The organism is Streptomyces sp. NPDC058307, assembly GCF_042880295.1.
Classification (GTDB): domain Bacteria; phylum Actinomycetota; class Actinomycetes; order Streptomycetales; family Streptomycetaceae; genus Streptomyces.
The window spans coordinates 21,738-79,408 of record NZ_JBHVYZ010000037.1 but is presented as its reverse complement, the minus strand read 5'-3'; the positions used below and the strand labels follow the sequence as shown (position 1 = coordinate 79,408).

General features: G+C 70.8%; 47 protein-coding genes and 1 pseudogene (1 of these 48 only partly in view). 38 read left to right on the top strand and 10 right to left on the bottom strand.

Translation table 11 applies throughout. From position 1 onward, the window contains the following. A protein-coding gene (locus ACFVYN_RS25210; protein ID WP_057616345.1) for a DUF427 domain-containing protein crosses the window boundary here: on the bottom strand, positions 1 to 264 show its 5' portion. Its footprint begins 60 nt before the window's first position; 264 of the gene's 324 nt are visible here — the first part of the coding sequence; the start codon lies at positions 262 to 264; the stop codon falls past the left edge of the window. A 50-nt stretch (positions 265 to 314) separates the two neighbouring features. Here ACFVYN_RS25210 and ACFVYN_RS25205 point away from each other — a divergent pair, with 50 nt between their 5' ends. The 9 genes from ACFVYN_RS25205 to gatB all read left to right on the top strand — a co-directional run bounded on the left by ACFVYN_RS25205 (position 315) and on the right by gatB (position 11,121). Further along, a complete protein-coding gene (locus ACFVYN_RS25205; protein WP_390002076.1) occupies positions 315 to 854 on the top strand; it encodes a TIGR00730 family Rossman fold protein in 540 nt (179 codons plus the stop codon). Between the two features lie 23 nt (positions 855 to 877). Further along, a complete protein-coding gene (locus tag ACFVYN_RS25200; RefSeq protein WP_390002074.1) occupies positions 878 to 1,567 on the top strand; it encodes an SDR family oxidoreductase in 690 nt (229 codons plus the stop codon). An 82-nt stretch (positions 1,568 to 1,649) separates the two neighbouring features. Further along, complete coding sequence (locus ACFVYN_RS25195) at positions 1,650 to 2,651, top strand: methionine synthase (RefSeq protein ID WP_390002073.1); 1,002 nt, start codon at positions 1,650 to 1,652, stop codon at positions 2,649 to 2,651. A gap of 15 nt (positions 2,652 to 2,666) precedes the next feature. Beyond that, entirely contained in the window at positions 2,667 to 4,859 is a 2,193-nt protein-coding gene (gene ligA / locus ACFVYN_RS25190; protein ID WP_390002071.1) for an NAD-dependent DNA ligase LigA, read from the top strand. A gap of 272 nt (positions 4,860 to 5,131) precedes the next feature. After that, positions 5,132 to 7,363, top strand: coding sequence for a putative bifunctional diguanylate cyclase/phosphodiesterase (locus tag ACFVYN_RS25185; RefSeq protein ID WP_390002069.1), 2,232 nt, complete (start codon positions 5,132 to 5,134; stop codon positions 7,361 to 7,363). A gap of 187 nt (positions 7,364 to 7,550) precedes the next feature. Further along, positions 7,551 to 7,847 (top strand): Asp-tRNA(Asn)/Glu-tRNA(Gln) amidotransferase subunit GatC, encoded by a 297-nt coding sequence (gatC, locus tag ACFVYN_RS25180; RefSeq protein ID WP_007384860.1) that lies wholly within the window; start codon positions 7,551 to 7,553, stop codon positions 7,845 to 7,847. 5 nt (positions 7,848 to 7,852) lie between these two features. Next, positions 7,853 to 9,355, top strand: coding sequence for an Asp-tRNA(Asn)/Glu-tRNA(Gln) amidotransferase subunit GatA (gene gatA / locus ACFVYN_RS25175; RefSeq protein WP_390002067.1), 1,503 nt, complete (start codon positions 7,853 to 7,855; stop codon positions 9,353 to 9,355). After that, positions 9,352 to 9,591 (top strand): hypothetical protein, encoded by a 240-nt coding sequence (locus ACFVYN_RS25170; RefSeq protein WP_007384862.1) that lies wholly within the window; start codon positions 9,352 to 9,354, stop codon positions 9,589 to 9,591. The genes gatA and ACFVYN_RS25170 overlap by 4 nt, the downstream gene beginning before the upstream one ends. A gap of 15 nt (positions 9,592 to 9,606) precedes the next feature. After that, on the top strand, positions 9,607 to 11,121 hold the full coding sequence (gene gatB / locus ACFVYN_RS25165) for an Asp-tRNA(Asn)/Glu-tRNA(Gln) amidotransferase subunit GatB (RefSeq protein ID WP_390002065.1): 1,515 nt from the start codon (positions 9,607 to 9,609) through the stop codon (positions 11,119 to 11,121). Positions 11,122 to 11,173: 52 nt separating this feature from the next. Here gatB and ACFVYN_RS25160 read toward each other — a convergent pair whose 3' ends face one another. Then, positions 11,174 to 11,989 (bottom strand): SAM-dependent methyltransferase, encoded by an 816-nt coding sequence (locus ACFVYN_RS25160; protein ID WP_390002063.1) that lies wholly within the window; start codon positions 11,987 to 11,989, stop codon positions 11,174 to 11,176. A gap of 140 nt (positions 11,990 to 12,129) precedes the next feature. Between ACFVYN_RS25160 and ACFVYN_RS25155 the strand changes: the two genes are divergently transcribed. The 7 genes from ACFVYN_RS25155 (at position 12,130) to ACFVYN_RS25125 (ending at position 19,960) form a co-directional block, all read left to right on the top strand. After that, complete coding sequence (locus ACFVYN_RS25155; protein ID WP_390002061.1) at positions 12,130 to 12,435, top strand: hypothetical protein; 306 nt, start codon at positions 12,130 to 12,132, stop codon at positions 12,433 to 12,435. A 203-nt stretch (positions 12,436 to 12,638) separates the two neighbouring features. Next, positions 12,639 to 14,867: an MMPL family transporter gene (locus ACFVYN_RS25150; RefSeq protein WP_390002059.1), complete on the top strand. Its 2,229-nt coding sequence runs from the start codon at positions 12,639 to 12,641 to the stop codon at positions 14,865 to 14,867. Continuing rightward, on the top strand, positions 14,845 to 15,420 hold the full coding sequence (locus ACFVYN_RS25145) for a GNAT family N-acetyltransferase (protein ID WP_390002057.1): 576 nt from the start codon (positions 14,845 to 14,847) through the stop codon (positions 15,418 to 15,420). The genes ACFVYN_RS25150 and ACFVYN_RS25145 overlap by 23 nt, the downstream gene beginning before the upstream one ends. A gap of 35 nt (positions 15,421 to 15,455) precedes the next feature. Beyond that, positions 15,456 to 16,070: a hypothetical protein gene (locus tag ACFVYN_RS25140; protein WP_390002055.1), complete on the top strand. Its 615-nt coding sequence runs from the start codon at positions 15,456 to 15,458 to the stop codon at positions 16,068 to 16,070. A gap of 196 nt (positions 16,071 to 16,266) precedes the next feature. Then, positions 16,267 to 16,455, top strand: a complete 189-nt coding sequence (locus tag ACFVYN_RS25135) for a hypothetical protein (RefSeq protein ID WP_390002053.1) — start codon at positions 16,267 to 16,269, stop codon at positions 16,453 to 16,455. Positions 16,456 to 16,595: 140 nt separating this feature from the next. Then, a complete protein-coding gene (locus tag ACFVYN_RS25130) occupies positions 16,596 to 19,682 on the top strand; it encodes an AAA family ATPase (RefSeq protein WP_390002052.1) in 3,087 nt (1,028 codons plus the stop codon). A 35-nt stretch (positions 19,683 to 19,717) separates the two neighbouring features. After that, positions 19,718 to 19,960 (top strand): DUF6191 domain-containing protein, encoded by a 243-nt coding sequence (locus ACFVYN_RS25125; RefSeq protein ID WP_390002050.1) that lies wholly within the window; start codon positions 19,718 to 19,720, stop codon positions 19,958 to 19,960. Here the strand turns inward: ACFVYN_RS25125 and ACFVYN_RS25120 are convergent. Then, the gene (locus ACFVYN_RS25120) at positions 19,953 to 21,134 is read right to left on the bottom strand and encodes a PQQ-dependent sugar dehydrogenase (RefSeq protein ID WP_390002098.1); all 1,182 of its coding nucleotides are present in this window, start codon (positions 21,132 to 21,134) and stop codon (positions 19,953 to 19,955) included. The two genes, ACFVYN_RS25125 and ACFVYN_RS25120, sit on opposite strands and share 8 nt — an antisense overlap. A 94-nt stretch (positions 21,135 to 21,228) precedes the next feature. Continuing rightward, positions 21,229 to 22,227, bottom strand: a complete 999-nt coding sequence (locus tag ACFVYN_RS25115) for an aldo/keto reductase (protein WP_390002048.1) — start codon at positions 22,225 to 22,227, stop codon at positions 21,229 to 21,231. 75 nt (positions 22,228 to 22,302) lie between these two features. Here ACFVYN_RS25115 and ACFVYN_RS25110 point away from each other — a divergent pair, with 75 nt between their 5' ends. The 6 genes from ACFVYN_RS25110 to serA all read left to right on the top strand — a co-directional run bounded on the left by ACFVYN_RS25110 (position 22,303) and on the right by serA (position 32,246). Then, on the top strand, positions 22,303 to 23,253 hold the full coding sequence (locus tag ACFVYN_RS25110; protein WP_390002046.1) for a 2-hydroxyacid dehydrogenase: 951 nt from the start codon (positions 22,303 to 22,305) through the stop codon (positions 23,251 to 23,253). A gap of 440 nt (positions 23,254 to 23,693) precedes the next feature. Further along, complete coding sequence (locus ACFVYN_RS25105) at positions 23,694 to 26,708, top strand: putative bifunctional diguanylate cyclase/phosphodiesterase (RefSeq protein WP_390002044.1); 3,015 nt, start codon at positions 23,694 to 23,696, stop codon at positions 26,706 to 26,708. A 207-nt stretch (positions 26,709 to 26,915) separates the two neighbouring features. Further along, on the top strand, positions 26,916 to 28,760 hold the full coding sequence (locus tag ACFVYN_RS25100) for an acetolactate synthase large subunit (protein WP_390002042.1): 1,845 nt from the start codon (positions 26,916 to 26,918) through the stop codon (positions 28,758 to 28,760). 21 nt (positions 28,761 to 28,781) lie between these two features. Further along, positions 28,782 to 29,309, top strand: a complete 528-nt coding sequence (ilvN, locus tag ACFVYN_RS25095; protein WP_069766166.1) for an acetolactate synthase small subunit — start codon at positions 28,782 to 28,784, stop codon at positions 29,307 to 29,309. Positions 29,310 to 29,423: 114 nt separating this feature from the next. Continuing rightward, positions 29,424 to 30,422: a ketol-acid reductoisomerase gene (gene ilvC, locus ACFVYN_RS25090; RefSeq protein WP_390002040.1), complete on the top strand. Its 999-nt coding sequence runs from the start codon at positions 29,424 to 29,426 to the stop codon at positions 30,420 to 30,422. A gap of 234 nt (positions 30,423 to 30,656) precedes the next feature. Beyond that, the gene (gene serA / locus ACFVYN_RS25085; protein WP_030315966.1) at positions 30,657 to 32,246 is read left to right on the top strand and encodes a phosphoglycerate dehydrogenase; all 1,590 of its coding nucleotides are present in this window, start codon (positions 30,657 to 30,659) and stop codon (positions 32,244 to 32,246) included. Positions 32,247 to 32,306: 60 nt separating this feature from the next. Here the strand turns inward: serA and ACFVYN_RS25080 are convergent, their stop codons facing one another. After that, complete coding sequence (locus ACFVYN_RS25080) at positions 32,307 to 33,842, bottom strand: MFS transporter (RefSeq protein WP_390002038.1); 1,536 nt, start codon at positions 33,840 to 33,842, stop codon at positions 32,307 to 32,309. Between the two features lie 96 nt (positions 33,843 to 33,938). Between ACFVYN_RS25080 and ACFVYN_RS25075 the strand changes: the two genes are divergently transcribed. Next, positions 33,939 to 34,541, top strand: coding sequence for a TetR/AcrR family transcriptional regulator (locus tag ACFVYN_RS25075; RefSeq protein ID WP_390002036.1), 603 nt, complete (start codon positions 33,939 to 33,941; stop codon positions 34,539 to 34,541). Positions 34,542 to 34,728: 187 nt separating this feature from the next. Here ACFVYN_RS25075 and ACFVYN_RS25070 read toward each other — a convergent pair whose 3' ends face one another. Further along, complete coding sequence (locus tag ACFVYN_RS25070; RefSeq protein WP_390002035.1) at positions 34,729 to 36,204, bottom strand: PucR family transcriptional regulator; 1,476 nt, start codon at positions 36,202 to 36,204, stop codon at positions 34,729 to 34,731. 145 nt (positions 36,205 to 36,349) lie between these two features. Here ACFVYN_RS25070 and ACFVYN_RS25065 point away from each other — a divergent pair, with 145 nt between their 5' ends. From ACFVYN_RS25065 to ACFVYN_RS25050, 4 genes are all read left to right on the top strand, one after another. Beyond that, a complete protein-coding gene (locus tag ACFVYN_RS25065; protein ID WP_390002033.1) occupies positions 36,350 to 37,276 on the top strand; it encodes a proline dehydrogenase family protein in 927 nt (308 codons plus the stop codon). 39 nt (positions 37,277 to 37,315) lie between these two features. Continuing rightward, on the top strand, positions 37,316 to 38,947 hold the full coding sequence (gene pruA / locus ACFVYN_RS25060; protein WP_390002031.1) for an L-glutamate gamma-semialdehyde dehydrogenase: 1,632 nt from the start codon (positions 37,316 to 37,318) through the stop codon (positions 38,945 to 38,947). Between the two features lie 66 nt (positions 38,948 to 39,013). Beyond that, positions 39,014 to 39,859, top strand: a complete 846-nt coding sequence (locus tag ACFVYN_RS25055) for an alpha/beta fold hydrolase (protein WP_390002029.1) — start codon at positions 39,014 to 39,016, stop codon at positions 39,857 to 39,859. A 284-nt stretch (positions 39,860 to 40,143) separates the two neighbouring features. Further along, positions 40,144 to 40,275: a hypothetical protein gene (locus tag ACFVYN_RS25050; RefSeq protein ID WP_020121043.1), complete on the top strand. Its 132-nt coding sequence runs from the start codon at positions 40,144 to 40,146 to the stop codon at positions 40,273 to 40,275. Between the two features lie 52 nt (positions 40,276 to 40,327). Here ACFVYN_RS25050 and ACFVYN_RS25045 read toward each other — a convergent pair whose 3' ends face one another. After that, positions 40,328 to 41,875 carry a purple acid phosphatase family protein gene (locus ACFVYN_RS25045; RefSeq protein WP_390002027.1) on the bottom strand — a complete coding sequence of 516 codons (1,548 nt, stop codon included), beginning with the start codon at positions 41,873 to 41,875 and terminating at the stop codon, positions 40,328 to 40,330. Positions 41,876 to 42,006: 131 nt separating this feature from the next. Here ACFVYN_RS25045 and ACFVYN_RS25040 point away from each other — a divergent pair, with 131 nt between their 5' ends. The 8 genes from ACFVYN_RS25040 (at position 42,007) to cimA (ending at position 51,110) form a co-directional block, all read left to right on the top strand. After that, the gene (locus tag ACFVYN_RS25040) at positions 42,007 to 43,050 is read left to right on the top strand and encodes a 3-isopropylmalate dehydrogenase (protein ID WP_390002025.1); all 1,044 of its coding nucleotides are present in this window, start codon (positions 42,007 to 42,009) and stop codon (positions 43,048 to 43,050) included. A gap of 254 nt (positions 43,051 to 43,304) precedes the next feature. Further along, complete coding sequence (locus ACFVYN_RS25035) at positions 43,305 to 44,393, top strand: branched-chain amino acid aminotransferase (RefSeq protein ID WP_390002023.1); 1,089 nt, start codon at positions 43,305 to 43,307, stop codon at positions 44,391 to 44,393. Between the two features lie 172 nt (positions 44,394 to 44,565). Further along, a complete protein-coding gene (gene ureA, locus ACFVYN_RS25030) occupies positions 44,566 to 45,261 on the top strand; it encodes an urease subunit gamma (RefSeq protein WP_390002021.1) in 696 nt (231 codons plus the stop codon). After that, the gene (locus tag ACFVYN_RS25025) at positions 45,258 to 46,970 is read left to right on the top strand and encodes an urease subunit alpha (protein WP_390002019.1); all 1,713 of its coding nucleotides are present in this window, start codon (positions 45,258 to 45,260) and stop codon (positions 46,968 to 46,970) included. The genes ureA and ACFVYN_RS25025 overlap by 4 nt, the downstream gene beginning before the upstream one ends. Before the next feature lie 17 nt (positions 46,971 to 46,987). Next, a complete protein-coding gene (locus ACFVYN_RS25020) occupies positions 46,988 to 48,013 on the top strand; it encodes an agmatine/peptidylarginine deiminase (protein ID WP_390002017.1) in 1,026 nt (341 codons plus the stop codon). 95 nt (positions 48,014 to 48,108) lie between these two features. Beyond that, positions 48,109 to 48,711 carry a TetR/AcrR family transcriptional regulator gene (locus tag ACFVYN_RS25015; protein WP_390002015.1) on the top strand — a complete coding sequence of 201 codons (603 nt, stop codon included), beginning with the start codon at positions 48,109 to 48,111 and terminating at the stop codon, positions 48,709 to 48,711. A 196-nt stretch (positions 48,712 to 48,907) separates the two neighbouring features. Beyond that, positions 48,908 to 49,195: a hypothetical protein gene (locus tag ACFVYN_RS25010; protein WP_390002013.1), complete on the top strand. Its 288-nt coding sequence runs from the start codon at positions 48,908 to 48,910 to the stop codon at positions 49,193 to 49,195. 310 nt (positions 49,196 to 49,505) lie between these two features. Then, positions 49,506 to 51,110: a citramalate synthase gene (gene cimA, locus ACFVYN_RS25005; protein ID WP_390002011.1), complete on the top strand. Its 1,605-nt coding sequence runs from the start codon at positions 49,506 to 49,508 to the stop codon at positions 51,108 to 51,110. 3 nt (positions 51,111 to 51,113) lie between these two features. Here cimA and ACFVYN_RS25000 read toward each other — a convergent pair whose 3' ends face one another. After that, positions 51,114 to 51,362, bottom strand: a complete 249-nt coding sequence (locus tag ACFVYN_RS25000) for a DUF397 domain-containing protein (protein ID WP_390002009.1) — start codon at positions 51,360 to 51,362, stop codon at positions 51,114 to 51,116. Then, positions 51,359 to 52,165, bottom strand: a complete 807-nt coding sequence (locus ACFVYN_RS24995; protein WP_390002007.1) for a Scr1 family TA system antitoxin-like transcriptional regulator — start codon at positions 52,163 to 52,165, stop codon at positions 51,359 to 51,361. Before ACFVYN_RS24995 ends, ACFVYN_RS25000 begins: the two co-directional genes overlap by 4 nt. A gap of 112 nt (positions 52,166 to 52,277) precedes the next feature. Between ACFVYN_RS24995 and ACFVYN_RS24990 the strand changes: the two are divergent. Further along, positions 52,278 to 52,694 (top strand): annotated as a pseudogene (locus ACFVYN_RS24990) (ATP-binding protein). Positions 52,695 to 52,696: 2 nt separating this feature from the next. Here ACFVYN_RS24990 and ACFVYN_RS24985 read toward each other — a convergent pair. Beyond that, entirely contained in the window at positions 52,697 to 52,894 is a 198-nt protein-coding gene (locus ACFVYN_RS24985) for a hypothetical protein (RefSeq protein WP_390002005.1), read from the bottom strand. 182 nt (positions 52,895 to 53,076) lie between these two features. Between ACFVYN_RS24985 and ACFVYN_RS24980 the strand changes: the two genes are divergently transcribed. Both ACFVYN_RS24980 and ACFVYN_RS24975 read left to right on the top strand, forming a co-directional pair. Beyond that, a complete protein-coding gene (locus tag ACFVYN_RS24980; RefSeq protein ID WP_390002003.1) occupies positions 53,077 to 56,088 on the top strand; it encodes a glycoside hydrolase family 3 N-terminal domain-containing protein in 3,012 nt (1,003 codons plus the stop codon). Positions 56,089 to 56,137: 49 nt separating this feature from the next. Further along, positions 56,138 to 57,523 (top strand): hypothetical protein, encoded by a 1,386-nt coding sequence (locus ACFVYN_RS24975; protein WP_390002001.1) that lies wholly within the window; start codon positions 56,138 to 56,140, stop codon positions 57,521 to 57,523. The last annotated feature ends 148 nt before the right edge of the window (positions 57,524 to 57,671 follow it).

Here is a 57,671-nt window from a genome sequence, read left to right as displayed (position 1 = left end):
CGGCTCGGGATAGGACCACACCAGGTCGGGTGCGTCCGGCAGGGACCAGTAGGAGGCGGTGCCCTTGAAGGGGCAGTAGGTGTGGGTGTCGGAGGGGGTCAGCAGGTCGAGTCGTACGTCCTCGGCGGGGAGGTAGTACCGCACGGGAGAGCCCGTCTCGCGCAGCACCAGGGGGCGTTCGCTCTCCGCGAGGACCTGGTCGCCGTGCACCACGCGCACGTGCTGGTCGGCTTGCTCGATGGTGATCGTGTGTCCTTCGGCCATACCGGAAAAGCACTCGCGGGCCGCCGGTTCTTCCCGCGTACGGTGACCTCATGCGAATCTGCGTCTTCCTCTCCGCCGCCGACCTCGACGACCGCTACACGCGGCCCGCGCGGGAGTTCGCGAAGCTGCTGGGCAAGGGCGGGCACACGCTCGTGTGGGGCGGTTCGGACGTGGGCCTCATGAAGGTGGTCGCCGACGGCGTGCATGAGGCGGGCGGGCGGCTCGTGGGGGTCTCCGTGGAGTTCCTGGCCGCCAAGGTGCGGCCGGGCGTCGACGAGATGGTGATCGCGAAGGACCTCGCCGAACGTAAGAAACTGCTCCTGGAGAAGGCCGACGCCGTGGTGATCATGGTGGGCGGCACGGGCACGCTCGACGAGGCGACCGAGATCCTGGAGCTGAAGAAGCACGGGCACACGCAGAAGCCGGTGGTGCTGCTGAACACGGCCGGTTTCTACGACGGCTTGAAGGAGCAGTTCCGCCGCATGGAGGACGAGGGCTTCCTGCCCCTCCCGCTCACCGACCTGGTGTTCTTCGCGGAGGAGCCGGTGGGGGCGCTGGCGTACCTGGAGGAGTCGCTCGGTACGCGCTGACGCCGTGATGCGAGCATGGCGGCATGGCTACACATGTGATCACCGGAGCGGGTTCCGGCATCGGCGCGGCGGTGGCCCGGCGTCTGCACGCGCGCGGGGACGAACTCGTGCTGCACGCGCGTGACGCGGGCCGGGCGAAGGAGCTGGCGGCCCAGTTCTCCGGCGCGCGGACCCTGGTCGGGGACCTCGCCGACCCCGACAAGCTGAGCTGGGCCTTCTCCCACCAGACGCTGCCGGAGCGGGTGGACTCCCTGCTGCACATCGCCGGCGTGGTCGACCTGGGCCCGGTCGGCGACCTGACCCCGAAGTCCTGGCGCCACCAGCTGAACGTCAACCTGGTGGCTCCCGCCGAGCTGACCCGCCACTTCCTGCCCCAACTCCGGGCGGCCCGGGGCCATGTGGTGTTCGTGAACTCGGGCGCGGGTCTGAGCGCGCACGCCGACTGGTCCGCGTACGCCGCCTCCAAGCACGGCCTGAAGGCCCTGGCGGACTCCCTGCGCCACGAGGAGCACGCCAACGGCGTCCGCGTCACCTCGGTCTACCCCGGTCGCACCGCCAGCCCCATGCAGGCCAAGGTCCACCAGCAGGAGGGCAAGGAATACGACCCCGCGCGGTGGATCGACCCCGAGTCGGTCGCCACGGCGATCCTGACGGCGATCGACCTCCCGCGCGACGCGGAGATCAACGACCTGACGGTCCGCCCGGGGCGCTGACGGCTGCGGCGGGGGCGAGAGCCACCTGCTCGGGGCGAGAACCGTGCGAGAACGACGCCGGTCACCTACGTAGGCTTCGTACGTGACCGCAGACATCCGCTTCGCCCCCGCCACCGGCATCGGCTCCCTCCCGGGCGGCGACGCCCGTGAGGCCGCCAGGACCGCCACCGGCTCCTTCGAGGACTTCCCGTTCCTGCCCGAACTGCCCGCCCGGGGCCCCGGCGCCGACATGATCGGCCGCACCGCCGGAATGCTCGTCGAGCTGTACGCGCGCGTGGAGCCAAGCGGCTGGCGGCTCGGGGACCGGCCGGGCCGGGACACCAAGCGGGCGCGGTCCTGGCTCGGGCAGGACCTCGACGCGCTGGAGGAGTTCACCCAGGGCTACGAGGGGCAGTTGAAGGTGCAGGCCGTCGGGCCCTGGACGCTCGCCTCCGCGCTGGAGCTGAGGAACGGCGAGGCCGTCCTCTCCGACCCCGGCGCCTGCCGGGACCTCGCCGCCTCGCTCGCCGAGGGGCTGCGGCTGCACCTGGAGGACGTCCGCACCAGGGTCCCCGGCGCGCAGATCGTGCTCCAGCTCGACGAGCCCTCCCTGATCGCCGTATTGAGGGGGCAGGTGCGGTCCGCCAGCGGATACCGGACCTACCGGGCCCCGGACCGGCAGGTCGTCGAGGCCGGCCTGCGCGATGTCGTCGGGGTTCACGCGGGCGGCCCCGTCGTGGTCCACTCGTGCGCACCGGACGTCCCCTTCGCCCTGCTGCGGAGGGCGGGTGCGGCGGCCGTCTCCTTCGACTTCTCGCTTCTCACCGAGCGTGACGACGACGTGATCGGTGAGGCGGTGGAAGGGGGGACGAGGCTCTTCGCCGGTGTCGTGCCGGGCACGGACACGGCATTGTCAGACCCTGCCGGTAGCGTCATGGGTGTCAGGACGTTGTGGCGCAGGCTGGGGCTGCATCCGGGACTTCTCGCGGAGGCGGTCACGGTCACTCCGTCGTGCGGACTCGCGGGCGCGTCCCCGGAGTACGCGCGCAAGGCTCTCGCCCACTGCGCCCAGGCGGCGAGGTCCCTCGCGGACAACCCAGAGTAACGGGAGGACAACACGGTGGCCGGCGACAAGCAAGCGGAGACGACGGTGCCCGCCGAGGCACGGGAGAAGCACGCGCAGCTCGCTGAGCAGATCGAGGAGCACCGCTTCCGGTACTACGTGAACGACGCGCCGGTCATCAGCGACGCCGACTTCGACAAGCTCCTGCGCTCCCTCGAATCCCTCGAGGAGGAGTACCCGGAACTGCGCACCCCCGACTCGCCGACCCAGAAGGTCGCGGGGGCGTACGAGACCGAGTTCACGTCCGTCCAGCACCGCTCCCGCATGCTCTCCCTGGACAACGCGTTCAGTGACGAGGAGCTGGCGGCCTGGGCGGAGCGGGTGGCCAAGGACGTCGGCACCACCGACTACCACCTGCTGTGCGAGCTCAAGGTCGACGGGCTCGCCGTCAACCTCACCTACGAGCACGGCCGCCTCACCCGCGCGGCGACCCGCGGCGACGGCCGCACCGGCGAGGACATCACGCCCAACGTCCGCACGATCGCCGAGATCCCGGACCGTCTCACCGGCGACAAGGTCCCCGACCTGGTGGAGATCCGCGGCGAGGTCTACTTCCCGATGGAGAAGTTCGAGGAGCTCAACGCCCGGCTGGTCGAGGCCGGCGACAAGCCCTTCGCCAACCCGCGCAACGCGGCGGCCGGTTCGCTGCGCCAGAAGGACCCGCGCGTCACCGCCACCCGCCCCCTCCACATGGTCGTGCACGGCATCGGCGTCCTGGAGGGCTTCACCGGCATGACCCGCCTCTCCCAGGGCTACGACCTCCTCAAGTCCTGGGGCCTGCCCACCGCAAAGCACAACAAGGTGGTCGAAGGACTCGACGGCGTCCGGGACTTCATCGCCTACTTCGGCGAGAACCGCCACTCCGTGGAACACGAGATCGACGGGGTCGTCGTCAAACTCGACGAGATCCCCCTCCAGGGCCGCCTCGGCTCCACCTCCAGGGCGCCGCGCTGGGCGATCGCGTACAAGTACGCGCCCGAGGAGGTCAACACCAAGCTCATCAACATCCGCGTGGGCGTGGGCCGTACGGGCCGGGTCACGCCGTACGCCCAGGTCGAGCCGGTGACGGTGGCCGGCTCGGAGGTCGAGTTCGCCACCCTGCACAACCAGGACGTCGTCAAGGCGAAGGGCGTCCTCATCGGGGACACCGTGGTGCTGCGCAAGGCCGGTGACGTCATCCCGGAGATCCTCGGCCCGGTCGTGGACCTGCGGGACGGCAGCGAGCGCGAGTTCGTGATGCCGGCCGAGTGCCCCGAGTGCGGCACCGCGCTGCGGCCGATGAAGGAGGGCGACGTCGACCTGCGCTGCCCCAACGCCCGTACCTGCCCCGCCCAGCTGCGCGAACGCCTGTTCTACCTCGCGGGCCGCAAGTCGCTGGACATCGAGCACTTCGGGTACGTCGCGGCCGCGGCCCTGACCAAGCCGCTGGAGCCCTCCGACCCGCCGCTGGCCGACGAGGGCGACCTGTTCGACCTCACCATCGAGCAGCTGCTGCCCATCAAGGCGTACGTCCTCGACCAGGACAGCGGTCTGCCCAAGCGGGACCCGAAGACCGGCGAGGAGAAGGTCGCCACCGTCTTCGCCAACCAGCAGGGCGAGCCCAAGAAGAACGCCGTCGCCATGCTGGAGAACATCGCGGCCGCCAAGGAGCGCCCGCTCGCCCGGGTCCTGACCGGCCTGTCGATCCGCCATGTCGGCCCGGTCGCCGCCGAGGCGCTGGCGCGCAACTTCCGCTCGATCGACCGCATCGAGCAGGCGAGCGAGGAGGAGCTGGCGAACACCGACGGCGTCGGCTCGATCATCGCGAAGTCCCTCAAGGAGTGGTTCGCGGAGGACTGGCATCAGGAGATCCTGCGCAAGTGGAAGGCCGCGGGCGTGCGCATGGAGGAGGAGGGCTCGGGGGAGGACGAGGGCCCGCGTCCCCTCGAAGGGCTCACCGTGGTCGTCACCGGCACCCTGGAGCGCTTCACCCGCGACGGGGCCAAGGAGGCGCTGCAATCCAGGGGGGCGAAAGTGACCGGTTCTGTTTCGAAGAAGACGTCTTTCGTCGTCGTAGGTGACAATCCAGGGTCTAAATATGACAAGGCGATGCAACTCAAGGTGCCTGTTCTGAACGAGGACGGCTTCGACGTCCTGCTGGAACAGGGCCCCGAAGCGGCCGACGATGTGGTGCTTCCCACGGAGGAGTAGCGAGAAGCGGCGGTTGAAGGCCACCCGATCGGCGCATACCAGAGGCATACGGGTGGCCGGGGCGCATTCGGGCAACCGTCGACGACCGCTGCCCGTGGAAGCCTTCTGCGGCCTACTGTTGAGATGTGCGCCTGCCGTGCCCAGCTGCGGCCGGGGCATTCCCTTGCTCCTGATGAGCAAGGGGAAGGGTTTTCCAACGCGGCGCCGTCGAGGGATTTGTCGGGCGAACGAGCCGCGTGGCGTGGGCACCGCCGGCTGTGAGAGGGACGGGAATGGAACCGACCGAGAGCGCCGCCCCGGACTCACGGCTGCGCCGGCTCACCGGCGCCTGGCGGGCGAGCCGGTGGGCCGGGCGGCCTTCGGAGCATCCGGGCGTGGAGACCCGCGCCGCCGGACCCTACTCCCCGGTCGGCGGCCCCGGGACCGCGCAGCTCACCGCCGAACGCACCCCCGGTATGCCGGACTCCGAGGCCGACCGGCAGCCGCCGTGGCCCGCGCTGCCCACGGCGATCGTCTCGGCCGCCGGATTCGTGCTGGGCGCCGGCTTCTACCGGGCCTTCACCGGCAGCCACGCCCTCTTCCCGTCCGGCACCGTCGGCTGGTCCCTGGCCGTGCTGACCGGAGTCATCGTCGGCCATCTGGTCGCCCTCGGCCGGGCCCGCTGGTGGGGCGGCACCGGCTCCGGCGCCGCCCTGACCCTCGCCGTCCTGCTGCTGTACGGCTGGGTGGCCGCCGGCATGGTCAGCCTCACCGTCGTCCTGCTGGTCGGCATAGCCAGGCGCCACCGCTGGCGGCAGGGCATCCTGCACGGCGCGGTGGACCTCCTCGGCATAGCCGCCGGCGCCCTGGTCCTCGCCGCGTTCGGCCAGTCGCCGTCCGTCGAGACCCCCTGGAATCCCGACACCTGGACCTTCTACACCGGCCCCGAGGCGGTCCTGGTCGCCGTGGCCTACCTCGCGGTCACCCGGGCCCTGGGCTGGTATCTGCACTCCTCCCGGCACGGTCTGCCCACCGTGGCCCGCACCGCCCTGGTCAGACAGGGTCTGGTCGCGGTCGCCCTGCTCGGCATCGCCCCGCTGGTCTGCGTGGTAGCCACCGCCAAGCCCGTGCTGCTCCCGCTGTTCGCGATCCCCCTCATCGCCCTCGACTCCACCCTGTGGATGGCCCGGGCCCGCGCCGAGGAGCAGCTGCGCGACCCGCTGACCGGACTGCCCAACCGGCAGTGGCTCCTGGAGCGCATCTGGACCGCCCTGGACGACGCCGAGCGCATCGGCGCCCGGTCCGCCCTGATGCTCATCGACCTCGACCGCTTCCGCTCGGTCAACGACACCCTGGGCCACCTCGCCGGTGACCGGCTGCTCCTCCAGATCGCCGACCGGCTGCGGATCGCGCTGCCGCGCGGGGCGGAGGCGGCGCGGCTCGGCGGCGACGAGTTCGCCGTCTTACTGCCGGTCGCCGACTCCACGACCTCCGCGACCCGGGTCGCCCGCACCCTGGTCGCGGCCCTCAGCTCCCCGCTCGACCTCGACGGGCTCACCCTCGTCCTGGAGGCCAGCGCCGGGGTCGCCGTCTTCCCCGACCACGCCCTGGACGCCGAGGGGCTGCTGCGGCGTGCGGACGTGGCGATGTACCAGGCAAAGCGGGACCGTACGGGAGTAGAGGTCTACGAGTCCAAGCGGGACTCCAACACCCCCGACCGGCTCGGGCTGCTCGGCGATCTGCGCCGGGCCCTGGACGCGCACGAGGTGCAGCTGCACTACCAGCCCAAGGTCCGCTTCGACGGGCAGGTCGCCGGTCTTGAGGCCCTGGTGCGCTGGGTGCACCCGGAGCGCGGGAAGGTGCCGCCGGACGAGTTCATCGCGATCGCCGAGTCGTCCGGGCTGATGCCCTACCTCACCGAGTACGTGCTGGACACGGCCCTGGCCCAGGTCGCCGAGTGGCGGGCGCAGGGCCTCTACGTCCCGGTGGCGGTCAACGTCTCCCCGCGTGACGTGCACACCCCGGGCTTCGCCGGCTCGGTGGCCGCGCGCCTCGCCCGGCACGGCGTCCCGGCGGGAGCGCTCCAACTGGAGATCACCGAGCATGTCCTGCTGGAGGACCCCTCGCGGGCCGCGGACACCCTCGCCGCCCTGACCGGGCACGGCGTGAAGATGTCCCTGGACGACTTCGGCACCGGCTACTCCTCCCTGGTCCACCTGCGCCGCCTGCCCGTCAGCGAACTGAAGATCGACCGCTCGTTCGTGGCCAAGCTGGCCGTCGACACCGAGGACGCGGAGATCGTCCGCTGCACGCTGGACCTGGCCCACTCCCTGGGCCTGCTGGTCGTCGCGGAGGGCGTCGAGGACGACGAGACCTGGGAGCGGTTGCGCGACATGGGCTGCGACGCCGTACAGGGCTGGCTGGTGGCGGCGGCGATGCCGCCGGAGGAGACGACGGCGTGGCTCCTGGCGCGGGGTTCGAGGGGCTGGCAGCGGCCCAGGGCGGCGCTGCCGGCGGCGGAGTGAACATTCCGGCCGTCCTGTGCGGCTTTTGTCTTCAGGGGCGCGGGGAACTGCGCGACAAGCCACGACGCACCCGCAGCCGCTCACAGCCCGTTCAGGCACCCCCTCCGGAATCCGTTTAACGGCCACACCCCTCGGCGCCATAGGATTGGGCCCCACACCACACGCACTCACCCCAGAGGATCGCTGCATGCCTGGCATCACGCGCGAGGAGGTCGCCCACCTCGCCCGGCTGGCGCGTCTGGAGCTGAAGCCCGAAGAGCTCGAGCACTTCGCGGGACAGCTTGACGACATCATCGGCGCGGTCGCACGCGTCAGTGAGGTCGCCGACCAGGACGTACCGCCGACCTCGCACCCGCTCCCGCTGACGAACGTCATGCGCGCGGACGAGGTCCGTCCGTCGCTCACCCCCGAGCAGGCGCTCTCCGGCGCCCCGGCCCAGGAGCAGCAGCGTTTCAAGGTGCCGCAGATCCTGGGGGAGGACTAACCGCCATGACGGACAACGTCACCATCATCAAGCTCACCGCCGCCGAGACCGCCGAGAAGATCGCTTCCGGTGAACTCACGGCCGTGCAGGTCACCGAGGCCCACCTGGCCCGGATCGAGGCCGTCGACGAGAAGGTGCACGCCTTCCTGCACGTCGACCGCGAGGGCGCGCTCGCCCAGGCCCGCGCCGTCGACGAGAAGCGGGCGAAGGGCGAGAAGCTCGGCCCGCTCGCCGGCGTCCCGCTCGCGCTGAAGGACATCTTCACCACCGAGGGCATCCCGACGACCGTCGGTTCGAAGATGCTCGAGGGCTGGATCCCGCCGTACGACGCGACCGTCACCCGGAAGCTGAAGGCCGCCGACGTGGTCATCCTCGGCAAGACCAACATGGACGAGTTCGCCATGGGGTCCTCCACCGAGAACAGCGCCTACGGCCCGACCGGCAACCCCTGGGACCTCACCCGGATCCCCGGCGGCTCCGGCGGCGGCTCCTCCGCCGCGCTGGCCGCGCACATGGCCCCCCTCGCCATCGGCACCGACACCGGCGGTTCCATCCGCCAGCCGGCCGCCGTCACCGGCACGGTCGGCGTGAAACCGACGTACGGAGCGGTCTCCCGCTACGGCATGGTGGCCTTCTCCAGCTCCCTCGACCAGGGCGGCCCCTGCGCCCGTACGGTCCTGGACGCGGCGCTGCTGCACGAGGTCATCGCCGGGCACGACCCGCTGGACTCCACGTCGATCGACGCGCCCGTTCCGCCGGTCGTCGAGGCCGCCCGCAACGGCAGCGTGGCCGGTCTGCGCGTCGGTGTCGTCAAGCAGTTCCGCGGCGAGGGCTACCAGGCCGGTGTCATCCAGCGCTTCGACGAGTCCGTCGCCCTCCTCAAGGAGCTGGGCGCCGAGATCGTCGAGCTGGACTGCCCGTCCTTCGACCTGGCGCTCTCCGCGTACTACCTGATCGCGCCCTCCGAGTGCTCGTCCAACCTCGCCCGCTTCGACGGCCTGCGCTACGGCCTGCGGACCGGCGACGACGGCAGCCACTCGGCCGAGGAGGTCACCTCCCTCACCCGTGAGGCGGGCTTCGGCCCCGAGGTCAAGCGCCGGATCATGCTCGGCACGTACGCCCTGTCGAGCGGGTACTACGACGCCTACTACGGCTCCGCGCAGAAGGTCCGCACGCTCATCACGCGCGACTTCGAGAAGGCGTTCGAGCAGGTCGACGTGATCGTCTCCCCGACGACCCCGACCACCGCCTTCCCGATCGGCGAGCGCGCCGACGACCCGATGGCGATGTACCTGGCCGACCTGTGCACCATCCCCACCAACCTCGCGGGCAACGCGGCCATGTCGCTGCCGTGCGGTCTGGCGCCCGAGGACAACCTGCCCGTCGGCCTCCAGATCATCGCCCCGGCCCTGAAGGACGACCGCCTTTACAAGGTCGGCGCCGCCGTCGAGGCCGCCTTCGTGGAAAGGTGGGGGCACCCGCTCCTCGAGGAGGCACCGTCGCTGTGAGCAAGCTGACCAAGGCGAAGGACTTCAAGAAGTCCAAGTCCGGCACGTACCTGTCCATCGCCGGGACCGCGTTCGGCGCGATCGGCGTCGCCAAGCGGCTCAAGAAGGCCCGCGCCGAGAAGGACACGCTCGTCCTGATCGACGCCACCGTGTCCGCCGTCGCGATCGTCACCGGTCTCGCGATCCTGTACCGCGAGCTGAAGCGGCTGGGCGACGACGACGTCCTGCTGGGCTGAGAGGGAAGTTTCACCGTGACCACCACGACCGACCTGGTGTCGTACGAGGACGCTCTCGCGTCGTACGACCCCGTCATGGGCCTCGAGGTCCATGTCGAACTCGGCACCAAGACGAAGATGTTCTGCGGCTGTTCGACCGAGCTCGGTCAGGACGCCAACACGCAGACCTGCCCCACCTGCCTCGGCCTGCCCGGCGCGCTCCCGGTCGTCAACGCGATCGGCATCGAGTCGGCCATCAAGATCGGTCTCGCGCTGAACTGCGAGATCGCCGAGTGGTGCCGCTTCGCCCGGAAGAACTACTTCTATCCGGACATGCCGAAGAACTTCCAGACCTCCCAGTACGACGAGCCGATCGCCTTCAACGGCTACCTCGACGTCCAGCTGGAGGACGGCGAGACCTTCCGCGTGGAGATCGAGCGCGCCCACATGGAGGAGGACACCGGCAAGTCGCTGCACGTCGGCGGCGCCACCGGCCGTATCCACGGCGCGTCCCACTCGCTGCTGGACTACAACCGCGCCGGCATCCCGCTCATCGAGATCGTCACCAAGCCGATCGAGGGCGCGGGCGAGCGGGCTCCCGAGGTCGCGCGGGCGTACGTCCGTGAGCTGCGCGAGCTCATCAAGGCGCTCGGCGTCTCCGAGGCCCGCATGGAGCAGGGCCAGATGCGCTGCGACGTGAACCTGTCGCTGCGCCCCCACGGCCGCGAGAAGTTCGGCACGCGTTCCGAGACGAAGAACGTCAACTCGCTGCGTTCCGTGGAGCGCGCGGCCCGTTTCGAGATCCAGCGGCACGCGGCCGTACTGAACTCAGGCGGCACGATCATCCAGGAGACCCGGCACTTCCACGAGGACACGGGGTCCACGACCTCGGGCCGCGTGAAGGAGGAGGCCGAGGACTACCGGTACTTCCCCGAGCCGGACCTCGTGCCGGTGGCCCCCTCGCGCGAGTGGGTCGAGGAGATCCGGGCCGCACTGCCCGAGCTGCCGCTGGTGCGCCGCAACCGCCTCGTCGCGGAGTGGGGCATCACGGCCCTCGACATGCAGGCGATCCTCAACGCCGGTGCCCTGGACCTGATCGTCGCCACCATCGACGCCGGTGCCGACGCGGCCTCCGCCCGCAAGTGGTGGATGGGCGAACTCGCCCGCAGCGCCAACGAGTCCGGCACAGCGCTGGACGAGCTGGCCATCACGCCGGAGCAGGTCGCCCGGGTCGCCGAGCTGGTCGCCAAGGGTGACCTGAACGACAAGCTGGCCCGCCAGGTCATCGAAGGCGTCCTCGCGGGCGAGGGCACCCCGGACGAGGTCGTCGACAAGCGCGGTCTGAAGGTCGTCTCCGACGAGGGCGCCCTGGGTGCCGCCGTCGACGAGGCCATCGCCGGCAACCCGGGCATCGCCGACAAGATCCGCTCCGGAAAGGTCGCCGCGGCCGGCGCCCTGGTCGGCGCGGTCATGAAGGCGACCCGCGGTCAGGCCGACGCGGCCCGCGTCAAGGAACTGATCCTGGAGAAGCTGGGCGTCGGCGAAGGCTGAGCCGATCCACGCTACGGCCTCGGAGGGATGCCCTCCGGGGCCGTAGCGCTACCTACTTACGGCGTCCTACGAGCCGTACGAAACCCAACGACCGCCCCTGGTCGGCCCGTACCATCTCGCCGACCTCACGGGCCATCGTGCGATGGAACTCCTGCGGGCTCTCCTCGGCGATCACGTCGCACCACAGCAGCCAGTCCTTCCAGCCGTCCGGCTGCCAGTCGGCCGTCTCGACCTCGACGGCCCCGCCGCGGGTCCAGTGCCGCCTCCACCAGTCGGCCGCGTGGAAGCACCAGAAGTCGGGCTGCCACCACTGCGTGAGATGCGCGGGCGGCTCCACGCCCTCGATCTCCTCCCGTACCGCGGGCACGACGACCCCGATCCGCCCGCCCGGCTTCAACAGCCGGGTCAGCGTGGGCAGATAGAGGTCGGCGGTGCCGAAGTACTGGTACGCGTCGATGCTCACGATCGCGTCGAAGCTGCCCTGGGCGAACGGCAGGTCGTGCGCCTCGGCGTGCACGGGCAGCACCCGGTCGGCGAAACCGGCCTCGGCGATGCGCTCGGCGTTCTCGTCCGGTTTGACCCACAGGTCGGCCGCGGTGACCTGGACGTCGTACTCCCTGGCCAGGAAGACCGAGGTCATCGCCCGGCCGCAGCCCAGGTCGAGCACCCGGGCGCAGGGGCGCAGGGTGTCCAGGCCCAGGGCGGGCGCGAGCCACTCCAGCAGCCACAGCGCGTTCGGGCCCATCTGGTTCTCGATGACCCAGCGGACGTCGTAGCTGTTGCTGCGGGGGTAGCGGGCCTGGGTCAGCCGCCGGGTGAGGTCCTCACTCCAGGGCCCCGTCATGGACGGGGTGATGTCGTCTGGCATCGGTGAACGGGCTCCTTGAGTCCTGAAAGACGGAAAGGGATACGGCGGAGCTCGGTCGGACGCTCAAACAACGCACCTGCTTCGGTCGGGGGCCGGACGGACCCGGAGTCGCTCAGCGGAACACGCTACGCTCGCCCGCCATGAACGGTCCTGCGAATTCCGAGCCGTCCGACATACAGGAGGCGTACGACGGCCAGGTGCTGGACGCCCGGCGGGCCCGCTGGACGGCCTCCGGCACCGGCGCCCTGCTGGCCCTCGCCGGTCTGGCCGCGGCCGTGCTCCGCGCGGCAGGCTCCGCCCCCGCGCTCGTGCCGGCGGCCTACGCGTCCGGCGCCGTGGTGTGCGCGCTCGCGGCGCTCCTGGGCTCCCGTGGGCGCACCCGCAGAGCGCTGTGGCTGCTGATCGTCGGCGTGATGGTGATGGCGCTGGGCGACCAGTTCGACTGAGGTGACAGAGTCGCCGTTACTGTCCTGTGATCTGCCTCCCACTCCTGTGAACAACCGCACGATGGAGCTGAACGATCACTTTTGCCTGCAAGAGTGGTGCACACCTTGCTCATCCGTTCTTTGCGGGCCGTTCACCTCATGAAGTGTCATGAACGACTTTTCCCGGTCAAAGATCCACAATTCACCATCCTGGGAGCACGTTCGTGGCAGCCCTCGCACGCTGGTGTGTACGACGACGCCTGGTCGTCGTTCTCCTGTGGCTCCTCGCCCTCGGCGGGGTGAGCGCGGGCGCCGCCGTCGCCGGATCCGCCTACTCGAACGACTACGAGGTCCCCGGCACCGAGTCGGGCCGCGCCACCCAGCTGCTCCAGGACGGCTTCCCGGACCTCGGAGGCGACAGCGACACCGTCGTCTGGCACGTCACGTCGGGCTCGGTCCGGGACGCCGACGTCGAACAGACGATGACCACCACCCTGGACAGGATCGCGGACCTGCCCGGGGTGGCCGCCGTCGTCAGCCCCTACGACGACGCGGGCACCGGACGGGTCAGCGCCGACGGACACACCGCCTACGCCACCGTCACCTTCACCGACTCGGCCGAGAACATCGACGCCTCCGAGGCGAAGGCCGTCGTGGACACCGCCAAGGATGCCGAGGCCGACGGGCTCCAGGTCGAGCTGGGCGGCAGCGCCGTCGCCCTCACCGAGTCCTCCGGCGGGCATGTCGCCGAGATCGTCGGTGTGCTCGTCGCCGCCCTCGTACTGTTCCTCGCCTTCGGCTCGCTCGCCGCCTCGCTGCTGCCCATCGCCACCGCCCTGGTCGGCGTGGGCACCGCCTACGCGAGCATCGCGCTGCTCGGACACGCCATGACCGTCGCCGACTTCGCTCCCATGCTCGGCATGCTGATCGGGCTCGGCGTCGGCATCGACTACGCGCTCTTCATCGTCACCAGACACCGGCGCGGCCTGAAACGCGGGCTGAGTGTCACCGAGTCCATCGAGAACGCCGTCACCACCACCGGGCGCGCGGTCGTCTTCGCGGGTGCCACGGTGTGCATCGCCCTGCTGGGGATGCTGATCCTGCGGCTCGGCTTCCTCAACGGCGTCGCGATCGCCGCCTCCTTGACGGTGGTCCTCACGGTCGCCGCGTCCGTGACCCTGCTGCCCGCCCTGCTCTCCCTCATCGGCATGCGCGCCCTGAGCCGGCGCGAGCGGCGCCGCCTGGCCGAGCACGGGCCCGAGCCGGAACTGCCGACCGGGTTCGCCCACCGCTGGTCCGCGTTCGTCGAACGGCACCCCAAGCTGCTCGGCGCGATCGCCCTGGTGGTCATCACCGTCCTCGCCCTGCCCACCCTCGGCCTGCGGCTCGGCACCTCCGACCAGGGCAACGACCCCCGGTCCGCGACCACCCGGCAGGCCTACGACCTCCTGGCGGACAGCTTCGGGCCCGGTGTCAACGGCCCGCTGACGCTGGTGACCCCGGTCGAGGGCGCCGAGGACAAACTCCTCCTGGACAACCTCGACGCCACGATCCGCACCACCGAGGGCATCGCCTCCACCACCCCGGTGACCTACGACTCAGGCGGCGACCTCGCCTACTTCACGATCGTCCCCGACTCCGCCCCGCAGTCCCGGCAGACCAGCGAGCTCGTGGACCGGCTGCGCACCGAGGTGCTGCCGCGCGCCGAGACCGGCACCTCCCTCGACCTGCACGTCGGCGGGATGACCGCCTCGTACGACGACTTCGCGCACGTCATCGTCGGCAAGCTGCCCCTGTTCGTCGGCGTCGTCATCGGCCTGGGCTGTCTGCTGCTCCTGCTCGCCTTCCGCTCCGTCGGCATCCCGCTGAAGGCCGCCGCGATGAACGTCGCCGCCGTCGCCGCCGCCTTCGGAGTGGTCGTGGCGATCTTCCAGTGGGGCTGGGGGAGCGAGCTGCTGGGGCTGGGTCGCGCCGGGCCCATCGAACCCTTCCTGCCCGTGATCATGGTCTCGGTCCTCTTCGGGCTCTCCATGGACTACCAGGTCTTCCTGGTCAGCCGGATGTACGAGGAGTGGCTGGAGACCGGCGACAACCGGCGGGCCGTCCGCGTCGGCCTCGCCGAGACCAGCCGGGTGATCAACTCCGCCGCCGTCATCATGATCTCCGTCTTCCTCGCCTTCGTCCTCAGCGGCGACCGCGTGATCGCCATGTTCGGCATCGCGCTCGCCGCCGCCGTGGCCCTCGACGCGTTCGTCCTGCGCACCTTGCTGGTGCCGGCCCTCATGCACCTGCTCGGCGGCGCCAACTGGTGGCTGCCCGGCTGGCTGGACCGCCGGATGCCCCGCATCAGCATCGAGCCGCCCGAGTGCCGTGCCGCGCATGAAAGGCTGGACGAGGTCGTGGAGGAGCTGGAGAAGGAGCGGAACGGGGATGTACGCGATAGCGCTGGGTGACGACGGGGCGGAACTGCGGCCCCTGGAGCCGTGGCACGCCGAGGAGTTCCTCGCCCACCTGGAGCGGGGCCGGGAGTTCATCGGACAGTTCATCCCCTTCGGCTCCCAGGCCGTCGACGTGGCCTCCGCGCGCGAGACGCTCCAGCGGTACGCCCGGATGCGCGCCGACGACACCGGCGGCTACCACGGCATCTGGCTGGACGGAAAGCTCGTCGGCGGGGTGCTGACCCTGAACTTCGACGCCGCTCAGGGCAACTGCGAGGTCGGCTGCTGGCTGGAGCCCGCAGCGACCGGCCGCGGACTGATCACCCGGGCCATGCGGGTGCTGATCGACTGGGTGGTCGAAGCACGCGGAATCCACCGGATCGAATGGGTCGCCGCCTCCGGGAACACGGCCAGCATCAACGTCGCCCGGCGCCTGGGAATGACCCGCGACGGAGTCCGCCGCGAGGCCCACCCCTATCGTGGCGTACGGCACGACCTCGAGGTGTGGTCGATTCTCGCCCCCGAGTGGCGTGAGGCACGCGCGCGTGCAGGCCGCAACGATCATTAAGAACCCTCTCAGACAGGATCCGTACCGTGCCCGACATGGGAACGAAGACAGCTGACGAAACCGGCGCCGAGACGGGCGCCGAGGCCACCACCGACGAGCAGAAGGTGAGCGTCGCCAAGACCGAGGCGGTGACGGGGGCCGCACCCGAGTCCGAGGGCTCGGTCGAGGACACCGCCGCCGACGAGAACGCCGTCGACGACATCGACGACATCGACGACGAGGACGACCTGCCCGAGGCCGCCCGCGAGGAGGGCCCCACCGGTGTCGGCCAGGGCGCGGGCGCCGTCGTCTCCGCCGCGCTCGGCCTGGTCTCCCTCACCGGCAGCTGGATCGGCACCGTCGCCGCCGCGCGCGAGACCCTCGTCGGCCAGTTGCAGACCTCGTCCACCGCGACGGTCGCCAAGCAGGTCAAGGAGGTCTACGGCGACGCCTGGAAGACCAGCGCGCTGTGGGCCGGCCTCTTCGCCCTGGTCGCGCTGCTCGTCGGCGTCGCCGTACTCGCCCGGCCCGCCTTCGGCGCCCCCGGCAAGCCGCAGGCCGCCTGGATCAAGTCCGTCGCCTGGGGCGGTGTCGCGCTCGGTGTCATCGGCCTGCTCCTGGCCGTCCTCAAGTACACCGACTTCCTGGTGGGCCTGCCCTCCACCAGCTGAACAACCGCAGGTCGCGAGGGGTCTCAGGACATCCGTAGGTACCTTACGGAGCCCCTGAGGCCCCTCTCGCGCGTCTAAGGCCCCCACGGCCCCCGAAGATGCGGAACTCTCCCGATGTGGCGGACCCCCCTCGGAGACGAAGGTAGAGGCATCGCAGAAAGCGAAGCCCGAAACCGACTCCGACAAGGACGACACCATGTACGCCGCATACGAGATCTCCCAGTACCGCTCCGCCGACCTCATCCGCCAGGCCGAGCACGAGCGGCTCGTCCGAGAGACCCTGCGCGGCCGCCGCGCCGCCCGTCGCGAAGCCGCCGAACGCACCGCAGAGAGCCATTCGCATACCGGCCGCCCACGGCGGCACCGGTTCCTGCGCACGGTGTGAGCGCCGGGGGGAGGGAGGACGGCCGCACGGCTCAGTCCGTCCCCGCGGTCACCACCGCGGCCGTCCTCCCGGCAACCAGGGCCGGTCGGGAACCCCGGCCCACCCCGAAAACCGGTGCCGTCCTGTTGGACCCGCGTGTCATGCTCGGGCCTGTGGAGACCAGGTCCGTCAGTCCCGTGTTCGTCGGCCGCGCCGAAGAGCTGAACAGCCTGAACGAAGCGCTCGCCCGCGCCGCCGGCGGTACCTCCCAGGCTTCTGGCACCGCAGGAGAGCCACAGGCGTTGCTGCTCGGCGGCGAGGCCGGCGTCGGCAAGACCCGGCTCGTCGAGGAGTTCGCCACCGCCGCCTGCCGGCAGGGCGCGGTCGTCGCCCTCGGCGGCTGTGTGGAGATCGGCGCCGACGGACTGCCCTTCGCACCCTTCTCCACCGCCCTTCGCGCCCTGCGCCGCGCCCTGCCCGACGAACTGGCCGCCGCGGCCGCGGGCCAGGAGGAGGAACTGGCCAGGCTGCTCCCCGAGGTCGGCGAGACACTCCCCGCCCGGGGCACCGGACGGCACGACGAGGAGAGCCTGGCCCGTCTCTTCGAACTCACCGCCCGCCTCCTGGAACGCGTCGCCGCCGAACGCACCGTCGTCGTCGTCCTGGAGGACCTGCACTGGGCCGACGCCTCCACCCGCCACCTCCTGGCCTACCTCTTCCGCACCCTGCGCACCGGCCGCCTGGTCGTCCTCGCCACCTACCGCTCCGACGACATCCACCGCCGCCACCCGCTGCGCCCCCTGCTCGCCGAACTCGACCGCCTGCGCACCGTCCGCCGCATCGAACTCGGCCGCTTCAACCGGGACGAGGTGAGCCGCCAGATAGCCGGAATCCTCGCCACCGAACCGAACCCCGCCCAGGTCGACGAGATCTTCGAACGCTCCGACGGCAACGCCTTCTTCGTCGAGGAACTCGCCGTCTGCGCCACCGAGGGCTGCGGCACCGGCCTCACCGACTCGCTCCGCGACCTGCTCCTGGTCCGCGTCGAGGGGCTGCCCGAGAGCACCCAGCGGGTCGCCCGGGTCGCCGCCGAGGGCGGCTCCACCGTGGAGTACCGGCTGCTCGCCGCCGTCACCCGGCTCGCCGAGGACGACCTCATCGAGGCGCTGCGGGTGGCCGTGAACGCGAACATCCTCGTCCCGGCACCCGACGGCGACGGCTACCGCTTCCGGCACTCCCTGGTCCGCGAGGCCGTCGCCGACGACCTGCTGCCCGGCGAACGCTCCCGCCTCAACCGCCGCTACGCCGAAGCCCTGGAGGCCGACCCCACGCTCGTCCCCGCCGACGAGCGGGTCATGCGCCTGGCCGGCTACTGGTACCACGCCCACGACGCCGCCAAGGCGCTGCCCGCCGTCCTGGACGCCTCCGTCACCGCACGCCGCCGGCACGCCTACTCCGAACAACTGCAGTTCCTGGAACGCGCGATGGAGCTGTGGGACACCGCCCCCGAGGCCGTCAGGGCCGCCCTGCGCCCCATCGACTACACGGAGGTCTATCCTCCCTGTGGCTGCGACCCGGCCACCACCCCGCTGCGCTACCTCGACCTGATGGCCGAGGCCGCCGTCGCCGGCCGCCTGGGCGGCGAACGCGAACGCGCCCTGAAGATCACCAAGCGGGCGCTGCACCTCCTCGCGGACGACGGGGACCCCCTGCGCGCCGCCTGGTTCTGGGTCCAGCGCTCCCATCTCGTCCAGGGGCTGACCCGCGGCGACGGCTGGGCCGAACTGGCCACCGCCGAGGACCTGGTGCGCGGCCTGCCACCGTCCGAGGTGCACGCCGAGGTGCTGTCCACCGTCGCCAACTGGTCCCATGTGCACGTCCCCGGCCCGGAGGCCTTCTCGGCCGCCGAACGCGCGGTGGAGTACGCCCGCATGGTCGGCGCCCGCGAGATCGAGATGAACGCGCGGCTCACCCTCGCCGGCCTGGTGGTGGAGGCCGGCAGTGTCGAAACCGGCCTTGACGAGATGTTCGACGTCCTGCGGCGGACCCTCGACGACAACATCGCCAGCGTCGCGAGCCGCGCCTACGTCAATGTGCCCTCCTCCCTCGAAGGCATCGGCCGCTCCCGGGAAGCCGTGGAGGTGCTGCAGGACGGGCTCACTCACGCACGACGGCACGGCCTTTCCGACAAGGAGGCCTGGATCTGGGCAAATCTCGCCGAGTCCCGCTACTCCCTGGGGCACTGGGACCGGGCCGCGGAAGCCGCTTCGCAGGCCGAGCGCGTCGGCCAGAGCGCCAAGCCCCGCGGCTTCCACGCCGTGAACCGGGCTGCCCTCTCGCTCGCCCGCGGCGAGCTGACCGAGGCCGCACGCCAACTGGCCGCCGCACGCGGCTACTTCGGTTCCCGCGACCATGCCCCGCAACATGAACTCCCCCTCGCCGACATCACCATCGGCATCGCCGCCGGCGAAAGCCGCCTCCTGGACGCCCGCGCCGAACTCGAACGCGTCCTGGACTCCGGCTTCCCGCCCGGCACCCAGCGCTACGCCTGGCCCCTGCTGCTCACCGCCGCCACCATGGAGGCCGACAGCCTCGGCCTGCCCGTCGCCGAACAGGGCCGCACGAAGATCCTCGACCGCATCCGGGAGGCCGCCAGGTCCCTCGCCACCAACGCGCCCGTCTGGCTGGCCCACGAACGCTGGCTGCGCGCCGAACTGCTGCGCGCCGAGCGCGCCGACACCCCGGACCACTGGTGGGAGGCCCTCGCCGCCCTCGAGCCCCTGGAACGCCCCTACGACCTCGCCCGCGTCCGCCACCGGCTCGGCCAGGCCCTCCTGTCGGTACCCGGAGGCGCCGAGCAGCCCGAACGCGACCGGGCCACCGAACTCCTGCGCCTCGCCCACGCCACCGCCGGCCATCTCGGCGCCCGGCCGCTCGCCGACGCGGTCACGCTCCTCGCCCAGCGCGCCCGCCTCACCCTGACCGCGGCCTCACCGGCCGACCGGGGCGACCCGGTCCGCTCCCTCGGCCTCACCGGCCGCGAACGCGACGTCCTGGGCCTGGTCGCGCTCGGCCGCACCAACCGCCAGATCGCCGAGGAACTCTTCATCTCCCCGAAGACGGCAAGCGTCCACGTGTCCAACATCCTCGCCAAGCTCGGCGTCTCCGGACGGGGGGAAGCGGCGGCGGTGGCGCACCGGCTGGGGCTGTTCCCGGCGGAGGCTCTCCACGCGCCGATCACCGACTGAGGCGTACGGTGTAGGGGACCGGCAGGGGAGGCTGCATGTTCAACATGTTCGAGGAACTGTTCGCGCCCGGCCGCAAGCACACCCGTGACGAGCAGAACCGGCTGGAGCTGACCCGAGAGGACGTCGGCGACGGCGACCCCGGACACGGACCGATAGATCTCACGTCCGGGAAGGTCGTCGTCCGCCGGCCCGAGCCGGACGAGGACGTGACCTCGGAGCGGGACTCGCACTGGGACTCGGACTCGGACTCGGACTCGGAGCAGCGTCCGGCTAGCTGACCTGTATCTCCAGGATCTTGTCGTCCCCCGCCTTGGGGCTGCCGCGGCCGTCGGTGTTGCTGGTGACGAGCCACAGCTTGTTCCCGCCCGCGGAGACCACCGTGCGCAGCCGGCCGTACTCACCCTTCAGGAATGCCTGCGGGTCGGCCGAGGCCGCCGTGCCCTTCAACGGCACGCGCCACAGGCGCCGGCCCTTCAGGCCGGCCATCCAGATGGAGCCCTCGGCGTAGGCGACACCGCTGGGGGAGGCGTCGTCGGTGTGCCACTGGGCTATCGGGTCGTGGAACTTCTTGTCGTCGGACTTGCCCTCTGCGGTGGGCCAGCCGTAGTTGTCGCCCGGCTTGATCGCGTTCAGTTCGTCCCAGGTGTCCTGGCCGAACTCCGAGGCGAACAGCCGCTGTTTGGAGTCCCACGCGAGGCCCTGCACATTGCGGTGGCCGTACGAATACACGGGGGAGTCGGGGAACGGGTTGCCCGGGGCCGGGTCGCCCTCGGGCGTCAGACGAAGGATCTTGCCGCCCAGGGACGCGCGGTCCTGGGCCAGGCCGGTGTTGCCGCTCTCACCCGTGCCCGCGTACAGCATCCCGTCCGGGCCGAACGCGATCCGGCCGCCGTTGTGGATGAAGCCCTTCGGGATGCCCTTGAAGACGGTGTCGGGGGCGCCCAGCTGCTCGCCGGACGCCTTCTGCTCGTCGTAGACCATCCTGACGACGCGGTTGTCCGAGTCCGAGGTGAAGTAGGCGTAGACCATGTGGTCCGAGGCGTAGTCCGGGGACAGGGCGATGCCCAGGAGGCCGCCCTCGCCGGCCGCGGAGACCCCGGAGACCTGGCCCAGCTCGGTCTTCCTGCCCGACTGTCCGTCGACCCGGGTGATCGTGCCCTCGTCCCGTGAGGAGACGAGCAGGTCGCCGTCCGGGAGCGGGGCGAGGCCCCAGGGGGTCTTGAGGCCCTCGGCGAGCGTGCGCAGCACCTTCACCGAGCCCTTCGCCGGCGGGGTCGCCTCCGCGGCCTGCCGGGTGGGCGAGGACCCGGAGGCCGTACTGCTCGATGCGGGGCTGTCCCCGCCGCCCGGTGAGCCGCCGCCTCCTCCTCCGCCGTCGGAGGAGCAGCCGGCCGTCAGCAGGAGCGCGGTCGCGGCCAGCACGGCCGTCACAGCTCGACGATGCACGATCATGGTCCCTTCGAAGCGGCGGGTTCTACCTGTCATACACCGCTCGCCCCTCCCAGGTTCCCGATCTCCCGGACCCGACGCCCCACCGACGGAACGGCTAGTCCCACGACCCCTGTGCCGGCGGCAGCTCCCTCGCCTCCGCGAGGTCCTGGGCGGTCAGACGCAGTCCGGCCGCCGTCGCGTTCTCCGTCACCCAGCGCTCCTGCTTGGTGCCCGGTACCGGGATCACGTGCTCGCCCTGTGCCAGCACCCACCCGAGAGCCACCTGGGCCGGGGTCACCCCTTCCCCGTGCCGGGCCGCGATGCGGCGCAGGCCGACGACGATCGGCTGGTTCGCGGCCATCATCTCGGCGGTGAAGCGGGGGTGGCGGGCGCGGACGTCGTCCGGTTCGAAGCCCTCGCCCGGGGTCAGGGTGCCGGTCAGGAAGCCGTTGCCGAGGGGCATCGCCGCGAGGAAGCCGACGCCGCGCTCCGCGCACCACGGCACCAGCGTCTCCAGGGCCTCCGGTGACCACACCGACAGCTCCGCCTGCACCGCGCTCACCGGGAAGACCTGCTGGACGCGCCGCAACTGCCGGATCGTCGCGTCGTACAGCCGGGTCCCGGAGCGGCGCCCACCGCGCGCCCCCATCGCGCACAGCCCCAACGACCGTACCTTTCCGGCCTGTACGAGCTCCGCCATCGCGCCCCAGGTCTCCTCGACCGGGACCTCGGGGTCCTCGCGATGCAGCTGGTAGAGGTCGATCACGTCGGTCTGGAGCCGCCGCAGGGACGCGTCGCAGGCTCGTTTCACATAGCCGGGGCGGCCGTTGGCCACGATGTGCTGCTCGCCCACCAGCAGACCGACCTTGGTCGACACGAACGCGTCCTCGCGCCGTTCCTTCAACACCCGCCCCAGCAGCAGCTCGTTGGTGAACGGGCCGTACATGTCCGCCGTGTCGAGCAGCGTCGAGCCCAGATCGAGCGCCCGGTGCACGGCCCTGACCGACTCGTCGCCCCGCTGCCGCGACCCGCTGTAGGCCCAGCTCATCGGCATGCACCCGAGTCCGACGGCTCCCACCGCGAGCGCCGCCGCGCCGATCGTCCTGCGCTCCACCTGCTCGTGACCCTCCCTGTTCCGGCCCCCAACCTAACCTCTGGGCTCCCGGGCCCCTGACATAGCCTCCAGGGCATGAGTGCTGACGTGTGGCTTCCCATCCCGCCCGACGACATCGAAGGGCTCCCCGAGGGCCCCGACTACCGCTTCTGGAACGGTCAGGAGGACTTCCCGGCGGACCCGGCCGACTGCGCGTACTACGTCGTCCCCTACATGCAGCCCCTGGACGTGGTCCTGCGGCCCCTGCCCCACCTGAGCTCCGTCGAGGTCGTACAGACACTGTCGGCGGGCGTCGACAACGTGACACCGGGCCTGAAGCACCTGCGTCCCGGCGTACGGCTGTGCAACGCGCGCGGTGTGCACGAGGCGAGCACCGCCGAACTCACGCTCACCCTGATCCTCGCCTCGCTGCGCGGGATTCCCGACTTCGTGCGGGCCCAGGACAAGGGGGAGTGGCGCGGCGGGTTCCACCCCGCCCTCGCCGACAAGTCCGTCCTCATCGTCGGCTACGGCTCGATCGGCTCCGCCATCGAGGACCGGCTCGTACCGTTCGAGGTCGCGCGGGTGGCGCGCGTCGCGCGCTCCGCGCGCACCACGGAGCGCGGTCCCGTGCACCCGCTCGCCGAACTGCCCGCGCTGCTCCCCGAGGCGGACGTCGTCATCCTGTCCACGCCCCTCGACGAGACCACGCGTCACCTGGCCGACGCCGATTTCCTTGCCCGTATGAAGGACGGCGCGCTCCTGGTGAACGTCGCCCGCGGCCCCGTGGTCGACACCAAGGCGCTGCTCGCCGAGCTGGAGACCGGCCGCATCACCGCCGCCCTCGATGTCACCGATCCCGAGCCGCTGCCCCAGGGGCACCCCTTGTGGCAGGCGCCGGGCGTACTTGTCAGTCCCCACGTCGGAGGACCCACGTCCGCGTTCCTGCCGCGCGCCAAGCGCCTGTTGGTGGATCAGTTGACCCGCTATGTGAACCAGGAGCCCCTGCGCAACGTGATCCTTACGACGGGATCAGACGGCGCGTGACGGGCACCAAACGCGCTGTCGGGCGCGGGCGCGCAACAGGCGCGTAATCCGTTTCCGGTACGCTCCGCAATCTTTCGGACGCGGTCCGTGCCCGCATCCCCACTGGTCGTCACGGAGCGTAGAGGAACTATGTCCCTGAGTGACGAGACTGGTGTATCGTCCCGACAGGGGCTGCGCCGCGCACTGTTCGGCGCCGGGGATGGACATTGCAGACTGTGAGGGGGGCGACGGGCGATGCACGGCCTATGGACCAACGATCCGACGCGGCGGGGCCGCCGGCTCCGACCCTGGCACACAGCCGCGCGCAGACGCGGCCACCACGCCGGTCACGGCGGTCACCACAGCCATCATCACCGCAGGCACAACAGCCGCAGAAGGCATGCGCACCCGGCGCACCCGGAGCCCCGGGACCCCGGAGCGGCGCGGACCTGGAGGGCCCGGTGAGCTCGCCCCCGTCTCCCACGAGCACCCTCGACGGAGCGCTGCGCGCCCGACCGGCAAGGGGGGCGCTGCCCTCCCTGCCCCCGGCCTCCCGTGGCGGGTCGGCCCTGGCCCACCAACTCCTGCTCGCCCTGGTGTGCGCCGGATATGCCATCGGTGCCGCGTTCGACTGGGGTTCGCCCGAAGTGGCCCTGATCATGGGCGACTTCGGACTGAGCGCCGCGGCGGCCACGGCAGCCGTGTCCTGCTTCGTCTACGCCCGTAACCGCCGGGTCCGCTTCCGGCCCGCCTGGCTGCTCTTCGCGCTCTCCTCGACCATGGCTTCCCTCGGCAACCTGATCTGGGGGTGGTACGAGGTCGTCCTGGGCCGGGAGGTTCCCGACCCCAGCTACGCCGACCTGTTCTTCCTCTGCTTCGCTCCACCCGCCATCGTGGGTCTGCTGGTCCTGGCCAAGCGGCCGGTGACGAAGGCGGGCTGGGTCTGCCTCGGCCTCGACGCCTGGCTGATCGGCGGCTCGCTGCTCACGCTCTCGTGGAGCCTCGCCCTCGCCCAGGCGGCGAAGTCCGAGGGGCCGAGCGTCGCGCACACCGCGCTGTCCCTGGCGTACCCGCTGCTGGACATCGCTCTCGTCAGCATGGTCCTCGCACTGCACTTCCGGCGCTCGGCGGTCAACCGCACCGCGGTGAACACCGCGATCGGCGCGCTCGCCCTGACCGTCATGTGCGACGCCCTGTTCACCTCGCCACTGCTGCACAACAGCTACCGCTCCGGCCAGTTGCTGGACGCCGGCTGGTTCGCCGGCTCCCTGCTCCTCGCCTACGCCCCCTGGGCCGCGCCCCGGCGCCCGGACGCCGGCCGGCAGCGGCCGGCCGGGCACACGCGCGTGGTCCGCGAGCACCTGCCCAGACAGCGGTTCGGGATCCAGCACCACCCAGCCGCACAGGGACCGCAGGGAGCCCAGGGCGGTGACCAGGGCCGGTATCCGGCCACCCGGCCCATCACCGGGTCGCTGGCCGCCCTCACGCCCTATCTCGCCGCCGCGGTCTGCACGCTGGGGATCCTCTACAACGTCCTCAACGGCCGCAGCGTGGACCGGGTGGTGCTGCTCACCGGCGGCACCGTCGTGCTCGCCCTCGTGGTGCGCCAGGGGATCATGCTGCTCGACAACATCACCCTCACCCAGGAACTCGCTCAGAAGGAGAACCACTTCCGCTCCCTGGTGCAGGGTTCCAGCGACGTCATCATGATCGCCGCGCCCAACGGCATCCTCCGGTACGTCTCCCCGGCCGCCGCCGGTGTCTACGGACGCCCCGCCGAGGACCTCGTGGGCACGGAACTGGCCGGCCTCATCCACCCGGAGGACCTGGGCTGCGTCGTGCACGAGGTGCGACGCTTCCTCGCCGCCAACCCCCTCGAAGAGCCCACCACCCGCATCGAGTGCCGTTTCCGGTCCGGCGACGGCGGCTGGCTCAACGTCGAGTCCACCGTCAACCGTCACCACGGCGGCCTCATCTTCAACAGCCGGGACGTGACCGAAAGAGTGCGCCTGCAGGCGCAGCTCCAGCACAACGCCGAGCACGACCCGCTGACCGACCTGCCCAACCGCGCCCTGTTCACCCGGCGCGTCCAGCAGGCCCTGTCCGGCCGCCGCTCCTCCGACCGCGGCACGGCCGTCCTCTTCATCGACCTGGACGGCTTCAAGGCCGTCAACGACACGATCGGGCACCAGGCCGGGGACGAACTGCTCGTCCAGGCCGCCCGCAGACTGCAGGACGCGGTCCGCTACGGGGACACCGCCTCCCGGCTCGGCGGGGACGAGTTCGCCGCGCTGATCGTCGGGGACGGCACCCGCGACCGCACCGCCCGCGAGGCCAACATCCTGGAGCTCGCCGACCGCCTCAGGCTCACGCTCTCGCAGCCCTACCTCATCGACGGCAACGATGTCCGGGTCGCCGCCTCCATCGGGGTCGCCTTCGCCGAGCCCGGCCTCGGCGCGGGCGAACTCCTGCGCAACGCGGACCTCGCGATGTACCGCGCCAAAGCGGGCGGCAAGGGCCGTGTCGAGCTGTACGCGCCCCAGATGCAGCAGGACGTCGTACGGAAGGCGGAGCTGGCCACGCGCCTGCGTGCCGCGCTGCACGACGGCGAGTTCGCCCTGCTGCACCAGCCCGTCGTCTGCCTGGAGGACGGCCGGATCACGTCGGTCTCCGCCCAGGCGCGCTGGCGCTCCTCCCAGGGGGTGCTGTTCACGCCCGCCGAGTTCCTGCGGGTGGCCGAGGACAGCGACAAGACGCAGGAGCTGGGCCGCTGGATCCTGGAGGAGGCCGTGGAAAAGGCCGCCGAGCGGGCCGCATCCGGACTCACCGTGCCCGTGGCGGTGCGGATGAGCGCCCCGCGGCTGCTGGACCGCTCGCTGCCGCTGGGGTCTGTCGAGGCGCTGCTGACCCGGCACGGGCTGCCGTCCGGCTCCCTGGTCATCGAGCTCTCCGACGCCGACCCCCGGGTCTCACTGGACGAGCTGGAGCGCCGGCTGACCGCGATCCGGCGCGTCGGGGTCCGGATCGCCCTGGACGGCTTCGGCAGCGGCTACGCGGCCATCACCGCCCTGCGCAGACTCCCCGTCGACATACTGAAGCTCGACCGCAGCCTGGTCGAGGGCGTCGTGGAGTCCGCGAGACTGCACAAGATCACCAGCGGGCTGCTCAGGATCGCCGGAGACCTCGGACTGCAGTCCGTGGCCGACGGCGTGGACCTCCCCGAACAGGTCGTCGCCCTGCGCGCGATGGGCTGCACCCACGGGCAGGGCATGGCGTTCTCGGGGCCGCTGGACGAGTACCGGCTGCGCAGGGCGCTGGCCTCGGGGCGCTATCCGGTGCCGCACGGCCCCGCGGAGCCCGCGTTCGCGGGAACCTTGGAAAGGGGCGCGGCGGTGTACACCGGAACCATGTCTGCCGTACTCGGTGGTGGGACGACCCTCCGCTCACATAATGAGACTCCCGTCCCACCCACTTGACAGTGAGTGCGTGCCGGGGGGAGGGTCAGTCTCATGCGCACCCGAATTCTCGTACTTGGAAAGCGCGTCGGCTGACGCTGAGCCACAGACCGCTCAGCGATCCCCACCCGGCGCGCTCCCCTCGCTTGCCTTCTGGCACGAGGGGTTTTTTGTTGCCCAGCTTCCCTACCTCAGCTTCACACCCTCAGCATCGAGAAGAGAATGACGATGACCGAGCAGGCCACCGGGGCCCATCCGCAGCCGCGGCCCCGATCCGGAGGACAGCAGTCCGCCCCCGAGCACGTCACGGGCGCGCAGTCCCTCATCCGCTCTCTCGAGGAGGTCGGCGCGGAGACGGTATTCGGCATTCCCGGCGGTGCCATCCTGCCGGCGTACGACCCGCTGATGGACTCCACCCGGGTGCGCCACGTCCTGGTCCGTCACGAGCAGGGCGCGGGCCACGCGGCCACCGGTTACGCGCAGGCCACCGGCAAGGTCGGCGTCTGCATGGCGACCTCGGGCCCCGGTGCCACCAACCTGGTCACCCCGATCGCGGACGCCCACATGGACTCGGTGCCGCTCGTGGCGATCACCGGGCAGGTGGCCTCCAAGGCGATCGGCACGGACGCCTTCCAGGAGGCGGACATCGTCGGCATCACCATGCCGATCACCAAGCACAACTTCCTCGTCACCAAGGCCGAGGACATCCCGCGGGTCATCGCGCAGGCCTTCCACATCGCCTCCACCGGCCGCCCCGGCCCGGTACTGGTCGACATCGCCAAGGACGCGCTCCAGGCGAAGACGACCTTCTCCTGGCCGCCCGTCATGGACCTGCCCGGCTACCGCCCGGTGACCAAGCCGCACGCCAAGCAGATCCGCGAGGGCGCCAAGCTGATCACCCAGGCCAAGCGGCCCGTCCTCTACGTCGGCGGCGGTGTCATCAAGGCCGGCGCCACCGCCGAGCTGAAGGTCCTCGCAGAACTCACCGGAGCTCCCGTCACCACCACCCTGATGGGGCTCGGCGCATTCCCCGACAGCCACCCGCTGCACGTGGGAATGCCGGGCATGCACGGTTCGGTCACCGCCGTCACCGCGCTGCAGAAGGCCGACCTGATCGTCGCCCTCGGAACCCGATTCGACGACCGCGTCACCGGCAAGCTGGACAGCTTCGCCCCGCACGCCAAGATCGTCCACGCCGACATCGACCCGGCCGAGATCGGCAAGAACCGCGCCGCCGACGTGCCGATCGTCGGGGACGCCCGCGAGGTCATCGCCGACCTGGTCCAGGCCGTCCAGAAGGAACACAGCGAGGGCCACAAGGGCGACTACAGCGCCTGGTGGAAGGACCTGAACCGCTGGCGCGAGACCTACCCGCTCGGCTACGACCTGCCCGAGGACGGATCGCTCTCCCCGCAGCAGGTCATCGAGCGGGTCGGACAACTCGCCCCCGAGGGCACGATCTTCGCAGCGGGCGTCGGCCAGCACCAGATGTGGTCCGCGCACTTCATCCAGTACGAGAAGCCCGCCACCTGGCTCAACTCCGGCGGCGCCGGAACCATGGGCTACGCGGTCCCGGCCGCGATGGGCGCCAAGGCCGGCATGCCGGGCCACACGGTCTGGGCGATCGACGGCGACGGCTGCTTCCAGATGACCAACCAGGAACTGACCACCTGCGCCCTGAACAACATCCCGATCAAGGTCGCCATCATCAACAACGGCGCCCTCGGCATGGTCCGCCAGTGGCAGACCCTCTTCTACAACCAGCGCTACTCCAACACCGTGCTGCACAGCGGCCCCGAGGACGTCAACCCGAACGCCAAGGGCACGCGCGTGCCGGACTTCGTGAAGCTGTCCGAGGCGATGGGCTGCGTGGGTCTGCGCTGTGAGCGCCCGGAGGACCTCGACAAGGTCATCGCGGAGGCGAACTCCATCAACGACCGCCCCGTCGTCGTCGACTTCATCGTCCACGAGGACGCGATGGTGTGGCCGATGGTCGCCGCCGGCACCTCGAACGACACGATCCTGGCCGCCCGGGACGTCCGCCCCGACTTCGGCGACAACGAAGACGACTGAGCGAGAGAGACGTAAAAGATCATGTCCAAGCACACGCTCTCCGTCCTGGTGGAGAACACCCCCGGCATCCTCGCCCGGATCGCCGCCCTGTTCTCGCGGCGCGGCTTCAACATCGACTCGCTCGCGGTCGGTGTCACCGAGCACCCCGAGATCTCCCGGATCACCATCGTGGTCACCGTGGTCGAGGAACTGCCGCTGGAGCAGGTGACCAAGCAGCTCAACAAGCTCGTCAACGTGCTGAAGATCGTCGAGCTGGAACCCGGCTCGGCCGTTCAGCGCGAACTCGTTCTGGTGAAGGTGCGTGCCGACAACGAGACGCGCTCCCAGATCGTCGAGATCGTCCAGCTGTTCCGCGCCAAGACCGTCGACGTCTCCCCGGAGGCCGTCACGATCGAGGCCACCGGCAGCGGCGAGAAGCTGTCCGCGATGCTGAAGATGCTGGAGCCCTTCGGCATCAAGGAGCTGGTCCAGTCCGGCACCATCGCGATCGGCCGCGGCGCGCGTTCGATCACGGACCGCTCGCTGCGCGCCCTCGACCGCAGCGCGTAGGACCGGGTGGTACGGGCGGCTCCGGCCGCCCGTATACCGAGACCCCGAAACTTCATCTCAGCCCGCCGTCATACGGTGGGACGCAACATCTGCACCCCAAGGAGAGAACCCAAAGTGGCCGAGCTGTTCTACGACGCCGACGCCGACCTGTCCATCATCCAGGGCCGCAAGGTCGCGGTCATCGGTTACGGCAGCCAGGGCCACGCCCACGCGCTGTCGCTCCGTGACTCGGGTGTCGACGTGCGTGTCGGTCTGCACGAGGGCTCCAAGTCCAAGGCCAAGGCCGAGGAGCAGGGCCTGCGCGTGGTGACGCCCTCCGAGGCCGCCGCCGAGGCCGACGTCATCATGATCCTCGTCCCGGACCCGATCCAGGCCCAGGTCTACGAGGAGTCCATCAAGGACAACCTGAACGACGGTGACGCGCTGTTCTTCGGCCACGGCCTGAACATCCGCTTCGACTTCATCAAGCCCCCGGCGGGCGTCGACGTCTGCATGGTCGCCCCCAAGGGCCCCGGTCACCTCGTCCGCCGCCAGTACGAGGAGGGCCGCGGCGTTCCGTGTATCGCGGCCGTCGAGCAGGACGCGACCGGCAACGCCTTCGCGCTCGCGCTGTCGTACGCCAAGGGCATCGGCGGCACCCGCGCCGGCGTCATCAAGACGACCTTCACCGAGGAGACCGAGACCGACCTGTTCGGTGAGCAGGCCGTTCTCTGCGGTGGTACGGCCGCGCTGGTCAAGGCCGGCTTCGAGACGCTGACCGAGGCCGGCTACCAGCCGGAGATCGCGTACTTCGAGTGCCTGCACGAGCTGAAGCTCATCGTCGACCTCATGTACGAGGGCGGCCTGGAGAAGATGCGCTGGTCGATCTCCGAGACCGCCGAGTGGGGCGACTACGTCACCGGCCCGCGGATCATCACGGACGCCACCAAGGCCGAGATGAAGAAGGTCCTCGCCGAGATCCAGGACGGCACCTTCGCCCGTGAGTGGATGGCCGAGTACCACGGCGGTCTGAAGAAGTACAACGAGTACAAGCAGAAGGACGCCGAGTCCCTGCTGGAGACCACCGGAAAGTCGCTCCGCAAGCTGATGAGCTGGGTCGACGAAGAGGCGTAAGCCTCGCATGACGGGGCCGGAGCCCTCTGCTCCGGCCCCGTTGTGCCACCCGTGCCGTCACGGACGGGTGATCCTTCCGCACAGGCGCAGGACGACCTTGGTAGCGCCACTACACTGCCGTAATACATACGCGTCAGGCCCACAGCGTCGTGCGTCTTCAACGCGGCCAGTACCCTCCACCGCCTGCGGCCGTCGGGACGGCCGTCCGCACGCAATGGACTTGTGAGGACTCACGTGAGCTCGAAACCTGTCGTACTCATCGCTGAAGAGCTGTCGCCCGCGACTGTGGACGCGCTTGGCCCCGACTTCGAGATCCGGCACTGCAACGGAGCGGACCGAGCCGAACTGCTCCCGGCCATCGCCGACGTCGACGCGATCCTGATCCGCTCCGCCACCAAGGTGGACGCCGAGGCCATCGCCGCCGCGCACAAGCTGAAGGTCGTCGCACGAGCCGGCGTCGGCCTGGACAACGTCGACGTCTCCGCCGCCACCAAGGCCGGCGTGATGGTCGTCAACGCCCCCACCTCGAACATCGTGACCGCCGCCGAACTGGCCTGCGGTCTCCTCGTCGCCACCGCCCGCCACATCCCGCAGGCCAACGCCGCGCTGAAGAACGGCGAGTGGAAGCGCAGCAAGTACACGGGCGTGGAGCTGGCCGAGAAGACCCTCGGTGTCGTGGGTCTGGGCCGGATCGGTGCGCTGGTCGCCCAGCGCATGTCCGGCTTCGGCATGAAGGTCGTCGCCTACGACCCCTACATCCAGCCCGCCCGGGCCGCCCAGATGGGCGTCAAGGTGCTGTCCCTGGACGAGCTGCTCGAGGTCTCCGACTTCATCACCGTGCACCTGCCCAAGACCCCCGAGACCGTCGGTCTCATCGGCGACGAGGCGCTGCGCAAGGTCAAGCCGAGCGTGCGGATCGTCAACGCCGCGCGCGGCGGGATCGTCGACGAGGAGGCGCTGTACTCCGCCCTCAAGGAGGGCCGGGTCGCCGGTGCCGGTCTCGACGTGTACGCGAAGGAGCCCTGCACGGACTCCCCGCTCTTCGAGTTCGACCAGGTCGTCGCCACCCCGCACCTCGGCGCCTCCACCGACGAGGCTCAGGAGAAGGCCGGTATCGCCGTCGCCCGCTCGGTGCGCCTCGCGCTCGCCGGTGAGCTGGTGCCCGACGCGGTCAACGTCCAGGGCGGTGTCATCGCCGAGGACGTGAAGCCGGGCCTGCCGCTCGCCGAGCGCCTCGGCCGCATCTTCACCGCGCTCGCCGGTGAGGTCGCGGTCCGCCTCGACGTCGAGGTGTACGGCGAGATCACCCAGCACGACGTGAAGGTGCTGGAACTCAGCGCCCTCAAGGGTGTCTTCGAGGACGTCGTCGCGGAGACGGTGTCGTACGTCAACGCCCCGCTGTTCGCGCAGGAGCGCGGTGTCGAGGTGCGGCTGACCACCAGCTCCGAGTCGGCCGACCACCGCAATGTCGTCACCGTGCGCGGCACCCTCGGCAGCGGCGAGGAGGTGTCGGTCTCCGGCACGCTGGCCGGGCCCAAGCACCTCCAGAAGATCGTCGCCGTCGGCGAGTACGACGTGGACCTCGCACTCGCCGACCACATGGTCGTCCTCAAGTACGAGGACCGTCCCGGTGTCGTCGGCACGGTCGGCCGGATCTTCGGTGAGGCCGGGATCAACATCGCCGGCATGCAGGTCTCGCGTGCGGTCGCCGGTGGCGAGGCGCTCGCGGTCCTGACCGTGGACGACACGGTTCCGGCCGGAGTGCTGACCGAGGTCGCCGAGGAGATCGGGGCGACGTCGGCCCGTGCGGTGAACCTGGTCTGACGCTTCACCACGAACGCCGGGCGGGCCGAGGGTTTCCTCGGCCCGCCCGGCGCTTCTCTGTTAAGCGGGCACCTTCTCCGGCTCCGATGCCTCCTGCGGTATGTGCAGCTCGACCCGGCGCAGTGTCACCGCGGCCAGCACCGCCGCCCCCGCGAGCAACACCGCGCCCGCGATCGCCGCCCCCTGCATCCCGTTGGTGAACGCCTCCCGGGCCACGGTCGTCAGCCCCGGTACCCGATCGGCGACGGCCAGTGCCCCGCCCAGCGTCTCGCGGGCCACGTCGGGTGCCGAGGCCGGCATGTCGTGGCGGTAGACCGCCGTACCGATGGAGCCGAGAACCGCCATGCCCAGCGCACCGCCGAACTCCGCGCCGGTCTCCATCAGGGAGGACGCGGTACCGGCCCGCTCCACCGGGGCGGTGCCCATCGCGAGGTCCATGATCTGGGACATCACGATGACGCCGCCTACCGCGAGGACACCGCAGGAGGCCAGCACCAGCCACATCGAGTCCGTACCGGCGAAGGCCAGCAGCGCGAAGCCGGCCGCGGCGATCGCGAAGCCCGCGGTGACGACGGAGGCGCGGTTGACGCCCTTGTGGACCAGCGCGGTCGCGACCGGCGCCGCGGCCCCGATCGGCACCGACGGCAGCAGCGCCCACAGGGCCGCCTCCAGCGCGCTCTTGTCGAGCACGGACTGCAGGTACTGCGTGGTGAAGTAGGCCGACCCCATGATCCCGAACGCCGAGACCAGGTTCAGCGCGACGGAGGGTCCGAAACCACGGCCACGGAAGAGGGCCGGGTCGATCATCGGCGAGGCGGCGGTGCGCTGGCGGTGGACGAAGAGGACCGCGAAGAGCAGGCCGACGGTGACCGAGACGACGTAACGGACGTTCCAGCCCTCGGACGGGATCTCCTTCAGGCCGTAGACGACGGGCAGCACCGCGGCCATCGACAGCGGGACGCTCGGCCAGTCGAAGCGGCCGGGGGCGGGGTCCTTCGACTCGGGCAGCAGGACCGGGCCGAGGAGCAGCAGCAGCGCCATCGCGGGCAGGTTGACGAGGAAGACCGAGCCCCACCAGAAGTACTCGACCAGGACCCCGCTCATCACCGAGCCGAGCGCGATCCCGGCCGTCATCACGCCGGACCACAGGCCGATCGCCTTCGCGCGCTGGCCGGGGTCGCTGAACATCGTGCGGAGCATCGCCATCGTGGACGGCATCAGGGTCGCACCGCCGATGCCGAGGACGGCGCGGGCGGCGATCAGGGCCTCGGCGCTGTTCGCGTAGGCCGCCGCCAGCGAGGCCGCGCCGAAGCAGGCGGCGCCGATCAGCAGGAGGCGGCGGTGGCCGATGCGGTCGCCCAGCGACCCCATCGTCATCAGCAGGCCGGCCAGCACGAAACCGTAGATGTCGAAGATCCACAGCTGCTGGGTGCCACTCGGCTCCAGGTCCGCGCTGATCGCGGGGATGGCGAAGTAGAGGACCGAGACGTCCATCGAGACCAGCAGCAGCGGAAGCATCAGGACGGCGAGGGCGGTCCATTCGCGGCGGCCGGCGCGGGCACCGGGGGAGGCGGTCGTGCTCGTCGGGTTCGTCATGCCGGAGACTGTACGGACGTCCTAAACGGTTGTCTAGAACGCTTGTATAAATCAGGTGTCTAGGACGTGTGTATGGATCCGGATAGGCTGGGCCGCATGGGACACCGTGAGGATCTGCTCGAAGGCGCCAAGCGCTGCCTGTTGCAGAAAGGGTTCGCGCGGACGACGGCGCGCGACATCGTGAAGGAGTCGGGCACCAATCTGGCGTCCATCGGCTACCACTACGGCTCGAAGGACGCCCTGCTGGCGCAGGCGTACATCGCGCTCGTCGAGGGGCTCGGTGAGGCCTTCGACGGCGGCGGGACCGTCGGCACCGCCACCGAGCCGGGCTCGATCGAACGGTTCCAGGAGGTGTGGTCGAACATCATCGGCACCATGCGGGAGCCCGGCTCGCCGTGGCATCTCAGCATGGAGATCCTGGTCATGGGCGACCGGATGCCCGAGGTGCGCGACCACCTGGCGCGGGCCCAGCGCGAGGCCGGGCGAGGGATCATCCCGCTGCTCATGGGCGGTCGCGAGGAGGATGTGTCCGACGAGACGACGGACACGCTCGGCGCGTTCTACCTGACACTGATGACCGGGCTCATCGCGCAGTGGGCCTTCGATCCGAAGACGGCGCCCACCGCCGAGCAGCTCACCGAGGGGCTGCGCCGACTGGTGGAGGCCGCCACCCGAGGCGATGACGGTCGCCGCGTCTAGAGCGGTGGCGTGGGGCCGGTGGTCCGTCTCGGTGGCGAGCCGGTCGGGACCGGCGTTGTGGATCTTCGCTGGACGGTCCGCCCGGGGTCGATCTCCCCGCACGGTCGCATGTCGCACGCGGTAGTCACGGTCCACTGATCCGGTCGGCCGGAGCCTGCCGTGAGAGGTGCTCTCGGCCCAACAGCCCTTACAGCCGCGCCCTCTTGAGCGCCATGTGCAGCAACAGCCGGTCCTCGCCGTCGTCCAGGTCCAGGCCGGTGAGCTGTTCGACGCGGGAGAGGCGGTAGTAGAGGGTCTGGCGGTGGATGCCCAACTCCGCGGCGGTGCGCCCCGCCTGGCCCGCGCAGTCGAGGTAGACCTCGGCGGTGCGGGCCAGTTCGCGGTGGGCGGGGGAGAGGAGCGGGCGTACGGCGGGGTCGTGGGCCGTCTCCGGGGGCAGTGCGGTCAGCAGACGGTACGGGCCGATGCGGGACCATTCCGCGATGGGGCCCAAGCGGGGTTCGGCGAGCGCGGCCCGGGCCGCGGCCGACGCCTCCTGCCAGGCGGGGGCCAGTTCGGCAAGGCCCACACGGGCGGCGGCGACCCCGGCGGCCACGGTGCGTTGGGCGGCGGCCGTGTCCCGCGTGTTGCCCGCGGGTGCTGTACCGCCTGTAGTGCCTGAGGCGGTCGTACCGCGTGCCGTGCCCTGAGTGCCCTGAGTGCCCTGAACCGGGCCGGGGATGTCGCCGCTCTCCGGTCGGTCACCGCTGCTGCCTGTGCCGCCCGCCGCGCTGTCGTCGCTCCTGCCGGCCCTGCCCTCGCTGGGTCCCCTGCCCTTGCTCGCGCCCGATCCGCCCGCCCTCGGTTCTCCTCCGCCGCGTCCACCACTCCCCGGCTCGCCGTGGGCGCCGCCACCCCCCTCCACACCCCGCGCCCGCTCCAGCAGCCGCACCGCCGTCGAGGTCGCCGGGGTCAGGGTGTCCGTCGTGCGCAGGCGGACCAGGACTGCCAGGGACTGGGCCGAGGTGCCCCACGGGACCGCGCACAGGGCCGTCGCGTGCGGGATCGTACGGGCGGACGGGGCGTCGTCCGGGTCGGCGGACGGCCACGGAGCGACGCACACCACGGTGTACGGGCCGTCGCCGCGGGAGCCCAGCGCCGTGCGCAGCGCTGCCACCGCCATGTCGGACTGCCAGCCGCGCTCGGCGGTCAGCACCGCCCGCAGCTCCCGGCTCAGGTCGGCCCCGTGCTGCGCCTCGTCCGCGAGCAGTGCGCCGATCCGGGCCGTCACCCGCATCGCCGCGTCCAGCTGCCGGTCGGTCGGGCCGGGCTCGGAGTCCAGGAGCCAGACGTAACCGAGGACGACCCCGCGATGGCGTACGGGCAGACAGATCCGCCCCCGGTACACCCCGGCCTCCCGGGTGGGCGGAATCCGCACCGGGCCGCTCGCCCGCGTGATGCCGAAGCCCTCGAACCACGCCCGGACCGCGGCCGTGGAGCGCCGGGTCAGGATCGAGCGGGCGCGGACGGGGTCCAGCGCCGACGGATCGAGGTCGCCCTCACTGTCGTACGCACCGAAGGCGATCAGCTCGAAGTCGCGGTTCTCCAGGGTCGCCGGTAGGCCCAGGAGCTCCGAGATCTCGTCCACCAGCTCCTGGTAGTCGCCTTTGTAGTCGCCTGCCACCCGGGCATTCTCGCGCAAAAACACCCCGCTTCATACATCTGTCTGAGATCTGTGGCACGGATGCGTGACAGCTGTCGATGGCCGACGATCGGAGGGATCCTTAGGTTTCACGGTGGTTCTGTCTGCTGGTCTGTGGAGGTGCCCCGTGCTGGGTCCCGTGATTCTCGCCGCGTCGCGCAGCGACCGGATGCGACGCCTGATCTCGGCGGCCCCGGTGACCAAGCAGGTCGTCGACCGCTTCATCCCCGGTGAGACGGTCGAGGAGATCGTGCCGATCGTCCGCGAGCTGACCGACCGCGGTCTGGAGCTGACGATGGACGTCGTCGGCGAGGACATCACCAACCCCGGGCAGGCCGAGGCAGCCCGGGACGCCTATCTCGCGCTCGTCGACCGGCTCGGGCCACTCCAACTGGGCAGCAGGGCCGAGATGTCCGTGAAGCTGTCGATGTTCGGCCAGGCGCTGGACGGCGGCCACGAGCTCGCCCTCGCCAACGTCCGGCCCGTCGTCGAGGCCGCCGCCGCCATCGGTACGACCGTCACGCTCGACGCCGAGGACCACACCACCCTCGACTCGATGTTCGCCATCCACGAGGAACTGCGGAAGGACTTCCCGCAGACCGGCTGTGTGATCCAGGCCTACCTCTTCCGCACCGAGGCCGACGCCCGCCGGCTCGCCGCGGCGGGCAGCCGGGTACGGCTCGTGAAGGGCGCCTACAAGGAGCCCGCCGAGGTCGCCTACCAGCAGAAACATGAGATCGACAAGGCGTACGTCCGGGTCCTGCGCATCCTCATGGAGGGCGAGGGATACCCGATGGTCGGCTCCCACGACCCGCGCCTGATCGCCATCGCCCAGGAACTCGCCCGGCAGGCGGGCCGCAAGCCCGACGAGTACGAGTTCCAGATGCTCTACGGCATCCGCGGCGACGAACACCTGCGCCTGGCCGCCGAGGGCCACCGCATGCGCGTCTACACCGCCTACGGCACCGACTGGTACGGCTACTTCATGAGGCGGCTCGCGGAGAAGCCGGCGAACCTGCGCTTTTTCGCCCGCAGCATGATCAGCAAGGGCTGAGCCCGAACACCCGCTCAAGTTCAAGGAGTTACGGAACCCATGGACGCTGTGACCCAGGTCCCCACCCCCGTCAACGAGCCGGTGCGCGGCTATGCCCCCGGCTCGCCCGAGCGGGCCCGGCTGGAGGCCAGGCTCAAGGAGCTGGCCGAGAACCCCATCGACCTGCCGATGACCATCGGCGGTGAGAAGCGGCTCGGTGGCGGCGAGCCCTTCCAGGTCGTGCAGCCGCACAACCACAAGGCCGTCCTCGGCACCCTCCGCAACGCCACCCAGCAGGACGCCCGGGACGCCATCGACGCGGCCCTCGCCGCCGCCCCCGCCTGGCGCGCGATGGCCTTCGACGACCGCGCCGCGATCATCCTGCGCGCCGCCGAACTGCTCTCCGGCCCCTGGCGCGAGACGCTGGCCGCCTCGACCATGCTCGGTCAGTCCAAGACCGCCCAGCAGGCCGAGATCGACACGCCCTGCGAGCTCGTCGACTTCTGGCGCTTCAACGTCAAGTACGCCCGTGACCTGCTCGCCGAGCAGCCCCCGGCCAACGCCCCGGGTGTCTGGAACCGTCTCGACCACCGCCCGCTCGAGGGCTTCGTCTACGCGATCACGCCGTTCAACTTCACGGCGATCGCGGGCAACCTGCCGACCGCGCCCGCGCTCATGGGCAACGTGGTCGTGTGGAAGCCGTCCCCGACGCAGACCCACGCCGCCGTGCTGCTGATGCAGCTCCTGGAGGAGGCCGGTCTGCCCAAGGGCGTCATCAACCTCGTCACCGGCGACGGCATCGAGGTCTCCAAGGTCGCCCTGGAGCACCGGGACCTCGCGGGCATCCACTTCACCGGTTCGACGAAGACCTTCCAGCACCTGTGGAAGACGGTCGGCGCCAACATCGAGAAGTACCGCACGTATCCGCGTCTGGTCGGCGAGACCGGCGGCAAGGACTTCGTCGTCGCCCACCCGAGCGCCGACCGCGCGATCCTCAAGACCGCTCTGACCCGCGGTGCCTTCGAGTACCAGGGCCAGAAGTGCTCGGCGACCTCCCGGGCCTACATCCCGGCGTCGATCTGGAACAGCGGTTTCCGCGAGGAGTTCGCCGCCGAGGTCGACGGCATCGCCATGGGTGATGTCACCGACCTGTCCCACTTCATCGGCGCGGTCATCGACGAGCGGGCCTTCGCCAAGAGCAAGGCGGCGATCGACCGCGCGCAGTCGGACCCCACCTGCACGATCGTCGCGGGCGGTTCCTACGACGACTCGGTCGGCTGGTTCGTCCGCCCGACCGTCGTGGAGTGCACGGACCCGGAGAACGAGGTCTTCACCACCGAGTACTTCGGCCCCTTCCTCGCGGTGTACGTCTACGAGGACGAGAAGTACGAGGAGATGCTGACCCAGATGGAGTCGGCCTCCGACTACGCGCTGACCGGCTCGGTGATCGCATCCGACCGCGCGGCGGCGGCGTACACGATGGAGAAGCTGCGCTACGCGGCCGGCAACTTCTACATCAACGACAAGTCGACCGGCGCTGTCGTCGGCCAGCAGCCCTTCGGCGGCGGCCGCGCCTCAGGCACCAACGACAAGGCCGGCGCCCCGCAGAACCTCCAGCGCTGGACCCTGACCCGCGCCATCAAGGAGACCCTGGTCCCGCCGACCGAGTACGGCTACCCGCACATGGACTGACGTGTCGTCAGTTCCCGGAAGGGGCCGGGCTGTTGTCCGGCCCCTTCGTGTGCGCACAATGCGGGCATGAACGTGGTCACCGAGGACGGCGTACGGCTGTGGGCTTCGCGTTCGGGTGCGGGGGGCCCGTTGGTCCTGTGTCACGGGGGTCCGGGACTGTGGGACATGTTCGAGGACCTGTCCGCGATGCTCCACGACCGGTCCACCGTGATCCGTTGGGACCAGCGCGGCTGCGGGCGCTCGCAGCGGTGCGCCGGGCCGTGGACGACCGACCGGTTCGTGGCCGACCTGGACGCCGTACGACGCCACTTCGGCCTGGACCGGATGACGCTGCTGGGCCACTCCTGGGGCGCCCAGCTGGCGTTGAGCTACACCCTGGCCCACCCGGAACGGGTCAGCACGCTGGTCTACGTCAGCGGGACGGGCATCGAGCCGGTGTCCCACTGGCACGCCTCCTACACGCAGAACCTCACCGGGCGCCTCGGCGAGCAGCCCGAACGGCTGTCTCACTGGCGGGAGTTGCCGCGGCGGGACCCGGAGCGCGCGGTGCTTCAGTGGACGGCCGACTTCGCGGACCGCGAGCGTGCCCTGGAGCACGCCCGCCGGCTGGCCGACCCCTGGTTCGAGATCAACCACGAGTGCAACGCGGCCCTGAACGCGGAGACCGTACGCACCTGGGGCACGCCGGAGCTGCGGACCGCCTGCGCGTCCCTCGACGTGCCCGTCCTGATCATCGACGGCGCCCAGGACATCCGTCCGCGCTCGGCGGTGGACTCACTGGAGGAGGCGTTGCCACGAGTGCGGCGGGTGGTGCTGCCGAAGGCCGGGCACCTGCCGTGGGTGGAGGCACCCGAGGACTTCGAGCACGCCCTGGCAGACGTGCTCGGCAACCCCGTCGGCGGCGCGTGGTGAGGTCCTGGTCCACGGCACCCTGGGCGTCGCCCTCCGAAAGGCGAAACCGCAGGTCAGCGCGGTGTGATCCACTGCACCGTCTCAGATAGTAGGAAGTCCGAGTAATTGTGGAGACAGACCGGCCGTCCTCCCTTAGTTTTGTAGGAGCCGAACGTGTCGCTCGATCAAGCGAATGGCGGTCGTGAGCCGGGCCCCTTGCAGGCAACCCCTGCGGCCCGTCGCTCCCCGCCCCTTCCGGCGTCTCGTTGTCCCCTTCCCCGGAAATTCGAAGGAGTCGATTTCTCATGGCCGAGACGACCGCCCGCCGTCGAGTCCGTCACACCTCCCGGACCAGCGAGTCCGACCGCAAGAACGCCGCCGCAGCCCTGCAGCGCGCCCTCGACCGCCGTGACAACGGCGGCTCGACCGGTCACTGACCGGTCCCTCACAGCCGGGAGCCGCACCCGTACGAGGTGTGGCGCGGGCCCGTCAGGCCCCGCGCCGCACCTCGAAATGGTCGATGCGCTCCCCGTTCTGCCCGAGCGCCGACACCGTCAGCCGTGGCCGCGGCCCGCTCTGCGCCTCCACCGAGAGCAGCGAGAACCCGCGGTAGCGCACCCGTGACCACTCCACCGTCTCCTTCCGGGACTGCTTCGACCTCGTCCACTGGAAGGTCTCGACGGACTCGTGGTCGTGCACGCGCCCCTCGTAGCTCTCCTTCACGCCCGCGGGGAAGCCGTACAGGTCCCGGCCGCCCCCGCCGGCCGTGACGTACACGATCCCGTCCCGCGTGGGATCCGTGGCGCCGCCGACCGGCACCGGCCGGCCGACCGCGCCGCCGCGGATCGCGTCCGTGCGCTCGTACACGTGGTTGTGCCCGTTGATCACCAGATCCACCTGGTGCTTCTCGAACAGCGGCAGCCACGCGGCGCGCACCCCGCCATCGGAGGCGTGCGAGGACGTCGAGTACGCGCAGTGGTGGAAGTAGACGACGACGAAGTCGACGCCGCCGGCCGCCCGCAGCTCACCCAGTCTCCTGTCCAGCCACGTCGTCTGCTTCCCGTCCGTGTAGCCGAAGTTGGCGGGGATCTCGTACGACACGTCGTTCGCGTCCAGTGCCACGACGCCGACGTTGCCGTACGTGAAGGAGTACACACCCGGCGCCGCACGCGGGTCGAAGCCGCTCTCCGGGAGGGACCAGCGGGCGAGCTGGCCGCCGTAGCCGTCGGGGGAGTACCAGGCCTCCATGTCGTGGTTGCCGGTCGTGACCATCCAGGGGACGCTGCGCGCGACTTCTTCGTTCTGCTTGAGGAACAGGTCCCAGAAGCCCGGGTCGTAGCCGTCCGTCTTCAGGCCCAGGCCGGTGCCGTCGGCGTAGCAGATGTCGCCGGCGTGCAGGTGGAAGGCGGGCTTCTGGCGCAGCAGGAGGTTGTCGTTGGCGGCCGCGGCGGTGCCGACCCCCTGGTCGCCGAAGGCGGTGAAGACGAACTTCTCGGGGCTCGCCGGGGCCGTCCGGAAACTGCTGATGGTCGAGCGGCGGCTCGCGTCCGCCGGGTCGAAGCCGTCGTGGCCGACGCCGTAGTAGTACGTCGTGCCGGGGCGCAGTCCGTCCAGGGCCGCGTGCAGGTAGTACTGGTCGAGCGCGAGGCGTACGCCGCTCTGCCCCGGGGTGTGCAGGTCGCGCAGCTCGGCCTCGATCCTGCGGCTCAGGTCCTCGGGCGTCGGACCGACCCGGACGTACGGCTTCTTCACCGCGAGCGGGACCTGCCACGAGATCCGCATCTGGGTCCTCGGATCGGCGCCGAAGGCGAGATGGCGGCCGAAGGGAGAGACGGCCGAGCCGTGCACCTTCGCCGTGGGGGAGGTCGCGGTGGACGATCCGGCGGGCGTGCAGCCGGTCAGCAGGCCGCCCGCGACCGCGCCCGCCGTCACCAGCGTGCGGCGCCGGGACAGCTTCGCGCGCAGGTACTCGTGCTGCTCTGCCATGCTCATCCGGTGCGCGAGCCGCGGCGGAATGCCGACGTCGGGAAGGTCCATGGTGATGACCTTCCCCGCGGAGGCCGACCACCGCACTGCCTACGGGTGAACGTGCGCCGAACGGTCGTGCAGCGGTGTCCGTATCGCGGACAAGCGGTGTCATCCCCTGGGACGGGGAGTAGGGTTCCCGCATGTCTCGCAGCCTCAATCTCGCAGTGATTCCCGGTGACGGCATCGGCCAGGAGGTCGTGGCCGAAGGTCTGAAGGTCCTCTCCGCCGTCCTTCCGCAGGATGTGAAGCTGGAGACCAAGGACTTCGACTTCGGTGCCCGGCGCTACCACGCCACCGGTGAGACCCTCACCGACGCCGACCTCGACGCGCTGAAGAAGCACGACGCGATCCTGCTGGGCGCGATCGGCGACCCGTCGGTCCCCTCCGGCGTGCTGGAGCGCGGCTTTCTCCTCAAGCTCCGCTTCGCCTTCGACCACCACGTGAACCTGCGTCCGTCGAAGCTGCTTCCGGGGGTCGACACGCCCCTGAAGGGCGAGCCGGCCATCGACTTCGTGGTCGTCCGCGAGGGCACCGAGGGCCCGTACACCGGCAACGGCGGCACCATCCGCAAGGGCACCGAGCACGAGGTCGCCACCGAGGTCTCCGTGAACACGGCCTTCGGTGTCGAGCGCGTGGTCCGGGACGCCTTCGCCCGCGCCCAGGCCCGTCCGCGCAAGAAGCTCACGCTGGTCCACAAGAACAACGTGCTGACCTTCGCCGGGCACCTGTGGACGAACATCTTCAACAAGGTGGCCGCGGAGTTCCCCGAGGTCACCACCGACTACATCCACGTCGACGCGGCCACGATCTACCTGGTCACCGACCCGGCCCGGTTCGACGTGATCGTCACCGACAACCTCTTCGGCGACATCATCACCGATCTCGCCGCGGCCGTCTCCGGCGGCATCGGCGTCGCGGCCTCCGGGAACATCAACCCGAGCGGCGAGTTCCCGTCGATGTTCGAGCCCGTCCACGGCTCGGCCCCGGACATCGCCGGCCAGGGCAAGGCCGACCCCACCGCCACGGTCCTGTCCGTCGCCCTGCTGCTGCGCCACCTCGGCTACGAGGCCGAGGCCGCGCGTATCGAAGAGGCGGTCTCCGCCGACCTCGCCGAGCGCACCGGCAAGCCCGCCCGCTCCACGTCGGAGATCGGCGACGCGCTGGCCGTACGAGTAGCCGGCTGACCGGGCGGACCACTCGAAAACCATTCGAAGCCGCCGGGTCACCCGCACCCGGCGGCTTTCGCATGTCCCCCGCCGGGTGTCACCATCATCCCCGGGTCGCATCTCACGCCGTTTCTTCCCCGGCCCCGCGCTTGCGATAATCGAACGTGGAGCCGCGGAGTGAGGGAATGCTCGGACGTCCTAGCACTGGTCACTGACAGTAAAAGGGCGTGAGCGCGGCCCGTCACTACACAACCGGTGAAGGACAACCACTCATGACGACGCCCACGATCGAGCTCAAGCCCTCCGCCAGCCCGCTCTCCGCCGCCGAGCGCGAGGCGATCCTGGCCAACCCCGGGTTCGGCCGCCACTTCACCGACCACATGGTGACGGTCAAGTGGACCGAGGGCCGCGGCTGGCACGACGCGCAGCTCGTCCCGTACGGCCCGATCTCCCTCGACCCCTCCACCCACGTCCTGCACTACGGCCAGGAGATCTTCGAGGGCCTCAAGGCGTACCGCCAGGCCGACGGCTCGGTCGCCGTGTTCCGTCCCGAGGCCAACGCGCGCCGCTTCCGCAACTCCGCGCGCCGGATGGCGATGGCCGAGCTGCCCGAGGAGCTGTTCATCGACGCCCTCGACGCGCTGATCGGCCAGGACGCCGACTGGGTCCCGCCGCACGGCGGTGAGGAGTCCCTCTACCTGCGCCCGTTCATGTTCGCCACGGAGGCCGCGCTCGGCGTCCACCCGGCCAACGAGTACCTCTTCATGCTGATCGCCTCCCCGTCCGGCGCGTACTTCGCCGGGGGCGTCAAGCCGGTCACCATCTGGGTCTCCGAGGACTACGTCCGCGCGGTCCCCGGCGGCACCGGCGACGCCAAGACCGGCGGCAACTACGCGGCCTCCCTTCTCCCGCAGGCCGAGGCCGCCGCGAACGGCTGCGACCAGGTCGTCTACCTCGACGCGGTGACCCGCACCAAGGTCGAGGAGTCCGGCTCCATGAACATCGCCTTCGTCTACGGCGACCGGATCGTCACGCCCTCGCTGACCGGCTCGATCCTGGAGGGCATCACCCGGGACTCCCTCCTCCAGGTCGCCCGCGACCTCGGCTACACCGCCGAGGAGGGTGTCGTCACCCTGGACCAGTGGCGCGCCGACGCGGCGTCCGGCGCCCTCACCGAGGTCTTCGCCTGCGGCACGGCGGCGGTCGTCACGCCGATCGGGCACGTCAAGACGAAGACGGACGCGTGGACCCACGGGGACGGCACGCCCGGCGAGGTCACCCTGAAGCTGCGCGAGGCCCTGCTCGGGATCCAGCGCGGTGTCAGGGAGGACAAGCACGGCTGGATGCACAAGCTGGGCTGAGTCTCACAGACGCTCCACGGGCCCGCTCGGACATGTTCCGGGGCGGGCCCGTCGCGTTTCCGGCACATGGTTAGAGCGGCGCTCGATGTGAGCGGATCCACTATGTCGGCATGGCTTGTGAATGCCTTAGAGTGTTGCTCTAACTCATGGCGAGGTAGGGAGGTGTCGTGTCGTGAGACTGACCCCCACGGAACGTGACCGGCTGCTGCTGTTCGGGGCCGCCGAACTGGCCCGGGCCCGCAGAGCCCGCGGGCTGCGGCTGAACGTCCCGGAGGCGACCGCGCTCATCGCGGACACCGTGTGCGAGGCCGCCCGGGACGGGGCGCGGCTGGCCGAGGCCGTCGAGCGCGCCCGGTCGGTGCTCGGGCCCGACGACGTCCTGCCCGGCGTCGCGGACGTCGTCACCGAGGTGCATGTCGAGGCGGTCTTCGACGACGGTTCGCGGCTCGCCGTCGTCAGCGACCCGATCGGCGGGGGGCTCGGCGAGGGGGCGCCGGGCGCGCTGCTGCCGGGGCCCGAGCACGCCGAGCCCGAGGCGGTCGTGCGGCTGACGGTCACCAACACCGCCACCGTGCCCGTCTCCGTCACCTCCCACTTCCACTTCTTCGAGGCCAACCCGCGCCTGGACTTCCCGCGCGCCGAGGCGTACGGCATGCGGCTCGCGGTGCCCGCGGGCTCGTCGGTGCGGTTCGGCCCGGGGGAGTCGGCCGAGGTCGGCCTGGTACCGATCGGCGGGGCCCGGGTCGCGGTCGGCTTCGCCGGCCTGGTGGACGGACCACTGGACGTGCCGGGTGCGCGCGAGGAGGCGTTGCGGCGGGCTGCGGCTTGCGGGTATCTGGGAGTGCGCGACGAGGAGGTCGTCCGATGAGCCGCCCCGGAGGCCACCCCGCCGAGGCTCGTCGCCTCACTCCCTACGAGTACGCCGCCACCCACGGACCCCGCGCCGGCGACCGCGTGCGCCTCGGTGACTCCGGGCTGGTGATCCGGGTCGAGGAGGACTCGCAGCGCTACGGTGACGAGTTCCTCGCCGGGTTCGGGAAGACCGCGCGTGACGGGCTGCACCTCAAGGCCGCCGCCGTGCGGGACACCTGTGACGTCGTCGTCAGCAACGTCGTCGTGATCGACGCCGTGCAGGGGATCCGGAAGGTCTCGATCGGCATCCGCGAGGGGCGGATCTGCTCCATCGGGCGGGCCGGGAACCCCGACACCCTCGACGGGGTCGACGTCGTCGTGGGCACCGGTACCTCCATCGTGTCCGGCGAGGGGCTCATCGCCACCGCCGGGGCCGTCGACACCCACGTCCATCTGCTGTCGCCGCGGATCATGGAGGCCTCGCTCGCGTCCGGGGTGACCACGATCATCGGGCAGGAGTTCGGGCCCGTGTGGGGCGTCGGGGTCAACTCGCCCTGGGCGCTGAGGCACGCGTTCGGTGCCTTCGACGCCTGGCCGGTCAACATCGGTTTCCTGGGCCGGGGTTCGTCCTCCACACCGGCCCCCCTGATCGAGGCTCTCGCCGAGGGAGGCGCCTCAGGCTTCAAGGTCCACGAGGACATGGGCGCCCACACCCGCGCGCTGGACACCGCGCTACGGGTCGCCGAGGAGCACGACGTCCAAGTCGCCCTGCACAGCGACGGGTTGAACGAGTGCCTGTCCGTCGAGGACACCCTGAGGGTGCTGGAGGGCCGCACGATCCACGCCTTCCACATCGAGGGCTGCGGCGGCGGACACGTACCGAACGTGTTGAAGATGGCCGGCGTCGCGAACGTCATCGGCTCCTCCACCAACCCCACCCTGCCCTTCGGCCGGGACGCCGTCGCAGAGCACTACGGCATGATCGTCTCCGTTCACGATCTCAAGACCGACCTGCCCGGTGACGCCGCCATGGCCCGTGACCGCATCCGCGCCGGGACCATGGGCGCCGAGGACGTGCTGCACGACCTGGGCGCGATCGGGATCACCTCCTCCGACGCGCAGGGCATGGGGCGGGCCGGTGAGACGGTCCGCCGTACCTTCGCGATGGCCGGGAAGATGAAGGCCGAGTTCGGGGCCCCGGACGACGGCCACGACAACGAGCGCGTGCTGCGCTACGTCGCCAAGCTGACCATCAACCCGGCCATCGCGCACGGCCTTTCGCACGACGTCGGCTCGATCGAGGTCGGCAAGCTGGCCGACCTCGTGCTGTGGCGGCCGGAGTACTTCGGCGCCAAGCCGCAACTCGTCCTGAAGTCCGGGTTCCCGGCCTACGGCGTGGTCGGCGACCCGGGCGCGGCCACCGACACCTGCGAACCCCTCGTGCTGGGGCCGCAGTTCGGGGCGCACGGCGCCACCCCCGCCGAGATCTCCGTCGCCTTCGTCGCCCGGGCCGCCCTCGACCAGGGCAACGACCGGCTGCCGACCCGCAGGAGAAGGGTCGCGGTACGCGGCACCCGCGGCATCGGACCGGCCGACCTGCGCCTCAACTCCCGTACCGGAGCGGTGGACGTGGACCAGCGCACGGGCCTGGTGACGCTGGACGGAGAGCCGGTCGTCTCCGCACCGGCCGACTCGGTCTCCCTCAACCGTCTGTACTTCCTCTAGGACTCGCAGGACCTCTGATGACCTACCGCATGCCGCCCGAATGGGCCCCGCACGACCGCACCTGGATGGCCTGGCCCGGCCCCAACCCCACCTTCACCGACGACGGGGAACTGGCCCGGGCGCGAGCCGCCTGGGCGTCCGTGGCCCGCGCGGTGCGCCGCTTCGAGCCGGTGACGATGGTGCACGGCCCCGGCGACGTCCGGTCCGCGCGCGCCCTGCTCGGCCCGGACGTCGAGCTCGTGGAGCGCGAGCTCGACGACGCGTGGATGCGTGACATCGGCCCGACGTTCGTCAAGGACGAGGAGGGCCGACTGGCCGCCGTGGACTGGGTGTTCAACGGCTGGGGCGGCCAGGACTGGGCCCGCTGGGAACACGACTCGAAGATCGCCCGCCAGGTCGCCGACCTCGCCCAAGTGCCGGTGCTGAGCAGCCCGCTGGTCAACGAGGGCGGCGCGATCCACGTCGACGGCGAGGGCACCGTCCTGCTCACCGACACCGTCCAGCTCGGCGACGGGCGCAACCCCGGCTGGACCCGCGAGCAGGTCGAGGCGGAGATCCACGCCAGACTCGGCACCCGCAGGGCCGTCTGGCTCCCGCGCGGCCTGACCGGCGACTACGGCACGTACGGCACCCAGGGCCACGTCGACATCGTCGCCGCCTTCGCCCGCCCGGGCGTGGTCGTGGCGCACGTCCAGCCGGACCCGGCGCACCCGGACCACGAGGTGACCAAGGAGGTCGTAGGCCTGCTGAAGTCGGCGACAGACGCCCGCGGCCGCCGCCTGGAGGTCGTCGAGGTGCTCGCCCCGACCGTCCTGGAGGCCGACGGGCACTGGGCCGACTACTCCTACATCAACCACTACCTCTGCAACGGCGGAGTCGTGCTCTGCGCCTTCGACGACCCGCGCGACGAACTCGCCGCCGGCCTCTTCCGGCGGCTGTTCCCCGAGCGCACGGTGACACTGGTCGACGCGCGGACGATCTTCGCGGGCGGCGGCGGCATCCACTGCGTCACCCAGCAGCAGCCACGGGCGACGGTCGGGTAGAACAGACGGGTGAACGTCCTGCTCTGCCCATCCCGCGGTCACGGCCTCACCGGGCCGCCGAGCCGCCTCCCCGACCCCGTAGGGACGGCCCCCGCATGACCGCTGCCCGGCGCACGCCCGCGCCCCCGCGCGACCGTGTCCTCGCCGCGGCCATGGAGATGATCGCCGCGGGGGGCCTGGACAAGCTCACCATGGCCGCGCTCGGCCGCGAGGTCGGCATGAGCAGCGGCCACCTCCTCTACTACTTCCGCTCCAAGGACGAACTGCTGCTGCAGACCCTGGAGTGGAGCGAGGGACGGCTCGGCGCCGAGCGCGCCCGGCTGCTCACCCGCACGGCGACCGCCCGTGAACGGCTGGACGCGTACGTCGACCTGTACGTCCCCGACGGCCACCGCGACCCGCACTGGACCCTGTGGCTGGAGGTCTGGAACCGTTCGCAGAACGCCGACGACGAGGCCCGCGAACGCCAGGCCGCGATCGAGGGCGCCTGGCACCGGGACCTGGTCGCACTGCTCGCCGAAGGGGTGTCGCGCAGGGAGTTCCGGACCGTCGACCCGGACCGTTTCGCGACCCGGCTGCGGGCCCTCCTGGACGGCTTCTCCATCCACGTGGCGATCGGGCTGCGCGGCACGGACCGGGGGACGGTTCTCGGCCACGTGCGGGAGTTCCTCGACGAGAGCCTCCTCGCGGACGCGTGACCGCCCGCCCGGGTTGTACGCAATAAGGCCGATTGACCCGGTCGTATATGGTGCGTTTGCCTCATGGGGAGCCCTCGGCGCGGGGCCGGGGGCCCGACCGTGTCGGCACCACCGCTGAGGTGCGGGTGGCGCACACCCCGGGTCGCTCCGTCCACGAGGTGATTGCAATGACAGTGACCGACCACGGGGACCAGACATGCGTACGACCGTCCTCGGCGACCAACCTCGTCGGCTGGCCTACCAGACCGAGACCGTGAGGGACGACGAGACGACGTACGACGACGTGCGGGTGCGGGAGCTGCGGACCGGCCGGAACCAGCTCGTCACGCGCACCCTCACGGGCGAACCGCTGGCCGAGGGCTACTCGGCGCCCGGCGCGTTCGCGCGCGACGGACGTCTGCTGGCCTTCTTCTCGACCTCGCCGGACCTCGTGCGCGACGACACCAACGGCGTGGGCGACGGCTTCCTGCGCCACCTGCGATGACCAGCACAGTGTTCGCATCCTGAGACGGAGGGTGAGCGCGGGGGCGGTGTGTGCCAGACTTCCCCCGTGCTCTCGTTCGCCACGATTATTGGCAGCAGGCGCGCCGGTCCGCAGTGACCGCCACGTACGACCAGGTACGGGCGGACACCGTCGTCCTCGACCCGCGCGCAGACCTCTCGCACCCGCGAGGGGTTTTTCGCATTTCTGGCCCACCCGCAGCCGGAGACGAGAGCGCGAGGGAGTATGTGGGGGCGGTGGAGCCGGTCATTCCGGTACGACCGAGACCAAAATCCTCAGGAGCCTTGAGACCATGACCGCAACCAGCGAGCTCGACGATCAGTTCCACGTCTTCGACACCACCCTGCGCGACGGCGCCCAGCGGGAGGGCATCAACCTCACCGTCGCGGACAAGCTGGCCATCGCGCGGCACCTGGACGACTTCGGCGTGGGCTTCATCGAGGGCGGCTGGCCCGGCGCCAACCCGCGGGACACCGAGTTCTTCGCCCGCGCCCGCCAGGAGATCGACTTCCGGCACGCCCAGCTCGTCGCCTTCGGCGCAACCCGCCGGGCGGGCGCGAAGGCGTCCGAGGACCCGCAGGTCAAGGCCCTCCTCGACTCGGGCGCGGACGTGATCACCCTGGTCGCCAAGTCGCACGACCGGCACGTCGAACTCGCGCTGCGCACCACGCTCGACGAGAACCTGGAGATGGTCCGCGACACGGTCTCGTACCTGGTCTCGCAGGACCGCCGGGTCTTCGTCGACTGCGAGCACTTCTTCGACGGCTACCGCGCGAACCCGGAGTACGCGAAGGCCGTCGTACGGGCGGCCTCGGAGGCCGGCGCCTCCGTCGTCATCCTCTGCGACACCAACGGCGGCATGCTTCCGGCACAGGTCCAGGCGGTCGTCTCCACGGTCCTGGCCGACACCGGCGCCCGCCTCGGCATCCACACCCAGGACGACACCGGCTGCGCGGTCGCCAACACCCTCGCCGCCGTGGACGCGGGCGCGACCCACGTCCAGTGCACGGCGAACGGCTACGGCGAGCGCGTCGGCAACGCGAACCTCTTCCCGGTCGTCGCGGCCCTGGAGCTCAAGTACGGCAAGAAGGTCCTCCCCGACGGCAAGCTCCGCGAGATGACGAGGATCTCCCACGCCATCGCCGAGGTCGTCAACCTCACCCCCTCCACCCACCAGCCCTACGTCGGCGTCTCCGCCTTCGCCCACAAGGCCGGCCTGCACGCCTCCGCGATCAAGGTCGACCCGGACCTCTACCAGCACATCGACCCCGAGCAGGTCGGCAACACCATGCGGATGCTGGTCTCCGACATGGCGGGCCGCGCCTCGATCGAGCTCAAGGGCAAGGAACTCGGCATCGACCTCGGCGGCGACCGCGAGCTGGTCGGCCGGGTCGTCGAGCGCGTCAAGGAACGCGAGCTCAGGGGCTACACGTACGAGGCCGCCGACGCCTCCTTCGAACTCCTGCTCCGTGCCGAGGTCCAGGGCAAGCCCCTCAAGTACTTCGGGGTCGAGTCCTGGCGCGCGATCGTGGAGGACCGCCCCGACGGCACCCACGCCAACGAGGCCACGGTCAAGCTCTTCGCCAAGGGCGAGCGCATCGTCGCCACGGCGGAGGGCAACGGCCCGGTCAACGCCCTCGACCGTGCCCTGCGCGTGGCCCTGGAGAAGATCTACCCCCAGCTCGCCAAGCTCGACCTCGTCGACTACAAGGTCCGCATCCTGGAGGGCGTCCACGGCACCTCGTCCACGACCCGCGTCCTGATCTCCACGTCGGACGGCACGGGCGAGTGGTCGACGGTCGGCGTCGCGGAGAACGTCATCGCCGCGTCGTGGCAGGCCCTGGAGGACGCGTACACGTACGGGCTGCTGCGCGCGGGCGTCGAGCCGGCCGAGTAACCCTCAGATGTGCTCGTCCCGCCGAGCGAGCCCGAGGAACGCGGCCCAAGTGCCCGGCTCCACCGTGAGGTTGGGGCCGAAGTTCTTGGAGTCACGGATGTGGACGGCGGACGGCTGGGCGGCGACCTCGATGCAGTTGCCGCCCTCGCTGCTGCTGTAGCTGGACTTGTGCCAGTCCTGAGCGACCTCGATGCAGTTGCCGCCTTCGTTGCTGCTGTAGCTGGATTTGAACCAGTGAAGTGCGGTGCTCATCGGTCTCCTAGCAGTCCGTGCAGGTAGCGCACGCTCTCGTCGGGCGAGAGGGCCTGTGACCGCAGCATTCCATACTTGTGGTGATAGTCGCGGACCTCGTCAGGATCCTCGATGAGGAAGCTGGCGCGCTGTACTTCCAGGTAGACAAGGCGTTCGTCCCTGGGAGTCTCCAGCAGCGTCATGGGGCCGGCGAGCCCGGCATGCGGCATGCGGTCCATGGGCATGATCTGAAAGCTCATGTGGAGCGGCTCGGTGTACGCCAGGATCTGTCGGAACTGATCACGCATCACCTCAGGGCTGCCGACCTGCCGCCGCAGAATGCTCTCCTCCAGGATGAAGTGCCCCACAGGAGGCCGGTCCCGCTGCCAGAGCAACTGCCGTTCCATGCGCGCATTCACCCACTGCTCGGCTGTCTCGGTGCCGAGCGCGGGATAACGAGAGTCGAAGGTGGCGCGGCAGTAGTCCTTGGTCTGGAGGAGCCCCGGAAACATCTGAGTCTCGTACGACAAGAAGCTGACCGCCTCCTGCTCATGATCCACCAGCCCCTGAGCGAACTGCACCACCTTGTCCCGCACCGGCAACTTGTCCACGAACACCGCCAAGGTGCCGCGGGTATCCAGCAGTTCGTCGAACTGCTCGGCCCGGTCAGGCTGAAGTGTCAGCCTCCCCTGCTCGATCGACCTCACCGTGTCCACGTGAAGGCTGGCCGCCTCGGCGAACTGCTCCTGAGTGAGACGGGCCTGCTTCCGATAGTGCGCGACGAGCGCGCCGACCGCGTACCACGAACCGACCTTCTTCGACATGGCCGTCCCCTTCCCCCGCGCGCGCCCCGAGTCCTCGTAGTGAGGTCGTAGCAATCAGGACTACGACCTCACTCACTGCCCCACTCTAGTCACTCGCTGTGACAGTCGCCTCGTGAATCCACAAGCCCAGCTCCTTCACGCCCGCACCGCCCTTTACCCCCGCGACCGCAGGTCAGTGGCCGTGGCCAGAGATCTGACGCGCATCACCCTCACCGATTGGGGCGTGTCCGAGCGGAGCGACGACGTCCTCCTCTGCGTCAGCGAACTCACCACCAACGCCCTCCTCCACGGCGTCCCGCCCCACCGCTGCTTCCGCCTCGACCTCGCCCTCACGGCCGACGGGGTCCTCCGTGTCGAGGTCCACGACAGCGGCCCGGGCGAGATCTGCCTCCCGGACCCGGCGCCGTAGTCGGAACACGGCCGTGGGCTGCTGCTCGTGGCCGCGCTGGCCGACGACTGGGGTGTGCGGGAACGGGACCCCGGCAAGATCGTGTGGTGCGACTTCGCGGTCAGGGCATCGCCGCACTGACCTCAGCACGAATCCTCGGCGAGCCTCTCGAACTCGCCCAGGCTCATCGCCCGGTCGTCGGCCCAGACGTGGCCGGGCAGCGCGTACGGCGTCCCGTTCGCCGCGACCCGGACCCCGGCCAGCGGCAGATCGACGGCCGTGCACCCGCTCAGCAGCCCCACACCGAAGACGACGGCCACCGCCAAGAATCCCCGTCTCATCACCCCAGCACATCAGCGAACGCGGCGCCGTACGACCACAGGTGCGCACCGATCGCACTGCGGTCGTACCACTCGCGCGGGACGCGATGGCCGACGCGGTGTCTTGACGGATGTGCGTGCTCTGAGTTCACTCACGCCGTGAGGTAAGTCCTGTGTGACCCCTGAGAGCCGAGGGAAGGTCCATGCGTAGAACCGCCCTGCTCGTCTCCGCCGCCCTGCTCACCTCCTTGCTGCCCCTGGCCGTCGCCCGTGCGGCCGACGACTCGCCCCCGGTCCCCGTCGACCGTTTCGAGGGCGAGGTCCCCTTCGCCAACCCGCCGACGGGCGGCCTCTTCACCTGGGGCAGCGACACCGACGACCCGCCGACTCTCCAGCTCAGCAAGCGAGTTGACGCGCCGGAAGGAGACCAGGTCCTCTCCGGCACCTACGACATCAGCGGCTACGGCGGCTTCACGCACGACTTCGCCTTCGCCGAACCCGCCCACGACTGGTCCGCCCACAAGGGCATCCGCTTCTGGTGGGACGGACAGGACAACGGCAAGAAGATCGCCTTCGAACTCAAGGACGGCGGCGCCAACGGCGAGGCGTCCGAGCTGTGGACGACGTCCTTCACCGACGACTTCACCGGTTGGAAGCAGATCGAGATCCCCTTCTCCGACTTCGCCTACCGCACCGACTACCAGCCCGTCGGCGGCATCGACCACGTCCTCGGACTGACCGAGATGTGGGGGTACGGCGTCACGCTCCCCGTCGGCACACCGGGCCGGTTCGCCATGGACGGCGTCGAGTTGTACGGCAAGGCCGACCAGTCACTGCGCGCCTCGGTGCTCACCGACTCCGCGGTGTACCCCGTGCGGGAGGGCGGCACCGCCCAGGTGAAGGTCACCGTCGCCACCACCGGCTCCGCCCCGATCGGCGAGCCGGTGACGGTCGCCTACGAGACGGCGGGCGGCACAGCCTCGAACGCCGACTACACCCCGCTCAAGGGCGAGTTCACCTTCCCGGCGGGCACCGCCTCCGGGACCACCCGCACCCTCAAGGTCGCCACCCTCAAGGACAAGACCGCCTCCGAGAACGCCGAGACCATCCCCCTCAAGCTCACCGTCACCGGCGCCAAGGCCCCCGCCGAGACCCCGCAGGTCGTCATCGACGCGCACGGGCTGCCGTATCTGAACAGCAAACTGCCCGTGAGGAGGCGGGTCGCGGACCTCCTCTCCCGTATGACCCTCGCGGAGAAGGCCGGCCAGATGACCCAGGCCGAGCGCGGCGCGGTCGGGGCCGGGGCCGACATCACCGCCGAGGACCTCGGCTCGCTGCTCTCCGGCGGCGGCTCGACGCCCACGCCCAACACGGCCGAGGCCTGGGCAAAGATGATCGACGCCTTCCAACTCCGCACGCGGGCAACGAGGTTCCAGATCCCGCTCGTCTACGGCGTCGACGCCGTCCACGGCCACAACAACCTGGTCGGCGCCACGGTCATACCGCACAACATCGGCATCGGGGCGAGCCGCGATCCCGCACTGGCCCAGCGGACAGGCGCCGTGACCGCCGCCGAGGTCCGTGCCACCGGCATCCCCTGGGACTTCGCGCCCTGCCTCTGCGTGACCCGTGACGAACGCTGGGGCCGCTCCTACGAGTCCTTCGGCGAGGACCCGGCCCTCGTCGAGTCCCTGGAGACCGTCATCCAGGGCCTCCAAGGAGCCAGAAGCGGCAAGGACCTCGACAGGAACGACAAGGTCCTCGCCACCGCCAAGCACTTCCTCGGCGACGGTGGCACCGCGTACGGCTCCTCCACCACCGGCACCTACACCATCGACCAGGGCGTCACGACGGTCACCCGGCAGCAGCTGGAGGCGATCCACCTCGCGCCGTACAAGAGCGCGGTGGACCGTGGCGTCGGTACCGTCATGCCCTCGTACTCCTCGCTCGACGTCGTCGGCGACGGCCTCGGCCCGGTCAAGATGCACGCCCGCGCCGACATGATCAACGGGGTCCTGAAGAAGAAGCTCGGCTTCGACGGCTTCGTCATCAGCGACTGGAACGGCATCGACCAGATCCCCGGGGACTACGCGAGCGACGTCCGCACGTCCGTCAACGCCGGCGTCGACATGGTCATGGCCCCCTACGCCTACAAGGACTTCCACACCACGCTCGTCCAGGAGGTGCGGGCCGGGCGCGTCAGCGAGAAGCGGATCGACGACGCCGTATCCCGCATCCTCACGCAGAAGTTCAGGCTCGGGCTCTTCGAGAAGCCGTACGCCGACACGAGCGGCGCCTCGAAGATCGGTTCCGCCGGACACCGGGCCGTGGCCCGCGAGGCGGCCGCCGAGTCGCAGGTGCTGCTGAAGAACAGCGGCGGGCTCCTGCCGCTGAGGAAGTCGCAGAAGGTGTACGTCGCCGGGTCCAACGCCGACGACATCGGCAACCAGAGCGGCGGCTGGACCGTCACCTGGCAGGGCTCCTCCGGCGACATCACCCCCGGCACGACGATCCTGGAGGCGATGCGCAAGAACTCCCCGGCCCTGACGTACTCCAAGGACGCCTCCGCCCCCACCGGCGGCTACGACGTCGGAGTGGTCGTCGTCGGCGAGACCCCGTACGCCGAGGGGGTCGGGGATGTCGGCAACGGCCACGACCTGGAGCTGTCCGCGGCCGACCGGGCCGCCGTCGACAAGGTGTGCGCGGCCATGAAGTGCGTGGTGCTGATCGTCTCCGGGCGACCGCAGCTCATCGGCGACCGGCTCGGTGACATCGACGCCCTGGTCGCCTCCTGGCTGCCGGGGACCGAGGGCGACGGCGTCGCCGACGTCCTCTACGGCAAGCGCCCCTTCACCGGCCGGCTCCCCGTCACCTGGCCCAGGTCGCAGGCCCAGCTGCCGATCAACGTCGGGGACCCGACGTACGACCCGCAATTCCCGTACGGCTGGGGCCTGACCACACTCACCAAGGTCCCGGAGGGTGGGGTGGCCACACTCAAGGCGCTCGGGACCGCGGCCCGGGCGGCCGAGCGGGCCGGTGCCGACGACCGGGGTCGCGCGCTCGTCGAGAAGGCCCGGCTGATCGTCCAGCGGAAGGCGGACCGGCGGATGACGGCCGCCGTCGCGGCGCCCTTCGCCGACGCCGACCACCTCCTTCTGACCGGCCGCTACGGAGAGGCGGTGCAGAAGCTGACGGAGGCGTATCGGGCGGCCTGAGGGGCGGCCGGGGAGGTCGCTTTCGGAGGGCTTCGGGTAGCTTCGAAGTATGAAGGCCATCGCGCAGGCCGTAGTACGGACCCGAAGCCTTCCGGGGCTGCTGTTCGCCCTGGTGCTCGCGGCCCTGGCCGTCCTGGCGGCGGGCGCCCCGCCCGCCTCCGCCACGAACACGACGAGTGTCTCGGCGATCGGGCAGGCCCTCCGCAAGAGCCCGGTCTACGTCGATCCGGCCGCCGCGGCCCAGCTGTCCGCGAAGGACGCCGACGCCCTGGCGAACCGGATCGCGAAGGCGGACAAGCCGCTGTTCGTCGCCGTACTGCCCGCCGACTACCCGAAGCAGGACCTGTTCACGAAGCTGCGCACGGCGACCGGCATCACCGGTGTCTACGCGGTCCGCCTCGGCGACGCCTTCGACGCCCGCGCCGACTCCTCGGTCCTGCCCAACGCGGCCGTACGGAACCTGGTGACGACCGTCGAGGGCGAGGACACCCGCGCCCAGCTGACCGACTTCACCGCGGCCGCGGTCACCAACATGGGCGGCTCGGCCCCCTCGACCTGGCGGTCCGCGGACGACGGCGCCGGGGTGTCGAGCGCGGCGCTGATCACGGTCGGCGCGGTGCTCGTGGCCGGCGGCGCGGGCGCGTACACGCTGGTGCGCCGCAACCGGCGCCGGCACGCGGAGGAGCAGCGGGCCGCGCTGGAGAAGCTGCGGGTGGTGGTGGACGAGGACATCACGGCGTTCGGCGAGGAACTGGACCGGCTGGACTTCCACCCCGCCGAGGCGGGCGCCGACGACACGATGCGCGCCGACTACGAGCGGGCGCTGGACGCCTACGACCAGGCGAAGTCCCTCATGGGGGCGGCCACCAGGCCCGAGGACGTACGGGGGGTCACCCAGGCCCTGGAGGACGGCCGCTTCTCACTGGCCCAGCTCGCCGCGCGCCGCGAGGGGCGGCCGCTTCCCGAGCGCCGGGTCCCCTGCTTCTTCGACCCCCGCCACGGCCCCTCCGTCACCGACGCCACCTGGACGCCGCCGGGCGGTGCCGCGCGCGAGGTGCCGGTCTGCGCCGCGGACGCCACCCGGCTGGCCGACGGCCGCGACCCGGTGATGCGCGAGGTCGACACCGACCTGGGCCGCCGTCCGTACTGGGACGCGGGCCCGGCCTACGGCCCCTGGGCCGGCGGCTACTTCGGCAGCGGCCTCCTGCCCGGGCTGCTGGTCGGCACGGTCCTCGGCAGCATGATGGCCACGCCCGCCTACGCGGCCGACTACGGCTCCGGTTACGGCGACTTCGGCGGCGGCTACGAGGGCGGCGACCTCTCCGGCTCGGACTTCGACTCCGGGGACTTCGGCGATTTCGGGGGCGGCGGAGACTTCGGAGGCGGTGGCGATTTCGGCGGAGGGGGAGGGGACTTCGGGGGCGGGGGGTTCTGAGCGGTGGGGTCGACGCCGGATTTTCTTCGCCCCCGCGTTACCGGGACCGGCGCTTGGAATTCAGCCCCTCCGGCGTTTGAGGAGCGGGGGTCCCGGTGACCGCCCCCACCAACGCCGGTCGAAAACGCGCGCGCCCCCCCGGCGCGGC

Excerpts from the sequence above, each read along its gene's own strand:
- ACFVYN_RS25200 (WP_390002074.1), top strand. The coding sequence starts at position 878 with ATGGCTACACATGTGATCACCGGAGCGGGTTCCGGCATCGGCGCGGCG.
- pruA (WP_390002031.1), top strand. The coding sequence starts at position 37,316 with ATGGACGCTGTGACCCAGGTCCCCACCCCCGTCAACGAGCCGGTGCGC.
- ACFVYN_RS25025 (WP_390002019.1), top strand. The coding sequence starts at position 45,258 with ATGAGCCGCCCCGGAGGCCACCCCGCCGAGGCTCGTCGCCTCACTCCC.
- ACFVYN_RS25055 (WP_390002029.1), top strand. The coding sequence starts at position 39,014 with ATGAACGTGGTCACCGAGGACGGCGTACGGCTGTGGGCTTCGCGTTCG.
- ACFVYN_RS25050 (WP_020121043.1), top strand. The coding sequence starts at position 40,144 with ATGGCCGAGACGACCGCCCGCCGTCGAGTCCGTCACACCTCCCGGACC.
- ACFVYN_RS25075 (WP_390002036.1), top strand. The coding sequence starts at position 33,939 with ATGGGACACCGTGAGGATCTGCTCGAAGGCGCCAAGCGCTGCCTGTTG.
- ACFVYN_RS24975 (WP_390002001.1), top strand. The coding sequence starts at position 56,138 with ATGAAGGCCATCGCGCAGGCCGTAGTACGGACCCGAAGCCTTCCGGGG.
- ACFVYN_RS25015 (WP_390002015.1), top strand. The coding sequence starts at position 48,109 with ATGACCGCTGCCCGGCGCACGCCCGCGCCCCCGCGCGACCGTGTCCTC.
- ACFVYN_RS25145 (WP_390002057.1), top strand. The coding sequence starts at position 14,845 with ATGTACGCGATAGCGCTGGGTGACGACGGGGCGGAACTGCGGCCCCTG.
- ACFVYN_RS25010 (WP_390002013.1), top strand. The coding sequence starts at position 48,908 with ATGCGTACGACCGTCCTCGGCGACCAACCTCGTCGGCTGGCCTACCAG.
- ACFVYN_RS25155 (WP_390002061.1), top strand. The coding sequence starts at position 12,130 with ATGAACGGTCCTGCGAATTCCGAGCCGTCCGACATACAGGAGGCGTAC.
- ACFVYN_RS25100 (WP_390002042.1), top strand. The coding sequence starts at position 26,916 with ATGACCGAGCAGGCCACCGGGGCCCATCCGCAGCCGCGGCCCCGATCC.
- ACFVYN_RS25020 (WP_390002017.1), top strand. The coding sequence starts at position 46,988 with ATGACCTACCGCATGCCGCCCGAATGGGCCCCGCACGACCGCACCTGG.
- cimA (WP_390002011.1), top strand. The coding sequence starts at position 49,506 with ATGACCGCAACCAGCGAGCTCGACGATCAGTTCCACGTCTTCGACACC.
- ACFVYN_RS25160 (WP_390002063.1), bottom strand. The coding sequence starts at position 11,989 with ATGCCAGACGACATCACCCCGTCCATGACGGGGCCCTGGAGTGAGGAC.
- ACFVYN_RS25040 (WP_390002025.1), top strand. The coding sequence starts at position 42,007 with ATGTCTCGCAGCCTCAATCTCGCAGTGATTCCCGGTGACGGCATCGGC.
- ACFVYN_RS25110 (WP_390002046.1), top strand. The coding sequence starts at position 22,303 with ATGAGTGCTGACGTGTGGCTTCCCATCCCGCCCGACGACATCGAAGGG.
- ACFVYN_RS25000 (WP_390002009.1), bottom strand. The coding sequence starts at position 51,362 with ATGAGCACCGCACTTCACTGGTTCAAATCCAGCTACAGCAGCAACGAA.
- ACFVYN_RS24980 (WP_390002003.1), top strand. The coding sequence starts at position 53,077 with ATGCGTAGAACCGCCCTGCTCGTCTCCGCCGCCCTGCTCACCTCCTTG.
- ACFVYN_RS25035 (WP_390002023.1), top strand. The coding sequence starts at position 43,305 with ATGACGACGCCCACGATCGAGCTCAAGCCCTCCGCCAGCCCGCTCTCC.
- ACFVYN_RS25130 (WP_390002052.1), top strand. The coding sequence starts at position 16,596 with ATGCTCGGGCCTGTGGAGACCAGGTCCGTCAGTCCCGTGTTCGTCGGC.
- ACFVYN_RS25185 (WP_390002069.1), top strand. The coding sequence starts at position 5,132 with ATGGAACCGACCGAGAGCGCCGCCCCGGACTCACGGCTGCGCCGGCTC.
- ACFVYN_RS25205 (WP_390002076.1), top strand. The coding sequence starts at position 315 with ATGCGAATCTGCGTCTTCCTCTCCGCCGCCGACCTCGACGACCGCTAC.
- ACFVYN_RS24985 (WP_390002005.1), bottom strand. The coding sequence starts at position 52,894 with ATGAGACGGGGATTCTTGGCGGTGGCCGTCGTCTTCGGTGTGGGGCTG.
- gatA (WP_390002067.1), top strand. The coding sequence starts at position 7,853 with ATGACGGACAACGTCACCATCATCAAGCTCACCGCCGCCGAGACCGCC.
- ACFVYN_RS25135 (WP_390002053.1), top strand. The coding sequence starts at position 16,267 with ATGTACGCCGCATACGAGATCTCCCAGTACCGCTCCGCCGACCTCATC.
- ACFVYN_RS25120 (WP_390002098.1), bottom strand. The coding sequence starts at position 21,134 with ATGATCGTGCATCGTCGAGCTGTGACGGCCGTGCTGGCCGCGACCGCG.
- ACFVYN_RS24995 (WP_390002007.1), bottom strand. The coding sequence starts at position 52,165 with ATGTCGAAGAAGGTCGGTTCGTGGTACGCGGTCGGCGCGCTCGTCGCG.
- ACFVYN_RS25045 (WP_390002027.1), bottom strand. The coding sequence starts at position 41,875 with ATGGACCTTCCCGACGTCGGCATTCCGCCGCGGCTCGCGCACCGGATG.
- ACFVYN_RS25125 (WP_390002050.1), top strand. The coding sequence starts at position 19,718 with ATGTTCAACATGTTCGAGGAACTGTTCGCGCCCGGCCGCAAGCACACC.
- ACFVYN_RS25140 (WP_390002055.1), top strand. The coding sequence starts at position 15,456 with ATGGGAACGAAGACAGCTGACGAAACCGGCGCCGAGACGGGCGCCGAG.
- ilvN (WP_069766166.1), top strand. The coding sequence starts at position 28,782 with ATGTCCAAGCACACGCTCTCCGTCCTGGTGGAGAACACCCCCGGCATC.
- gatC (WP_007384860.1), top strand. The coding sequence starts at position 7,551 with ATGCCTGGCATCACGCGCGAGGAGGTCGCCCACCTCGCCCGGCTGGCG.
- ACFVYN_RS25080 (WP_390002038.1), bottom strand. The coding sequence starts at position 33,842 with ATGACGAACCCGACGAGCACGACCGCCTCCCCCGGTGCCCGCGCCGGC.